General features: G+C 28.7%; 30 protein-coding genes, 2 tRNA genes, 1 pseudogene and 2 riboswitches. Of the genes and pseudogenes, 31 read left to right on the top strand and 2 right to left on the bottom strand.

Annotation, left to right across the window (positions count from 1 at the left end; genetic code table 11):
- Positions 1–99: 99 nt before the first annotated feature.
- From LPC13_RS11565 to ligA, 25 genes and pseudogenes are all read left to right on the top strand, one after another.
- A complete protein-coding gene (locus tag LPC13_RS11565) occupies positions 100–6,741 on the top strand; it encodes a discoidin domain-containing protein (protein ID WP_234088819.1) in 6,642 nt (2,213 codons plus the stop codon).
- Between the two features lie 131 nt (positions 6,742–6,872).
- Positions 6,873–7,319, top strand: coding sequence for a thioredoxin domain-containing protein (locus tag LPC13_RS11560; protein ID WP_005210789.1), 447 nt, complete (start codon positions 6,873–6,875; stop codon positions 7,317–7,319).
- A 268-nt stretch (positions 7,320–7,587) separates the two neighbouring features.
- On the top strand, positions 7,588–9,075 hold the full coding sequence (locus LPC13_RS11555; protein ID WP_040418636.1) for a 4Fe-4S dicluster domain-containing protein: 1,488 nt from the start codon (positions 7,588–7,590) through the stop codon (positions 9,073–9,075).
- 591 nt (positions 9,076–9,666) lie between these two features.
- Positions 9,667–9,951 carry a co-chaperone GroES gene (gene groES / locus LPC13_RS11550; RefSeq protein WP_195244207.1) on the top strand — a complete coding sequence of 95 codons (285 nt, stop codon included), beginning with the start codon at positions 9,667–9,669 and terminating at the stop codon, positions 9,949–9,951.
- A 17-nt stretch (positions 9,952–9,968) separates the two neighbouring features.
- Positions 9,969–11,597: a chaperonin GroEL gene (gene groL / locus LPC13_RS11545; RefSeq protein ID WP_005210783.1), complete on the top strand. Its 1,629-nt coding sequence runs from the start codon at positions 9,969–9,971 to the stop codon at positions 11,595–11,597.
- Positions 11,598–11,783: 186 nt separating this feature from the next.
- A riboswitch (cyclic di-GMP riboswitch) is annotated at positions 11,784–11,866 on the top strand.
- Positions 11,867–11,939: 73 nt separating this feature from the next.
- Positions 11,940–12,689, top strand: coding sequence for a prepilin peptidase (locus LPC13_RS11540; protein ID WP_005210781.1), 750 nt, complete (start codon positions 11,940–11,942; stop codon positions 12,687–12,689).
- 97 nt (positions 12,690–12,786) lie between these two features.
- Positions 12,787–14,472: pseudogene (locus LPC13_RS11535) on the top strand (GspE/PulE family protein).
- Between the two features lie 26 nt (positions 14,473–14,498).
- Positions 14,499–15,701: a type II secretion system F family protein gene (locus tag LPC13_RS11530; protein WP_147576221.1), complete on the top strand. Its 1,203-nt coding sequence runs from the start codon at positions 14,499–14,501 to the stop codon at positions 15,699–15,701.
- Between the two features lie 56 nt (positions 15,702–15,757).
- A complete protein-coding gene (locus tag LPC13_RS11525) occupies positions 15,758–16,240 on the top strand; it encodes a prepilin-type N-terminal cleavage/methylation domain-containing protein (RefSeq protein WP_005210773.1) in 483 nt (160 codons plus the stop codon).
- A gap of 81 nt (positions 16,241–16,321) precedes the next feature.
- Positions 16,322–17,512, top strand: coding sequence for a pilus assembly protein PilM (gene pilM / locus LPC13_RS11520; protein WP_005215996.1), 1,191 nt, complete (start codon positions 16,322–16,324; stop codon positions 17,510–17,512).
- A 15-nt stretch (positions 17,513–17,527) separates the two neighbouring features.
- Positions 17,528–18,085: a PilN domain-containing protein gene (locus tag LPC13_RS11515; RefSeq protein ID WP_005215998.1), complete on the top strand. Its 558-nt coding sequence runs from the start codon at positions 17,528–17,530 to the stop codon at positions 18,083–18,085.
- A gap of 2 nt (positions 18,086–18,087) precedes the next feature.
- A complete protein-coding gene (locus LPC13_RS11510; protein ID WP_195244211.1) occupies positions 18,088–19,392 on the top strand; it encodes a hypothetical protein in 1,305 nt (434 codons plus the stop codon).
- 9 nt (positions 19,393–19,401) lie between these two features.
- Positions 19,402–20,307, top strand: coding sequence for a type IV pilus modification PilV family protein (locus tag LPC13_RS11505; RefSeq protein ID WP_040420204.1), 906 nt, complete (start codon positions 19,402–19,404; stop codon positions 20,305–20,307).
- A gap of 15 nt (positions 20,308–20,322) precedes the next feature.
- Positions 20,323–22,734: a hypothetical protein gene (locus LPC13_RS11500; protein WP_005216005.1), complete on the top strand. Its 2,412-nt coding sequence runs from the start codon at positions 20,323–20,325 to the stop codon at positions 22,732–22,734.
- A gap of 73 nt (positions 22,735–22,807) precedes the next feature.
- On the top strand, positions 22,808–23,392 hold the full coding sequence (locus LPC13_RS11495; RefSeq protein ID WP_169317591.1) for a type II secretion system protein: 585 nt from the start codon (positions 22,808–22,810) through the stop codon (positions 23,390–23,392).
- A gap of 23 nt (positions 23,393–23,415) precedes the next feature.
- Positions 23,416–29,340 (top strand): DUF5057 domain-containing protein, encoded by a 5,925-nt coding sequence (locus LPC13_RS11490; protein WP_234088818.1) that lies wholly within the window; start codon positions 23,416–23,418, stop codon positions 29,338–29,340.
- 222 nt (positions 29,341–29,562) lie between these two features.
- A riboswitch (purine riboswitch) is annotated at positions 29,563–29,660 on the top strand.
- 362 nt (positions 29,661–30,022) lie between these two features.
- Complete coding sequence (guaB, locus tag LPC13_RS11485; protein ID WP_005216010.1) at positions 30,023–31,477, top strand: IMP dehydrogenase; 1,455 nt, start codon at positions 30,023–30,025, stop codon at positions 31,475–31,477.
- A 195-nt stretch (positions 31,478–31,672) separates the two neighbouring features.
- Positions 31,673–33,214, top strand: a complete 1,542-nt coding sequence (gene guaA / locus LPC13_RS11480) for a glutamine-hydrolyzing GMP synthase (RefSeq protein WP_005216011.1) — start codon at positions 31,673–31,675, stop codon at positions 33,212–33,214.
- A 137-nt stretch (positions 33,215–33,351) separates the two neighbouring features.
- Positions 33,352–34,023 carry a DUF6241 domain-containing protein gene (locus LPC13_RS11475; protein WP_005216012.1) on the top strand — a complete coding sequence of 224 codons (672 nt, stop codon included), beginning with the start codon at positions 33,352–33,354 and terminating at the stop codon, positions 34,021–34,023.
- A gap of 230 nt (positions 34,024–34,253) precedes the next feature.
- On the top strand, positions 34,254–35,606 hold the full coding sequence (locus LPC13_RS11470; protein ID WP_005216013.1) for a glucose-6-phosphate isomerase: 1,353 nt from the start codon (positions 34,254–34,256) through the stop codon (positions 35,604–35,606).
- Positions 35,607–35,664: 58 nt separating this feature from the next.
- The gene (locus tag LPC13_RS11465; RefSeq protein ID WP_005216014.1) at positions 35,665–36,114 is read left to right on the top strand and encodes a YaiI/YqxD family protein; all 450 of its coding nucleotides are present in this window, start codon (positions 35,665–35,667) and stop codon (positions 36,112–36,114) included.
- A gap of 192 nt (positions 36,115–36,306) precedes the next feature.
- The gene (locus LPC13_RS11460; protein WP_005216015.1) at positions 36,307–38,307 is read left to right on the top strand and encodes a triple tyrosine motif-containing protein; all 2,001 of its coding nucleotides are present in this window, start codon (positions 36,307–36,309) and stop codon (positions 38,305–38,307) included.
- Between the two features lie 117 nt (positions 38,308–38,424).
- The gene (locus tag LPC13_RS11455; protein ID WP_005216016.1) at positions 38,425–39,141 is read left to right on the top strand and encodes a pseudouridine synthase; all 717 of its coding nucleotides are present in this window, start codon (positions 38,425–38,427) and stop codon (positions 39,139–39,141) included.
- A gap of 560 nt (positions 39,142–39,701) precedes the next feature.
- A complete protein-coding gene (gene pcrA / locus LPC13_RS11450) occupies positions 39,702–42,038 on the top strand; it encodes a DNA helicase PcrA (protein ID WP_005216018.1) in 2,337 nt (778 codons plus the stop codon).
- A 126-nt stretch (positions 42,039–42,164) separates the two neighbouring features.
- Complete coding sequence (gene ligA, locus LPC13_RS11445) at positions 42,165–44,153, top strand: NAD-dependent DNA ligase LigA (RefSeq protein ID WP_005216020.1); 1,989 nt, start codon at positions 42,165–42,167, stop codon at positions 44,151–44,153.
- Between the two features lie 73 nt (positions 44,154–44,226).
- Here the strand turns inward: ligA and LPC13_RS11440 are convergent, their stop codons facing one another.
- Positions 44,227–44,523 carry a DUF6709 family protein gene (locus LPC13_RS11440; protein WP_005216021.1) on the bottom strand — a complete coding sequence of 99 codons (297 nt, stop codon included), beginning with the start codon at positions 44,521–44,523 and terminating at the stop codon, positions 44,227–44,229.
- Positions 44,524–44,702: 179 nt separating this feature from the next.
- On the opposite strand from LPC13_RS11440, the gene LPC13_RS11435 reads away from it, so the two are divergent.
- Positions 44,703–46,193, top strand: coding sequence for an ABC transporter substrate-binding protein (locus LPC13_RS11435; protein ID WP_040420205.1), 1,491 nt, complete (start codon positions 44,703–44,705; stop codon positions 46,191–46,193).
- A 135-nt stretch (positions 46,194–46,328) separates the two neighbouring features.
- Here LPC13_RS11435 and LPC13_RS11430 read toward each other — a convergent pair whose 3' ends face one another.
- Complete coding sequence (locus tag LPC13_RS11430) at positions 46,329–47,903, bottom strand: hypothetical protein (protein ID WP_005216024.1); 1,575 nt, start codon at positions 47,901–47,903, stop codon at positions 46,329–46,331.
- Between the two features lie 174 nt (positions 47,904–48,077).
- Between LPC13_RS11430 and rph the strand changes: the two genes are divergently transcribed.
- The 5 genes from rph to LPC13_RS11405 all read left to right on the top strand — a co-directional run bounded on the left by rph (position 48,078) and on the right by LPC13_RS11405 (position 50,437).
- Positions 48,078–48,827, top strand: a complete 750-nt coding sequence (gene rph, locus LPC13_RS11425) for a ribonuclease PH (protein ID WP_005216026.1) — start codon at positions 48,078–48,080, stop codon at positions 48,825–48,827.
- Positions 48,828–49,445, top strand: a complete 618-nt coding sequence (locus LPC13_RS11420; RefSeq protein ID WP_005216029.1) for an XTP/dITP diphosphatase — start codon at positions 48,828–48,830, stop codon at positions 49,443–49,445.
- A 165-nt stretch (positions 49,446–49,610) separates the two neighbouring features.
- The gene (locus tag LPC13_RS11415) at positions 49,611–50,087 is read left to right on the top strand and encodes a metallophosphoesterase (RefSeq protein ID WP_040420207.1); all 477 of its coding nucleotides are present in this window, start codon (positions 49,611–49,613) and stop codon (positions 50,085–50,087) included.
- 115 nt (positions 50,088–50,202) lie between these two features.
- Positions 50,203–50,278 (top strand) — tRNA-Pro (locus LPC13_RS11410).
- An 88-nt stretch (positions 50,279–50,366) separates the two neighbouring features.
- A tRNA-Gly gene (locus tag LPC13_RS11405) sits at positions 50,367–50,437 on the top strand.
- Position 50,438: the final 1 nt, after the last annotated feature.

The raw sequence follows: 50,438 nt of genomic DNA, 5'->3' as shown, positions 1-50,438 counted from the left end.
GGTATTATTTAGTCTCGCAAACTTATTGTATTTCCTTAGGTTGAGAAGAGCAATGTTCATATAACTTAACAGATCGATTTAATATAATGGGGGGTAAAAATGAAGAGAAGAATGTTAATGGCTAAAATTACAGCCGCAACTTTAAGTGGGATGTTATTAACAAGTTATGTAACACCATCAACAACAGCGTATGCAGATGTGTTCTTAGCTAATCAAAATGAAGAGGTAAGTACTAAGGTTGATGTTAACGGTTACGAACAAATTGGTTCAATAACTAATTATATTCAAGATGAAAATAAAGTCACTTTTGATTTGTCCACTGGTGAAAAGTTAAGAGTTTCTTTCTTAGAAAATGGTGTATTCCGTATATATATGGATCCAACAGGTGAATTCCAAGAAGACCCTACTCCAAATGCTGCAGATCATATAACTAAAATTATAGATAAAACTGAAGATGAGTATAAGTCTGAATATAGTATAGTTTCACCTATAGTAACAGATGGAGATATTATTACTGTTTCTACAGACTCAATAGAATTGAGAGTAGAAAAATCTACTAGTAATATGGAATTAATAAACAAAATTACAGGAGAAACTGTTTGGAAGGAAGCAGAAGCATTAAAGTATAAAAATAATGAAACAGTTCAAACTTTAGAGGCAGCTGACGATGAATATTTCTATGGTGGAGGAATGCAAAACGGTAGGTTCTCACATAGAGGTAAAACTATCAATATTAAAAATGAGAATAACTGGGTAGATGGAGGAGTTGCAAGTCCAACACCATTCTATTGGTCTACTAAAGGTTATGGTGTAATGAGACATACATTTAAACCAGGAGAATATGCTTTCTCATCAACTGAAGAAGGTAAGGTTATTGCAAAGCACTCTGAAAAGAGATTTGATGCTTATTATTTTGTAGATGAAAAGCCAACAAATATAATAAATGAATTTACAGAATTAACAGGTAAGCCAGTATTATTACCTGAGTATGGATTCTATTTAGGACATTTAAATTGTTATGCTCGTGACTGGGTAAATGATGAAACAGGTCAAGAATCTCAAACACAAAAACCAGGATTTGATAGACAAGAAACTTTAATGGAAGATGGTAAAAAGGATTTAGATAGCCATATAGACAATGATATGCCACTTGGATATTTTTTACCTAATGATGGATATGGTTGTGGATATGGTAGAGAAGAAACTATTGATGGAAATATAGGAAAATTAAAAGAATTTGTTGATTATGCAAAAGAAAAAGGAATACAAACAGGTCTTTGGACTCAAAGTACTTTAAAACCAACAGGAAATCAAGCAGCTTATTTAGAGCGTGATATAGATAAAGAAGTTGGAGTTGCAGGAACAAATGCAGTTAAGACTGACGTTGCATGGGTTGGAGCAGGATATTCATTTGCACTTAATTCAGTTAGACAAGCTGCAGAAGGAATTATAAATAACTCTGTGGATGATGCAAGACCATTTGTAGTATCTCTAGATGGATGGGCAGGAACTCAACGTTATGCTTCTATATGGTCAGGTGACCAATACGGTGGTAGTTGGGAATATATTAGATTCCATATACCAACTTACATTGGTTCAGGCTTATCAGGACAACCTAACGTAGGTTCTGATATGGATGGTATTTTCGGAGGAAGTAAATTAGTTCAAACAAGGGATTTCCAATGGAAAGCATTTACTCCAATCCAACTTGATATGGATGGATGGGGAAGTAATAAAAAGATTCCACAAGCATTTGGTGAACCATATACATCAATTAATAGAACTTATTTAAAGTTAAAATCTTCAATGATGTCATATAACTATAGTATTGCAAGCGAGGCTACTAATGATGGTGTGCCAATGATTAGAGCGATGATGCTTGAATATCCAGATGCATATACTTATGGAACTAACACTGAATATCAATATATGTGGGGACCTAGCCTTTTAGTTGCTCCAATATATCAAGATACTGAAGGTGATGCAAATGGAAATGATATAAGAAATGATATATATCTTCCAGATGAAGATCAAATTTGGATAGATTATTTCAGTGGTACACAATATAGAGGTGGTGGAGTATTAAATAATTACGAAGCACCAATATGGAAATTACCATTATTCGTTAAGAATGGAGCTATCATTCCTATGAATAATCCTAATAATACTCCAGAGGATATAGTTGATTCAACTCGTATTTATGAAGTATATCCAAGTGGAGATACAGAATTTGAAGTTTATGAAGATGATGGTTTAACAACAGATTATCTTGAAGGAAAATCTGCAACTACATTAATTACTTCTACTGCTCCAAAGACAGGAAAAGGTACAGCTGTAATTAAAACAGGTTTATTAACTGGAAGCTATGAAGGCATGGTTACAGAAAGAGAAACAGAATTTATTGTTAATGTAAGTGAAAAGCCATCTAACTTAACTGTTAAAGTTGGTGGAAATAATGTTGTATTAACAGAAGCTTTATCTTTAGAAGACTTTGAAAATGGAACTAATATGTACTTCTATGATATAGCACCAAACTTAAATAAATATGCAACTGAAGGTTCAGAGTTTGAAAGTGTTGAAATAACTACAACACCTAAGGTTTATGTTAAAGTTGAGTCAACAGATGTAACTAAAAATGAAGTAGAATTAACAGTTTCTGATTTTATAAATGTTCAAGATGTTACTAAAAATGAAATAAATGAGAATTTATCAGTACCAACAAACTTTGTAGCACCTGAAGATAGCATAACTTCAGATTCAATCAAATTAGTATGGGATGAAGTAGAAGGTGCAGACACATATGATGTTGAAATTGATGGAGTAATATTTAAAAATATTAAATCAAATGAATATAATCATACAGGATTAGATTTTGATACTGTTTATAATTATCGTGTACGTAGTGTAAATTCTGATGGTCATTCAGAGTGGAGCGAAGTAGTTTCTCCAAGAACATCTTTAGACCCACATCGTAATGTACCAAAGAATATGGAAGCTATATGGACAGGTGGGCAATATAGTAGTGATGTACCGGCAAATGCATTAGATGGAGATGACAATTCACAATTCCACTCAGCAGGAAATGCAATAAATCAACCATTTGTAGTTGATATGAAGAAGGCATATACACTTGAAAAATTAGAATTATTATTTAGAAATAATGGTAATGGTTCAGTAAGAAGAGCTGAAATTTATGCAAGTTTAGATGGTGTTAATTATACAAAGGTATTTAGTAATGCTGCCGATAGTGGAAATGAAGCATGGGCTACTGATGGGGAAGTTAAAACTATTAACTTTGATACACCATTAACTGCTCGTTACTTTAAGCTTGTTACTAAAGAATCAATAGGAAACTTCTTAACAATGAGAGAGTTCAGACCTTATAAATTAGATGGTAGTGAAGGTAAGGTTGTTGGTGACTGGAACAATAGTGGAAGTATTGAAGAGGGTGATTTAACATTCCTTGAAAACTATACTGGATTAACAACAGTAGATGCAGATTGGGAATATGTTTCAAGTGCAGATTTAAATGCTAATGGTCTTATTGATGCTTATGATATAGCATATGTTGCTAGTAAGTTAGAAGGTGGAATTAATCCATCTAATGATACTATGGCTGGAGAACTTATGTTATTACCAAGTAAGACTGATTTAAAAGCTGGAGAAACATTCACAGTTGATATTATAGGTATGGGATTATCGGATGTTAATGCGTTCAGTACAGCAATTCCTTTAGATTCAAATAAATATGAATTAGTAGGAACTCCAACAGGTACTATACTAACAAGCACTATGAAGAATCTTTCAAAGGTTAGAGTTCATACTGATGGCTCACAAGATATTTATACTGTGTTTACTAATATAGGAGATAGTATAAAGGTTAAGGGAACAGATTCAGTAGCAAGAATAACTTTAAAAGCTAAGGTTGATACTAAATGGGATATGGAATTATCTCATGGATTAATAGTTGATAGTAAGTTAAATTCTAAGATAGCAGTTGCTAAGATAACTGATTTAGATGCCGAATTACCAGAAGGAGAATTAGGGGTAACTAAGATTAATAGCAGCAGTATAACAGTAAGTGGTGACGAAACTCAATTACAAACTGGAATGGGATTAAATAAATTAATTGATGGAACTACAAGTAGTGATGATTCATCAAGAATGGATTTAAAATGGGTATATAGTGCAGATCAAGTAGATAAGGGAACTCTTCCATTTGAAATGACATTTGAATTTGATGGTGCAAGAGAATTCGATAACTTTACTATTTATAACCGTATGGATGGTGATGGAAGAATAAACACTGCTTCTCTTAAAGAAGTAAAAGCAGTTGGATATTTAAATGGCATTGCTATTGATTTAGGTACTGTATCAAATATTACAACAGCTACAACAGTTTATGAATTAAATGGACAAAGCTTTGATAAGATAGTAATTACTGCTTTAGATTCTCATAAAGATAAGCAAACTTTAGCTATAAATGAAATAGAATTCTATGAAAATACAGGGGCTGCAGTAAAAGGAATTGAATTTGCTGAAGGAACTGTTGAAAAGGTATATCCTAATAAAATAACACCTATATTTGCAAATGTATTACCAAGTAATGCAAATGACTTAAATTATAGAGTAACATCAGATAATGAAGAAGTTGTTCAAGTAGTTCGTGTAGATAGTGAAGATGTAGTTAACTACTACTTAAGAGGGCTTAAAGCAGGAACTGCTACTATCACTGCAACAACTGCAGATGGTAAGTTTAGTGTTGAAAAGACTATAACTGTAGGTGAAGGTGCAGATAAAACATTATTAATTGAAATGTTAGATTCTACTAAGGAATATACTAATTTAAGTGAAATCTATACAAAATCAACTTATGAAAAATTAACAAATGCAATTAAGGCAGCTCAAGAGATTATAAATAATGAAAGTGCAACTGAAACAGAAGTAAGTAATGCAATTAATTCATTAAGAACTGCAATTAATGGCTTAGAAGAAAGAGATACAATTGAAGAAAATAAAATAAGCTTTAAAAATATACAAGCTATAGATGCTACTAGTGAAGCAACAGCAGATGGTGATTTAAAAGAAAATGCTGTAGATGGAAATGAAGATTCTATATGGCATTCAGCTTATGGAGCATCAGATTCTTTACCAGTTTCTTTAACATTAAAACTTGATAAAGCTTATAATATTAATCAAATAGATTATTTACCAAGACAAAATAGCAAAAATGGTCATGTTAAAAAATACATGATTGAAACTAGTTTAGACGGTGAAAATTGGACAGAAGTTAGAGTTGGAACGCTAGAAGTTAATAAGGCTGGAACTGCTTTAGTTAATACTGGTTATAATCCAATAAGATTTAATTCTACAGAGGCACAATATGTTAGATTTACTGCTCTTGAATCTTTAGGGGATACTAATAATAAGTATGCAAGTGTTGCAGAATTAGCATTCTACGGAACAGAAATTAATGAAGAAGTAGAAGATGCAGATAAAATGATCTTAGAGTTTACTGTTGAGATAGCTAAAGAAGTAACTCAAGAACAATTAGATAAGGTGGTTCCAGTAGTAAAAGCTGAGTTCTTAGCTGCATTAGAAGAGGCAGAAGCTATATTAGCTAATGAAAAAGCCACTCAAGCACAAGTTGATGCTTCATTTGAAAGATTAAGCAATGCTATGCAATTATTAGAATTTATTGCTGGAGATAAAACTCAATTAATTGCTTTTGTTGAAAGAGTTAATGAATTAGATTTAGCACAATATATTCCAAGTACTTTAGAAGCATTACAAAATGCACTTAAAGATGCTAATAATGTAATAGCTGATGAAAATGCTTTAGTAAATGAAGTAAATGAGGCGTATAATGCCTTAGTTAAGGGATATCTACAAATAAGATTAAAGCCAAGCAAAGATAAGCTACAAGATTTAATAAATAAAGTACAAGCTTTAGATAGTACTAAATATACAGATGAAACTTGGGCTATAGTAGAAGCTAAACTAACTAAAGCTACAGAAGTTATGGCTAATGAAGAAGCTACTAAGGAAGAAATTGAAGAAGCAATTTCTGAATTAGATAACGCTGTAGAAGCTTTAGAAGAAATAGATAGTAAAGAAGAGGTAGTAGCTGGAGATAAGAGTGAGTTACAAGCTAATATTAAAAATGCACAATCATTGTTAAGTGAAGATTACACTGAAGATTCATTTGCTGCATTTAAAGTTAAGCTTAATAAAGCTATAGAAGTAAATATTTTAGAAGGTGCAACTCAAGAGCAAATTGATGAAGCAAATTCTGAATTATTAGATGCTATAGATGCTTTAGTAAAAGTAGAAAAAGATGAAACTGAAGATGAAGGAATAGTAGAAGTAAATAAAGAATTGTTAAATGCTTTAATTAATAATGCTTTAAATTTAGATAAGAATAAGTATACTTCTGAAACTTGGGCTCATGTTATGAGTGCTTTAAAAACTGCACAAGAAAAGATGGCTAATGAAGAAGCAACTCAAGAAGATGTAAACAAGGCTTATGATGATCTACAAGCTGCTATGGATGGATTAAAAGAAGCTGAGAAAACACCAGCTAATAACCCAACAAATGGCGGTACAACAACTGATACAAAGAAACCAAATAGCACTGGAAAATTACCAAATACAGGTGGAGTTTCAGGAATAGCTATTGGATTATTAGGGGCATTAACATCTGCTTTAGGATTTGGGATGTCTAAAAAGAAGAAAAAGTAATATTCTAAATCAAAGTTTAGGAATTAAAACTTAAGAATTAAGAATTAAGAAACTCCTTAGGGAGTTTCTTAAGACTTTATTCTAAAAAATAATAATTTAAATTACATATTAAGTTAAGGGGGCATAAATTTATGAAAAAATTTATTAACATTGCAATAACTTTAATATTGATTTTCAGTTTTGTTGGATGTAACCAATATACTAGAGATAATACTAGCGGGTCAATAACTGAGATAAATTTAGATGAGGCTTTAACAATAGCTAAAGAAGAAAGTGAAACTATATTACTTTTTACATTATCAACATGTAAAGATTGTAAAAAGATGAAAGAAGTATTAACTCCATATCTAGAAAATCATTCTTTAGAAATTAATGAAGTTATTTTAGATAAAGAAGGAACATCTGATGAAGAAGTACAAAATAATAGAAGGAAAATCAATACTGTATTTGAAGATTTTAATTCAGTACCATCAATGTATTATTTAAAGGATGGAGAAATTATTGATGAAATTTTTGAAATTACAGAAGAAGAGCAATTAGAAGAGTGGGTTGTAAAGAATAAATTAGATAAGAAATAGATATTAATTTGAACTGGTTAAATTATTTTGTCATAATTACCAGTTTTTTTATAATAAATAATTTTTAAGATAGAAAGATTAACTTATAACGAGGGAAATTTACTTAGAATATACTATATGAATAGCTCGTGAAGATAAGTTTAAATATAGAGTGAATTTAAATAATAATTATTAAATAAAATAAAATTCAGAAAATTCAGAAATAAAAGTAATATTGGTAAAATATTGTATAATTAAAGTGGGTGAAGAGAATGAGGGGAGTGGTAAAATGTTTAAATTTGAGACGCAACTAAAAAAGCTTAAACATGAAGTTTTAACTGAAGTTGCAAGACTTGCAAGGGTTGATGGAATAAGCTTAGAAAGTATAGAAAAAGTTCCTTATGAAGTAATAAAAGGAGATATTGCACAATATAGATGTTGTGTATATAAGGAAAGGGCTATAGTTTTAGAAAGAGCTAAACTTGCAGCAGGTTATTTAGCAAATGGGGATAATGCTGATACTGATTTAATAGATATTAGACCAGATGAACAAATTATTTATGTTATTGAGGCTGCATGTGATAGATGTCCTATAAATAAATTTAATGTAACAGATTCATGTAGAAATTGTTTAGCACATAGATGTCAAGAAGCATGTAATTTTGGAGCAATAACAATTGTTAATGGTAGGGCCTATATTAATCAAGAATTGTGTAAAGAGTGTGGTGGATGTAAAAGAGCATGTCCTTATGATGCTATATCAGAGGTTATGAGGCCATGCAAAAGAGCGTGTCCAACAGGAGCTTTAGATATTAGAGAAGATGATAGAAGAGCTATGATTAAAGAAGAATTATGTGTAAATTGTGGTTCTTGTATGAGGGCATGTCCGTTTGGAGCAATTTCAGATAAGAGTTTAATAGTTCCAGTAGCTAAGAGACTTGGTAGAAATAGAAAGATGTATGCTGTAGTTGCACCTGCAATAACAGGGCAATTTGGACCAACAATGAATTATGGCAAAGTAAGAAATGCTATAAAATCTCTTGGATTTGAAGATATGATAGAAGCAGCATTAGGAGCAGATGCTGTAACTGTTCATGAAGCTAATGAATTTGTTGAAAGGATGGAAAGAGGAGATAAGTATATGACTAACTCTTGTTGTCCAGGATTTTTAAGCTTTATTGAAAAGACTAATCAAAGTGAAGCAACTAAAATTTCAGGAACAGTTTCACCTATGGTTGCAACAGCTAGATATATTAAAAAGAAAGATCCAGAAGCAAAGGTTGTATTTATTGGGCCTTGTACAGCAAAGAAAGGTGAGGCAGTTAGACTTGGAATTGCTGATGCAGTTGATTATGTTTTAACATTTGAAGAATTGCTTGCATTATTTGAAGCATTTGATGTAAATCCATTTGAATGTGAAGAGGAAAATGTTAATGATGCATCTGTATTTGGAAGAGGCTTTGGTGCAGCAGGTGGTTTAACAGCTGCTATTAAGAACTATGTTTCAGATAGTGGGGTAGAAGTTGAATTTAAGCCGGTAGCTGTTTCAGGATTAGAATGTAAGAAAACTGTAACGCTTGCTAAGATGGGGAAATTGCCAGGAAACTTTATTGAAGGTATGATGTGTGAAGGTGGGTGTATAAATGGTGCAGGAACCATGGTACCACCACTTAAAGCTAAAGGTGCATTTACTAAGATAAATAGTACAACAACTATTAAAGCTGTACTTAAAAATCATACACTTAAAGAGTTTGAAGATGTAAATTTAGAAAGATAAAGATGTAAGAATTAATAATTAAAAAGTAGGATTATATTAAGAGGCATTAGCTTATTGGATATAGTCCTACTTTTATTAAAAAGAGTAATATTAAATTGGAAAATAGAAATTTTTTGTTAACAGATTTATTAATTTTCATATTTATAATTTGTGTAATATATATATATATTATGTAACAAAGAAATATTGCCTAATATGGATAGTGTTAAGTATATCAATTTATAAATTAGAAATAGATAGAATTGATATGTAAGAAAATAGATTTAAAATAATTATTAATATACTATTATCACTTATTTGTAATAATAATGATTCAGTGAATTAATAGAATCAATATTGTAATTGAGTCAATATATAGATAATATTTGGAGTGATAGTGAAGATATAAAATAAAGAGAATCTATTAATAAATTAATGGAAATTAAAGTAAAAAGAAAATAATTTAATATAATTAGTAATATTTGACCATATAGAGGTAATAATATAGAAAGTAATTGTTGAAAGATTAACATTAAAATTATATTATATATATAAAGGTATTAGCACTCTATAACGGTGAGTGCTAATAATTAAATTTTAGGAGGGTGTATTATGAATATAAAACCATTAGGTGATAGAGTAGTAATAAAAAAATTAGAGGCTGAAACAACAACTAAAAGTGGTATTGTTTTAACTGGAAGTGCAAAGGAGCAACCACAAGAAGCAGAAGTTGTAGCAATAGGGCCTGGAGCTGTAGTTGATGGGAATAGAATTCCAATGGAAGTTGCTGTTGGGAATAAAGTATTATATTCAAAATATGCAGGAACAGACGTAAAAGTTGACGGTCAAGAATATATTATTTTAAAGCAAGATGATATTCTTGCAATAGTAGAATAGTTAGGAGGAATTTTATTATGGCAAAGATGATTCAATTTGGTGAAGAAGCAAGAAGAGCTATGCAAGTTGGTGTTGATAAGCTTGCTGATACAGTTAAAGTAACTTTAGGACCTAAAGGAAGAAATGTTGTTTTAGATAAGAAGTTTGGATCACCACTTATAACTAATGATGGTGTTTCAATTGCGAGAGAAATAGAATTAGAAGATCCATATGAAAATATGGGAGCACAACTTGTAAAAGAAGTTGCAACAAAGACAAATGATGTTGCTGGTGATGGTACTACAACAGCTACTCTTTTAGCTCAAGCTATTATAAGAGAAGGACTAAAAAATGTTACAGCAGGGGCTAACCCAATGTTACTTAGAAATGGTATAAGAAAGGCTGTAGAAACTGCAGTTAATGAGATTTTACAAATTTCAAAGCCTGTAAGTGGAAAAGAAGATATAGCTAGAGTTGCGGCAATATCAGCAGCTGATGATGAAATTGGTAAATTAATTTCTGATGCTATGGAGAAAGTAGGAAATGAGGGTGTTATTACTGTAGAAGAATCTAAATCAATGGGTACTGAATTAGATGTAGTTGAAGGTATGCAGTTTGATAGAGGATATATCTCTCCATATATGGTTACAGATACAGAAAAGATGGAAGCTATTTTAGATAATCCACTTATATTAATAACTGATAAAAAGATATCAAATATTCAAGAAATATTACCAGTATTAGAACAAATAGTTCAATCAGGTAAAAAACTGTTAATCATTGCTGAAGATATTGAAGGAGAAGCAATGGCTACTTTAGTAGTTAATAAATTAAGAGGAACATTTAATTGTGTTGCTGTTAAAGCTCCAGGATTTGGTGATAGAAGAAAAGAAATGCTTCAAGACATAGCTATTTTAACTGGTGGTCAAGTAATTTCTGAAGAGTTAGGTAGAGATTTAAAAGAAACTACATTAGATATGCTTGGTCAAGCTGAAAGTGTTAAAATTTCTAAAGAAAATACTACTATTGTAAATGGTAGAGGAGATAGTTCTGCAATAAAAGATAGAGTTAATCAAATAAAAATTCAAATAGAAGAAACTACTTCAGAATTTGATAAAGAAAAATTACAAGAAAGGTTAGCTAAGCTTGCTGGTGGTGTTGCAGTAATTAAAGTTGGTGCTGCTACGGAAACAGAGCTTAAAGAAAGAAAGCTTAGAATAGAAGATGCTTTAGCTGCAACTAAAGCTGCTGTTGAAGAAGGTATAGTACCAGGTGGTGGAACAGCTTACGTTAATGTTATTAATAAAGTTGCAGAATTAAAATCAGAAGTAGCTGATACTCAAGTTGGTATCAATATAATAGTTAGAGCTTTAGAAGAGCCAATGAGACAAATTGCTACTAATGCAGGTGTTGAAGGTTCAGTAATAATTGAAAGAGTTAAAAATTCTGAAGTTGGAATGGGATATGATGCATTACATGATGAATATGTAAATATGCTTAAAGCTGGTATAGTTGATCCAACTAAGGTAACAAGAAGTGCACTTCAAAATGCTGCATCTGTTGCATCAACATTCTTAACAACTGAAGCTGCAGTAGTAGATATTCCACAAAAAGAAGCTCCAATGCAAGGTGCACCAGGAATGGGTGGAATGGACGGAATGTATTAATATTTAGAAAATATTTAAATTTTAATAATAGAAATAAAAAATAAATCATAATAAATGGAAGATATTAGTATTAAAATATTAATATCTTCTATTTTTATAAGAAAAAATTGTAAAAAGAAATGTTTTATAGTATAATTATGCGGTATTATGTAATAAAAAGTAACTAATTATAAATAACATTAATTTTAGTAATATAGAATCTATGAAGTATATATTTATTTGGGCACTTTATATATACAGAGATTATAGTGCAACCGGCTATATTTTAAAATTTTTATGGATTTTAAAATATAGCATTTTTTATATAAAACATAAGTAATAAAGTGTATTTTTAGGAGGGAAATGTATTTGATTTTAGTAGCTATATTAGGATTGTGTATAGGAAGCTTTTTAAATGTTTGTATTTATAGAATTGCTAGAGAAGAAAATATAGCTTTTCCACAGTCGCATTGTACAAGTTGTGGATATAAGCTTAAGTCAAAAGAGTTAGTTCCAGTTTTAAGTTATATTTTTTTACGAGGTAGATGTAGAAAGTGTAATGAAAAAATATCAATAAAATATCCATTAGTTGAAATTTTGAATTGTATTATATATATTCTTATTTATTTAAAATTTGGATTTTCATTAGAGTTATTTAAATATTCTTTATTAGCTTCTTTGTTGATAGTAATAGGTTTCGTTGATTTTGAAACAAAGTTTGTATATAATTCCACGGTTATTTTTGGAGTTATATCAGGAATTATATTTATTATTTTAGAGTGGATTAGTACTAAAAATTTTCCTGCCGATAATATCATAGGGGCAATTTTAGGTTTTTTAATTATATGGCTTATTGTAGTTTTAACTCATGGTATGGGTGAAGGAGATATAGACATATCATTAATTTGTGGATTATTTTTAGGTGTGAAGGGGATAATAGTTACTTTATTTTTAGCAGTAGTACTTGGAGGAATAGTTGCAACAATAATTCTACTTACAAAGGCTAAAGATAAAAAAGAAGAAATAGCTTTTGGCCCATATTTAGCTATAGGTGGAATTATAGCAATTTTATATGGAAATACAATTATAAACATATATATGAATACATTATAATGTAAAGTTTATTCGAAGTAGTTCTAAATTTTACATTATATATGTTTATAAATTTTGTTAGCAACAAATTGTTTTATACTGAAGGGAATTAATAACTATGGCAGAAAAACGTAGATTAGGAGATATACTTGTAGCTTCAGGAAAGATATCATTATATCAACTTCAAGAAGCTTTAAAATCTCAAAAAATATTAGGTAAAAAGCTTGGTGAAATTCTGGTTGAAAGTAAGCTTATAAATGAGATTGACATAATTGAGGCTATAGAGCAGCAAACAGGAATTCCAAGGATAGATTTAAATACTATAGATTTAGATAAGAAAGCAATAAATCTTATTACAGAAAATCTTTGTAGAAAACATGGGCTAATACCATTTGGATTTAATGGTGTAAATAAAATTAAAATAGCTATGGCAGATCCTCTTAATATATTTGCTATAGATGATGTACATATTTCTACTAGCTTTGATGTTGAATGTTATATTGCTTTAAATAGTGATATTAATAAATTTATTGATATTAGTTATAGTAGTGCTAAGGTACTTAAAGCGGCAGAAGATTTATCAAGGGAAACATTAGAATCGAAGAATAATAATGTAGTAGAAAGCATAGATGATGTTAAGAATGCTCCTGTTGTAAAAATGGTTGATTTTTTATTTAAAAATGCTATTGATATGAGAGCTTCAGATATACATATAGAACCTTTTGAAAAATATATAAGAATTAGGTATAGAATAGATGGCGAACTTCAAGAAATTAATACTTTGGGAATTTAAAGTTTAGCGCCTCTTGTTACCAGAATAAAGATTTTATCAGATTTAAATATAGCAGAAAAGAGGGTTCCACAGGACGGCAAGATTATTACTAGAATTGGTAATAGTGATGTTGATCTTCGTGTATCTATATTACCTGTAGTTAATGGTGAGAAGGTAGTTATTAGAATACTTGATAGAAGTAGCTATAAGATTGGAATGAATAATTTGGGGATGAGTGAAGAAAATTTAGCTAAGCTAGATAGAATTATAAAAAGTCCTCATGGAATAGTACTTGTTACTGGACCTACAGGAAGTGGTAAGTCTACAACTTTATATACTATTTTAAATGAGATTAATTCAGATGATGTAAATATAGTTACAATAGAAGATCCTGTTGAATATACATTAGATGGCATTAATCAAGTTAATGTTAATACTAAAGCTGGTCTTACTTTTGCAAGTGGTCTTAGAAGTATATTAAGACAAGACCCTGATGTAGTTATGATAGGTGAAATTAGAGATGATGAAACAGCAGAAATAGCAGTTAAAGCAGCTATTACTGGGCATTTAGTTATGAGTACGCTTCATACAAATGATGCTCCATCATCTATAACTAGACTTATTGATATGGGAATTGAACCGTATTTAGTAGCAACATCTATAAGTGGTATTATAGCTCAAAGACTTGTTAGAACTATATGTCCTTACTGTAAAACTGAATATGAAGCGACAGCTTATGAAAAAAAAATATTAATTGGAGATAAAGATAAGCAATTGACCCTTTATAAAGGTGAAGGTTGTGGATATTGTAATAATACTGGATACCTAGGAAGATGTGGTGTTCATGAAATAATGGAAATTACAAGAGAACATAGGGATGCAATAAATGATACTAGAGATTCTAATGTTTATAAGGATATATCAATTAAAAATGGTATGACTACATTAGGAGAAGAGTGTAAAAAGTTAGTATTAGAAGGTGTAACAACAGTTACTCAACTTGCAACAATAACTATGTTAAATGAAATATAAAATTGCAGCATGGGAGGTGTTATTAGTTGTCTAAGTTTAAATATAGAGCAATGAATTCAACCGGAGAAAAAATTAATGGAGATTACGAGGCTAATAGTAGGGACGATGTTATATCAATGCTTTCAGCAAATGGCCTTTATCCATTAATGGTTGAAGAAGTTATTGAAAGTACTAATATTGAAATAAGTATTTTTGATAAAGTTAAGACAAAGGATATTTCAATTTTTTGTAGACAATTTTACACTATGCTAGATGCAGGTGTAACAATGAATAATGCCCTTAATATATTATCTAAGCAGTTAACTAATAAAAAATTAAAGTTAGCTATTACTGAAATAGAAGATGATGTTAAAAAAGGTGAAATGTTATCAGCTTCAATGAAGAAGTATGATGATATATTTCCACAATTATTAGTATCAATGGTTGAATCAGGAGAAATAAGTGGTAAGCTTGATGAAGTTATGCTTAGAATGTCTATTCACTATGAAAAAGAAAATAAGATTAATAATAAAGTAAAATCAGCAATGATTTATCCATCAGTATTAAGTGTTTTAGCAGTTGCTGCAGTTATAGTAATTATGACTTTTGTTATGCCAACCTTCTTAGAGATGTTTGCAGAAACAGGCACTGAATTACCGCTTATAACCAAAGTTTTAATATCAATAAGTTCTTTTATGAATAAAAGATGGTACATAATTTTATTAATTGTAATTTGCTTTGTTGTTGGATTTACGTACTTTAAGAGGACAGAATTTGGACAAATTTTATTAAGTAAAATAAAGCTTAAAATTCCAGTAGTTAAAAATATGAATCAAATGATAATTGTATCTAGATTTACTAGAACATTATCAACACTTTTAGCAAGTGGAGTTTCTCTTACACAAAGTTTAGATATTATAGCTGATATAGTAGGAAACAAAATTGCAGAAGAAGAAGTACATAATGTAAGAGATAGAGTTTTTAGAGGTGAAGGAATGTATTTACCTATAAAAGATTCTGAAGTATTTCCAGAGATGCTTGCTTCTATGGTTAAAATAGGAGAAGAAACAGGTTCGTTAGATGGAATCCTAGAGAAGACAGCAGATTTTTATGATGATGAATTAGAACAAGCAATTCAAACAACAGTAGCATTAGTAGAACCAGCACTTATTGTTGTAATGGGATTAGTCATCGGGACAATAGTATTAGCTATAATGATTCCTATGTTTACTATGTATGGAAATATGTAAATAAGATTTAAATTTAAAATTTAAATAAATAATATTATACACAGGGGGAAAGTTTTATGTTAAAAAACTTAAGAAACAAAAAGAAAAAAGGATTTACTTTAGTTGAGTTAATCATAGTTATTGCAATTATAGCAATATTAGTAGCTATAGCTGTACCTCAATTTGGTAAGATAAGAGCTAAAGCAAACATAAGTGCAGATATGGCTAATGCAAAGAGCTTATATAGTGCAATTGCAGCATGTGTTGCAGATGAAACATTACCAGCTAACACAGATGCTATAATTGATTTAGAAGAGGATACGGAACCAGCTACTGATTTTACAAATGAAAAATTAGTAGAATATTTAGGTGGAACTAATAATGTTCCGGCACCAAAAGCTTATCAAGGATCGCAGTTTATGTACTCTATTACAGATGGAGAAATTGTTATATATGTAGAAGGCGAAGCAGCTTCAAGTGATGCTGACCCAGATTATGCAGATGGAGTTAAAATATATCCAGGAGTTACAGCAGGTTCAAAATACGATAAAAACAATTAATAAAATTATAAAGTGTAAAGCCATTGGCTTTACACTTTACTCTATATAAAAGAAATAAATCTGATTAAGAGGTGAGATATCATGGACGAAAGTAAGAAAAGAATTAGTTTAAAAGAGTTATTGACTATGGATTTAAGGGATTTAAAAAAGTTGAAATCAAAGGGTACAGGGTCCGCCTCTGTTAGTAGTTCAAAGTCTAAAAGAGAAAAGAAAAAAAGAAATCCAAGAAAAGTTATTGCCTTTGATATTGGAAGTAATACTATAAAAATTGTAGTTGGAAGACATGAAAATGAAAAATTAGTAATAGAAAATATGTTAGATGTACCAACTCCAGTAGATACAATTATGGATGGAAAAATATTTAATGAAAAAGAGTTAGCAGAAATAATACAATATACATTAAAAACAGAAAAGATAAATGTTAAAGATATAATTTATACAACAGATTCAACATCTATAATCAATAGAGAATTATTAATTCCAAAGGTTGAGGAAGATGAAATGGAAACGGTAATTAGATATGAAATACAACAATTCTTACCGATAAATCTTAATGATTATATATTACAGTACACATTATTAGGAGAAGTTGAGGATCATATTGATGGAATGTCTAAATATAAGGTTAATGTAATATCATATCCAGAAAAATCGGCTAGAGCATATTATGATTTATTGAAGGATATGGATGTAAAGCCATATGCTTTAGATATAGTTCATAACTCAGTTAAAAAGTTATTAAATTTAAATGATAAAATAAATGAAATTGAAAAGAGCATTGATGAAACTATTGCCATGATAGATATGGGTGCAGAAATTATTAATGTTAACATATATAAAAATAATGAATTAGATTTTACAAGAATAATGAGAAATGGTGGAAATGATATAGATAATGCGTTAAGTCAAAGGCTTGAGATATCGAAAAAGTTAGTAGAATCAATGAAGATAGAAAAAGCAGACTTAACATCTATATTAGAAAATGACGAAATAAATGATGTTATAAAAGAAGTGATATCAGAATGGTTATCGGATTTATCAAGAATAATACAATTCTATAAAAATAAACAAAGAGGTAATGATATTCATAAAATTTATATTTATGGAGGAACTTCTAATATAAAAGGATTAGAAAAAGCTATTGAAGCAAAATTAAATATAAAAACAGAAAAAATAACAAGTCTTAGTAAAGTTGAACTTGCAAAGTCTAATTTAAAAGAAGAATCATTAGAACAATATATAAATGCAATTGGTTCAATAATAAGATTGTAGAAAGGAGAGATATGCATGTTAAACAGAGATATAAACTTTTTTAGCACGTATGTTGGGCAAAAAAAAGAAAAGAAAAATCAAAACATATATATTTATACGTTAACTACCTTTCTTACAGTACTTATATTAGGAACACTTTCTTGGAATACAGTAAATTTATTTATAGTAAATGATCAAATTAAAGTAATAGATGCAAAGCTTAATGATCCTACAATACAAAGTCAAATAAAAGAGTCAGAGGTAGTAAATTCAAAATTAAATATATTAGAAAGTTATAACAAGGATTTAACTAAAGTAGTTACAGCTATAGATAATAGAAGTTTAATAAATAATACTATATTAGATAAAATAAGCTCAGTACTTCCAAGTGATGTCACATTCAAAAATATAAATATAACAAATGGAAATGTATCTATATCAGCTGCTTCAAAAACAAGAACAGCAATAGCAGAGGTACAACATAACCTAAAGTCATTAGACATAATTGGCGATGTAACAATAGGTAGTATATCAGGTGATGGCTCATCAGGGGAATATACATTTGATTTAAAATGTGTATTAATGGGTGAATAGTTATGAAAATAAGTAAAAAAGAAAAATATTTATTAGGTGTATTAGGAACAATTTTAGTTTCTGTATTATATTATCAATTTATATATACTCCTCAAGTTGAAAAGCTTGAAAATTTAAAAGCTATAAAGCTTGAAAAGGAAACAAAATATGATGAAATAATTGAAACAATAAAAACATTGGAGCAAAGAAAAGGAAAGATAAAGTCACTTAATCAACAAATAATAGATAGGGCAAACCCGTTATATCCAGAAATAATACAGGAAAATTTAATATTAGAAATAGATAAGTTACTAACAGATAGTAAATTAAAGGGAACTATTTCTTTTAGCGGTATAACAGTAGGGCAAGTTGAAGCTTTACCAAGTGGAGTTAATTCAAATTTACAAACGTCTTTTGATTCTATAGTAAATGAATATAATAATAATTTTAAGAGTGAATCAGTAGAATCAGAGTTAGTTGAAGAAAATCAAGAAATAAAAGACTCTAATGGAATTAATGAAGAAAACATTATAAATGAATCAGTATCTGAAGGTAGTACTAGAGGAGAAAATTCAGCAATAATAAGTAGTGGAGATGCCACTACAGAACAAATAAAAGTTAGCTTAAACTTTAATGGTACATATACTTCATTAAAAGATTTTATTAGATTAGTAAATAATAATTCGAGAAAAATAGTAATAACAAATATATCATTATCAGGTAAGGGTGAAGGTGAAGAAGTAAGTGGTTCAATGAATTTAGAGTTTTATGCAATACCTAAGCTTGGAGATACAGATAGTGAATATTATAGATGGTTATTAAATAATACTTATGGAAAGAAATATCCATTTAGTTCATCTGCAGCAAGTGGTACAACAATTGAGCAATTAACTACATCACATGCAAGTTATGATTTTATTATGGTATCAAAACCAATTTCATCAGATTTACCTACAGTAATGCTTGGACAAGCTAATGACACATCAAATTTATCATATGTGTATGCAGATAATAGTGGAACTGAAACTGTAGAACTTGTATTAACAGAAGAGAGTGGAAGGTATTATTTCAAATACAAGGCTGGGTCTAATACTTATCCGTTAAGTTACAACGGAAATGGAATTGAATTTAAACCACTTGGAGATAAGATAGTTTTAAATATACTTTCGACTAAAAGACTAAATGAAGAAGACCTTTCAGGTATTGCATTAACTATTACGAACAATACAAAAAAAGAAGTTGAAGTAATAATTGAAAATGAAGATGATAATAGACCAAGAATATCACTTGCAAGTGAAGGTAATAACGTTAAAGTTACTAAAAAGTAGGTGAAAATTATGATTTTTAATAAAAAGAAAAAAGCATCTACCTTACTAGAAGTGATAATAAGCTTAGCATTAGTTGCGTTATTAGTTGGACCAGCGATGAACATGATTGTTGCTTCAGTTAAAAATATTCAAAAAACTAAAGTAAAGGAAAAAGCAGAGCTTATAGGTAAGCAAATAGTTGAAGAAATTAAAGCATTAGATTTAGAAAACTTATCTATAGGAAATATTACTTTAAGCAATAATGTTGTATTAACTAAGGATATAACATCAGAAAATGAAGAAATTATTAGAGGGTCTAATTATAATATTGAAACTAATAATAACGGATATGATATTGATATTATTATGAAAAAAAATACTAATGTTAAATATGATAACATTAATGAAAGTATGGATGCTGAATTTAATGTATACATTGATAGCTATAATAACGTAGAGTTTTTATTTTTTGAAAATGTGAGAGATTCTTCTAATTTGATAAAAATACCTATATTAAATAATTATGATTTTAAAGTTATAAATACAAGTACAGAAATACAAATACAAAGTGCTGAAGGAGATAGCTTAAACCCTTCCATAGTAAAAACGGTATTGGATGGGGCGGTTAAACCAGGATTTTTAAAGATAAATTTTTTAGAAACTAATGAAAAAATAACAGATGAAGAAAAAAAGCAAATAAAAATAGAAGTGGATAATAAGATGGGTGAAGATTTTAATATTTTTATATCCAAAAGAGTAAGTAGCTTATTTAAAGAAGAGATAAAAATAGATAAAACATCAATTGGAAGTATATTAGTTACAACAGATGAGTTTGACCCTAAGCCTATTGGAGATATGTATGACTTTACTGTTAGGGTAAATAAAGATGGTAAAGAATTATTTAAATTAAATGGGTATAAAAATATAAATTTATAAGTGGGGTAGGTATAGATGAGAAAGAAGAAAAAGGGTTCGAGTTTAGTATTGGTATTAGTAATTTTTCTTATGTTAATTACTGTTGGAACAGCAATAGTATCAACAACGTCTGTTGTATATAAAAATCAAATCAATGAAAGTAAAAGAGCACAAAATCTTTATTCATCTGAATCAGGATTAGATGTAACTTATAACGTTATAGCAAAGACTATTGAAACTGCAATAAGTCTTAGCAATAAAGCTGTTAATGAACTACTTTATAAGAATTATAATCTTATAGAAGTTGAAAGAGAAGCTGTAAAAAATGGAACAGAGTTAAAATTTCCTGTAAAGATAGGAGACAATAGTAAAAGTAGAATAATAAAATCAGATTTAACTTTAAATAGAGAAGAATTAAAAAAGGTTGAAGATGAGATTTTTCAAACAGCTTTTTGCTTAATAATGAAGGATAACATTACTAAATGTATAACTAATGGCGAATATTTAAAGAGCATAATATCTTTTACTGAATATTTTATAAAAAGTGAAATGAGTGTTAATGGATCTAAAATTAATGAACCGGAAAAGATATTTTCAAAAATAAAATATGAAAATGATATTTCACCAAACATAATTGCAGAAATAATAGGAGAAATGCCTAATTTAGATGATGAAGATAAAGAAATAGAATTAGATATAACATCTCAATTTTATAGTGGCATTGAAGATGATGAAAATAAAAATATAACAAGGAAAAATACTGTAGATACTGAATTAACAGCACAACCAGGAAAGCAAGAAAGGGTTATTAATTTAAAATATAAAATAACAGTGCCAGTATATAATCCAACTAATACAACTAAAAAGGTTCAAATAATTAAAAGACCTGTATTTGATAATAGTTTTGCCATCGACGGAAATTTATATTTATCAGGTAGTCAAATTGATATAGAAGGTAACTTATATGTAAAAGGTTCTGACATTAAAGAAACAGATGTTAATGGATTAGACCAAAATGTTTTTAATAAATATAAAAATGGGATAATTATAGAATCTAATGGAAATTCAATTCAAGATAGTACAAATGTCAATATTGAAGGGAATATAGTTACTACTAAGAGTATTAGTATGAGAGATTATACTAATTTAATAATGAACGGAGATATTTATGCATCTAACTTGCATTTGGGTAAATACACTAATGAAGCCAATGCTTCTAATAATATAGGAACTGATATAACAATAAATAGAAATGTATCAGTAAATAAAAAAGCTAATGTGTATTTAAGTAATGATTTATCTATATATGCAGACAACTCAACAGTAAATTTAAATAGTTTTTACGGATTAAATGATATTACTGATAATAGTTCAGGACAAGATAGGTCATCAAGTAGTATTATTATTAACTCAAGAGATAATGTAAATTTATATGTAAAAGAGAAAGCGTATATTTTAGGAACTGCTTATATAAATACAGATAATAAATATCAAACAGGTGAATCAGTAGCTGTAAAAGGAAATTATTTAGCTTATACAACTTCTTTAGAAGGGCAAGAAATAGGTGATAGTAACACTAACTATGAAAATGTTGAATTTCAATATGATAGGCCGTTACAGTTAATATCTAAAATTAATGGAGCAGATGTTAATGTTATAAGTAAAGCGCAGTATTTTGAGGATTATTCAAAAATTGAAGAGAATAAGGCAAGATTAAATTTAGTATCAGTAAGTTTACCAAGTGATACATATTCAATAGGAGCCTATATAAATGGAAATACTATAAAAGGTTCTAGTGGAAAATTAGCAGATACAATGCTAAATATTATAAAGACTGAAAAAGATAAATTTGCTAAAAAAGTTTATGGGTTCGGGATAATTGGTGCTGATTTTGATAATCCGCCAACAAGTGTTGAAACGGGATTAAGATCTGTAACAACGGAATTATTATTAGAAAATCTTCCTAATGTATATAATGAAATGATAGCACCTAATGACTATAGAGTAGTATTCAATAAGGAAAAAAATAAGAATGTTGTTTTAGTTGGGAATGATTCAAATGTTAGAATAGATGAATTAAAATCAGATACTAACAATATAGTAATAGATTTAAGCAATAATAATGAAGCTAAATTTACTGGTCTTATAATGACTAATGGAAATGTTGAAATTTATGGACAGTTAGAAGTAAGAGGTTCTATAATAGCAGCTGGAAATTTAGTTTGTAATAGTGATAATAAAAAAAAGAAATTTATTTATGATAGTAAAGTAGTTAAGGAAATAATAGCTATCTATTACGACAAATTATATAAAGAAGGTTCAAATGATACTGTAATAGTACAACCAACAGATGAATATACAGAAACAGTTGAAATTGAATATGATAGTAGCAAGCAACATAATGTTAAAGATTACATTAAACAAAGCTTATGGAGTATTAAAAAATAATGAAGGTGTGCCCCAGGGGAAAGTCGAATTGGGGAGTCGAATACCAATAAATAAAAGTAGAGGGTGTTTTTATATGAAGAAAAAAGGGATAACTTTATTAGAAGTGATAATTACTATGTCTATAATGCTATTGATTATGTCACTTGTTTATCCTATTTTTCTTTCAGGAAGCAAGAACTTGATTAAAAGTGATATGGAAACAACACTTCAAATGGATGCAACTGCTATAGAAAATAAGATATCAGAAATATTAACACAATCTAAAGGAATTGAAAGTGTTTTTGAAATTGAAAATGTAAATAGTAGTGATACAGAAAATATAGTTTTAAGTGAAGAAAAAAATTCAGAAAACACTGTAAATAATATAGGAAAACTTGAAGTAAAAGTTCCTAAAGATGAAGATATAGATAATGATAAATCTTATATATTTAAATTGGAAAGAGTGGATAGAAGAGATAATAAAAATATTTATTCTATATCAATAGATGATGGACAACCTTTATCTAAATATGTTGAAGCTTTTTCAATTGAAAGTATGGATGACAAAAAATTGGTAGATGCAATATACGTTAAAGTTAAGATTAATTTATATTATAAAAAAGGAATTACTGTAGTTGAGCATCCTATAGAATCTATAATAACATTTAGAAACGAGTAATTATGAAGGGGGGAGATAAATAAATGAGAAAATTAAATAAAAGTAAGATATTAAGTTTGGTATTAATTATTATGATGGTATTTACATTTATTCCAATAAGTTTAGCTTGGGCAGATGATGTTTTAAATGACATAGAAGAGCAAGAATATAAAGATGAGCATAATGATGAAGATAAAGAGGAAAATCAGATTAATGAATTATCATCTATAAGTATTAAGCCACAAATCAATTTGCAATATGGGGGAATTGTACCGGAAAACCCAATGGTAGGACAAGAATTTGAAGTTACATATCATATAAACCCTGAACCATTTCAACATAATATTTCTAAGCCAAAGGAAATAGTACTTGTTTTAGATGGATCAGGAAGTATGGATACAATAATAAAATGTGAGCATGGAAAGACTAGTTCGCATTATGTAAGTGGAGTATTATGTAAGCCAAAAACAAGATTAGAAGAGCTAAAAGATGCAGCAAAAGCATTTATAAATAAAATGAAATCAGTAGAGAATTTAAAAATAGGTATAGTTGTATATTCAAGTTCAGCTACAATTAATCCAATAAGTAGGAGTGGAACGACCACTGTTAAAAGATATTACAATGGAGTATGGACAAATAGAAGTGTGCCTAAATATCAGTCATATACAGATGAATATTTTTTAGATGTAAATGATAGTAGATTGTTAAAAATGATAGATAATATAGATGCATTAGGTGGAACCAATACAGGTGAAGGATTGAGAAAAGCTAAATTTTTATTAGATGAAGGAACTAAAGATGCTAATAAAACAATAGTATTTATGTCTGATGGTCTGCCCACTTATTATTCAATTACTGGAACTAATTTAAATCACTACAAAGAAATAGATAATACAACACCAAGTATTTCAGGAGCTGGTAATGAGGATAGTCAAGATAATATTAATAAATCTTCTGCTTATGCAGAAGCTATTGGAAGTGAAAAAATAAGGGGAAATGGATATAATATTTTCTCTATAGGATATGGTTTGAATTCTACTGGTAATGAAAAAATGGAAGAAATTCATAAATCAATGGGAGGAGTAGCAACTAATAATGATGATCCTAATAATACGTTTTTTGCAACTAGTGAAGGTGCAATAGAAAGCGTATTTAATAAAATTGCAGATACTTTAATAAATTCATATTCAATTAATGACGTAAAACTTAATTTAAATTTATCAGATAGCATTAGTGCCTTTAATGGTGGATCTGTGAATATTAATGGGCATCAAGTGGAGATTGATCCAATAGTATATGAAAGAAAAGAAAACAATTGGTATCGTGCAGAGCCTCAAAGTATAAAATTCACAGTGAAGGCTAAGGATTCAGGCAGTATAAAACTGTTTAAGGAAAATAGCTCATTAACATACACGGATATTGAAGGTAAAATTCATTCAGTAGCTATACCTAATATTGAAATTAATGTAAGGGAATATTCAGCCACAGATGCTGATAAACTAGGAGTTACATTTTCACCGACTAAAAATGGATATCTTATTGGTGATAATGCTGATATAAAAGTTACATTTAGTCATTCAGGTAATAAAAATATTAGTTATACAGATGCAAAGTTTACATTAGATAAAAATAGTAAACCTAATAATTTTATAACACAGTCGTCATTTGATTATGTTTTAAACTTTGGTAATATAACAGAAAGTAAAAATATGACTTATAATTTTAATATTAATGATGATATAGATATAAATAGCGAAGAGGGAGTTGGATATCAGTTAATAGGTAGTTATGAATATAATATAAATGGTACAAAAGAATCAAATAGCAATATAACAACAAATGTTAATGTTAAAAGAGGTCAAATAAGGATAAAAGTTAATGATTCAATTAATAATGATATAACATCAGAATCAAAGGTTGTATTAAAAGATAAATTTAATAATGAAATAATAGGTAATTATGATAATGGATATATAATTTTTGATACTGTTTCAACAGGGAGCCATGAGGTTGTATTAAAGGAAGTACCAGAAGGGTGTTATATTGCAGATGAAAATAAAAATGCATTAATAGAAGTCAAATATGAAAAGCCAGTCGGAACATATACATTTACAACTGAAGGGGCAATTGCAACAAAAGAATTAGAAATAGATGCAAAATTAATAGGCACTAATCCTAATTATCCATATTTAGATGAAGAGATAACAGTAACGTATGAAATTAATCCAAAGGAATTTATTAAAGATTCAACAAATGAAATTATAATAAAAGAAGCTAAATTATTATTTAATTTAGGTGATAAATTTACACCAGTAGATGGAGAGGGTTTAGTAAGTAGTGATAATGGTAAATATGTTTTAGATTTTGCAGATAAGGTTAAATATATTTATGATAACACTAATAATAAATATGTGGCCGATAAGTTTACTGTTTCTTTTAAAATAAGAGCTAATAGTTCGGGAGAGAATATTTCATTTAATGAAGGTAAAATTGAATATGAAAATATATTGGATATAAATAATACAATGATATCAAATATAATAGATACTCCTGTTGTTACAGTCAGAAGTATAAGTGAATTACCTATTTATACTGGTGCGGATATAAGGATATTAGAGATAGAACCATCGGATAGTTTTAAATTAACTAATTTATCATCGAGGTCTACAACTGGTATTGAAGAGATTGAAAAAATTATAGATGATAAAAAATATAAAATAGAAATTACTCATATGACTATGGCAGAGTTTATAGGTAAAGTTGATGATTTGAATGGAAAGTATGATGTAATTGTAATTGGAAAGTATGTAGATAATAGTTTGGTTAATCCAAATGGAATTATAAATGCCGAAAATAATTTAGAAGGAACTATATGGTTTAAGGATTATAAAGATTTAGAAAATGATATTACTAATAAAAAAGCTAAGGAAATAAAAGAATTTATTAATTCAGGACAACTTGTCTTTATAGATAGTGATATTAAAGAAATGAGTAGTTCGAAATTATGGTGGCATACAACTAATTCTCAAGGAGATTTTAATCAGTCTGTAGATAATTTAGTTAAAGATATGAGTGTGAACTCTAATAGTAATGATAAAAAGATAAGTATAGATAATATTGTTAATAAATATATACAAAGAATAAAGGAAAATAATTCATTAATTAGACCTAAAATAGTTTCAACATCACCAATTGGAGATTCTCATGATGATGATTTGGGAAAGATATATAAGAGAAATATGCGATTTGATATAAATGTTAGCGACATAATTGGTGAAAGTTTAACTATTAATTTATATTTAGATATTAATGGAGATGGATTATTTAAAGAAGAGGAAATAGTAAAGACAATTGAAGGTGTTAATATACCAGAAGATGGATATAAGCTAGAATATAATTTATATAATGATTTTCCACAGTTTATTGGGTATTTAGAGTGGAGAATTGAGGTAGTAAAGGATATAGATTTGAATTCTTCGCAGCCCATAAAATCTTATACTGATGGAAATATATTATTTAGAAGAGTAACACAAGAAAAGAGAGTAATAAATGTTTTGCAGATATCGCCGTTTGAAAGTGGAAATTTAGAGGCCTCTTCTGCTCAGTGGAAAGGTGGAAATTTAAATTTAAAAACCAATACTGCATTTCAGAGTCTATTAAAGGAAAAGGAAGTTCAAGATTATGAAATAAATATTGAGGTTATAAGTTATCAAGATTTTTATCAAGGAAATAACCTTGGACCAGGGACATCACCTTTAAATGGTAGCAAGTATCATATGATTATAATGGGATTTGCAGATACATTTAGAGAAAAGAGTATTTCAAATCAGGGAATTGAAGAAATAAAAAAATTTATAGAATCAGGTCAGGGATTAATGCTAACTCATGATACTTTATGGTATAAAAGCTGGGATGGATGGCAAAAAAATATAAGAAATGCACCACAATTTATAAGAACATTTAGAGATATTATAGGACAATCTAGGTATATAGATCCTAATAATGAAGATGAAACAGGACTAAATGGGGAAAAAATAACGCATGATCCTAATAGACCAGAAGTAAATGGAGATGATAGTAAATATCCAAAAGAAGCTGGGGCTACTTTATTGGAGCTAAATGGAGTTAATAATAGTAATAGCACTGAGGTTTATAGAGTAAATGAATCCTTAATAACTAATTATCCATTTAAATTAGGCGAAACAATAAGAGTAAGAAGAACTCATGGACAATATTTACAACTTAATTTTGAAGATGATGATGTAGTACCATTATTTAATTTAACTGAAAACAATAATAATAATGTAGGAAATAATGAATATATAGAATGGAATCATCAAAGTAATAAGGTAAATAGATATGATTCTAGAAACTCATATTATACATATTCAAAAGGTAATATTACATTTTCAGGAACGGGAGAAAATTCAAGAGAAAGTATTGAGTATCCTGAATCTGAGTTAAGATTATTTGTTAATACAATAGTAAAGGCTGAAAGAGGAGCTAATCACAAACCTGAAGTATATGGATTGGAAAGTGTAACTGAAATACCTTATAACTCAGATTTAGAGTTTAATGCAATAGTTAAAGATGTTGATGGAGATAGAGTTAAAATTAATAAAATATCTTTAAATGGAGTAGATATAAGTTCACAAGTTTATAAAGATCCATTAAATAAAATACCAAGTGGATTTAAGAATCAAGGTTCACAGTTTCCTATAACTATACCATCAAGTTTATTTATAGTTAATAAACAAATATCTTTAACAATAGAAGCTGAGGATTCAAGGGGGGCAATAACTACTAAAGAGTATAAGATAACTCCAGTTCAAAATCCATTATTAACATCTAAGGGTCAAACCATTAATACTTTAGTTGGAGAAAATATAACATTTGAAATTCAATTAGATAAAGAAAATGATACTAATCCAAGTAGTATTTTAGTTGACAGTATTGAAGTAACGGATAAAAATGAAATAGTAACTTTAAGCAATATAAATACTGAGTATAGGGGTGGAAAGATATATTTAGTAGGAAACTTAAAAGCTTTAATAGAAGTAACTGGTGAAGAGTTACCTATAATTATTAATTATAGTAATGGCACTAGTTCTATGAAGAGGTGTGAAGCTAAAATAATACTTAATAGTAGAAGTGCTAATGTAAATGTAATATTAAAGGTAAATGATTATAGTAATCAAAACTTAGGGATAGGTCCAAAAGTTACATTAATAAATAAAATAAGCAATAAAGTTTATGAAAATAATATATCAATAATTGATGGACAAACTAATTTCAACTCAATAGAGGCTGGAGAATATGAGCTTTCCATAAGTGAAATAATTGGGTATGATATTTTATCTATTTTAGTAAATGGAACAAATGTGAGTTTTGCAGAAAATAATAAAATAAAATTTAATATAAGTTTTAGTGAAAATTCTAAAATAATAGAGATTGCAGTTGAGCCACAAGTTTCAGAGGTGATTCATGGTTTATATCAAGGCATAGGAGATAATAGACAAGTTAATATTATTGAAAATTTAAATGGCTTTGAAATGACAGCCGGTATGAATGTTAATTTTGCTTCAACATTCGTATTAGGAGGAAATAGTATTCCAATTAATTTATCTATTGATTCTAAATTGGAAGTAACTAATGCTAAAGAAAGTATAAATAAAAATAATATAAAAATATATAAGGTTACAAGTAATGACGAAAAAACTATATTGGATGAAGTTTCGGAATCAAAATTAGATATTTCAGTTAGTAATTCGCAATATGTAATTAAAATTAATGAAAGTATACAAAGAGATACTAGAATATTAATTACTTATTCTGCAATAGTTCCGGAGAGTAGTAATGAGGAAGAATTTACCAACACAATAAGTATAAGTAATAAAAATAAATCAATTAAGGTTTATACAATAGATACAGGAGAAAATAATCCTGCATATCTACCAGAATTGTTCTAAATCGTATTATAAATTTATAAATATAACATATATAAATCTTTTATTAACAGGCTGTATTTTAAATGCAGCTTGTTTTTTAGTATATATTATTAAGTATAGATTAAATATAGATAAATTCAGCTTATAACAATAGAGGATATATAAATTAGAAAAGATTTTATAGGTAAAATTATTTGTATTGACAATAAATCTTTCATAAACTATAATGATAAAAAGCGAAAAAACACGAATAATAAAAGAACTCATATAAGCCCGTAATATGGATGGGTGTTTCTACCGAAAACCTTAAATTTTCGTCTATGAGTGATGTTAATATATGTAAAACTTAATGTTTGTATACGAATAATATTAGGTTGAAAAGCATATTAATTTCACTTATAGAAATGTGGGATTAATATGCTTTTTTTTAATTGAATTTTAGGTTTTACCCCAATAATAAGCTATGCATTTAATTAATTTGACATAAATTTAAGTTCGGCAAGCTGAATTTATAAATAGTGTACTAGCTTAAAAATAAGAAAAGAAATTTTATTATAACGGAATAATATTAAGTAATATCTGAGAATATTAAATAGTGTTATATAATAAACGAAAAAGCAAATTATAGATTATGAGTTAAATAAATTATTAATGAAATACATAAAAGTTATAAGAAGATTTAAATTGATGGGAGAGATTAAGTATGGCAAGAATTTTAAAAACAGCTTACACATTTGATGATGTATTATTAGTTCCAAACAAATCAGAGGTATTACCACACCAAGTTAGTTTAAAAACTCAATTAACAAAAACTATAACATTAAATATACCATTAATGAGTGCTAGTATGGATACAGTTACTGAATCAAAAATGGCAATTGCTATGGCTAGAGAAGGTGGAATAGGGATAATTCATAAGAATATGCCTATAGAAGATCAAGCAAGAGAAGTTGATAGAGTTAAAAGACAAGAAAATGGAGTAATTACAGATCCGATATTCTTAAATGAAGACCATACAGTAAGAGAAGCATTAGAATTAATGGCTAGATATAGAATCTCAGGTGTTCCAGTTACAAGAGGAACTCAGTTAGTAGGAATAATAACTAATAGAGACATAGTTTTTGAGACAAACCATGATAAGCTTGTTTCAGAAGTTATGACTAAGAGTCCATTAGTAACAGCTTCTGAAGGAACTACATTAGAAGAAGCGTTAGAGATTTTAAAAACTCATAAAATTGAAAAGTTACCTCTAGTTGATAAAGATAACAATTTAAAAGGACTTATAACAATAAAAGATATAGAAAAAGTTAGAGCATATCCAAATGCAGCAAAGGATTCAAGAGGGAGACTTCTTTGTGGAGCGTCTGTAGGTATAACTAACGATATGATGGATAGAGTAGATGCATTAGTTAGAGCACAAGTTGATGTTATTACATTAGATACAGCTCATGGACATTCAAAAGGAGTTATTGAAGGAGTTAAGAAGATAAAAGCTAAATATCCAGAACTTCAAATAATTGCTGGTAATGTTGCTACTGCAGAAGCTACAAGAGACTTAGCTGAAGCTGGTGCAGATTGTGTTAAGGTTGGTATAGGACCAGGTTCTATTTGTACAACAAGAATAGTTGCAGGGGTAGGTGTTCCTCAATTAACTGCAGTTATGGATTGCGCTGAAGAAGGAAGAAAATATGGAGTGCCAGTAATTGCTGATGGTGGTCTTAAATATTCTGGGGATATAGTTAAGGCATTAGCTGGTGGAGCATGTGCTTGTATGATGGGTTCAATGCTTGCTGGTTGTGAAGAAGCACCTGGTGAAATGGAAATATATCAAGGAAGAAGCTATAAGGTTTATAGAGGAATGGGTTCTTTAGGAGCTATGGAAAAGGGATCTTCTGATAGGTATTTCCAAAATGGAACTAAAAAGTTTGTTCCAGAAGGCGTTGAAGGAAGAGTTGCTTACAAGGGTTATGTAGCAGATACTTTATATCAATTAATTGGTGGTATAAGATCAGGTATGGGATACCTTGGAGCACCAAATTTAGAGGATTTATATGAAAATGCAGGATTTGTTGTTCAAACTGCTTCAGGGATAAGAGAAAGCCATCCACATGATATAAATATTACTAAAGAGGCTCCAAACTATAGTGTTAGAGAATAGTTTAAAATATTAATAATTATAAAAAGGGGGAGGAAATAAAAATATATAGACTTTTGTTAATAAGTTTTTATATTTTGTATTTTCCTCTTTTTTAAAACGAATTATTTTATGGAAAATTTAAATAATATTCATATTTTTGTTGAAAAATGTATAATTTTACGAGATAATTAAAAAAAAGACATTAGGAGGATTCTAATGAATAAGGAATTAATATTAGTACTTGACTTTGGTGGTCAATACAATCAATTAATAGCAAGAAGAGTTAGAGAATGTAATGTATATTGTGAGGTACATCCTTATAATTTAAGTGTTGATAAAATAAGAGAAATGAATCCAAAGGGAATAATTTTTACTGGTGGACCAAATAGTGTTTATGGTGAAAATTCACCACTTTGTGATAAAGCTATATTCGAATTGGGAATACCTGTACTTGGTATTTGTTATGGTTCACAACTTATGTCTCACGTTCTTGGAGGAAGTGTTGCAACTGCTCCTGTAAGTGAATATGGTAAAACTGTAGTTAAAGTTGATACTACATCTAAATTATTTAGTGATGTACATGAATCAACAATTGTTTGGATGAGTCATACAGATTACATAGAAAGAGCTCCTGAAAACTTCAAGATAGTGGGAACTACACCTGTTTGTCCAGTAGCTGCTATGGAATGTGAAGAAAAAAATCTTTATGCAGTTCAATTCCATCCAGAAGTTATGCATTCTGTAGAGGGAACTAAAATGTTATCAAACTTTGTTTATAACATTTGTAAATGTTCTGGAGATTGGAAAATGGATTCATTTGTTGAAAAGACAATTGAGGAAATAAGAGAAAAGGTTGGTAATGGTAAGGCTTTATGTGCATTATCAGGTGGTGTTGATTCATCTGTTGCAGCAGTTCTTTTATCAAAAGCTATTGGAAAACAATTAACTTGTGTATTTGTTGATCATGGTTTACTTAGAAAAGATGAAGGCGATGAAGTAGAAGCTATATTTGGACCAGAGGGACAATATGATTTAAACTTTATAAGAGTAAATGCTCAAGAGAGATTCTATGAAGCTTTAGCTGGAGTTGAAGACCCAGAAACTAAAAGGAAAATAATAGGTGAAGAATTCATTAGAGTATTTGAAGAAGAAGCTAAAAAAATTGGTGCTGTTGATTTCTTAGTTCAAGGTACAATTTATCCAGATATAATTGAAAGTGGACTTGGTGATTCAGCGGTTATTAAATCACATCATAATGTTGGGGGACTGCCTGACTATGTTGATTTTAAAGAAATAGTAGAACCACTTAGATTATTATTTAAAGATGAAGTTAGAAAAGCCGGATTAGAACTTGGAATTCCTGAAAAATTAGTTTATAGACAGCCTTTCCCAGGACCAGGACTTGGTATAAGAATTATTGGTGAAGTAACTGCTGAAAAAGTTAAAATAGTTCAAGAAGCAGATGCAATTTATAGAGAAGAAATTGCAAAAGCAGGTCTAGATAAAACTATAGGTCAATATTTTGCAGCTTTAACTAACATGAGATCTGTTGGAGTTATGGGTGATGAAAGAACTTATGATTATGCGATTGCACTTAGAGCAGTAACTACAAGTGATTTCATGACAGCAGAATCGGCTGATCTTCCATGGGAAGTTCTAGGAAAAGTAACAACTAGAATAGTGAATGAAGTTAATGGTGTTAATAGAGTAATGTATGATTGTACAGGAAAACCACCTGCGACTATTGAATTTGAATAATAGATAAAATTAAATCTCCCAATATTAATCAAAATATAGATTAATATTGGGAGATTTTTTTAAAATAAAAAGTAAAATAAGTAATAAAATGGTAAAGTGTGGTATAATTTAATTAGGTATATTAGGGAGGGGTAAAAATGGGAGAGAAAAAAGAAAAAATACATCAAAAAACAGATAGTACAACTAAGAAAGATAATAAAAATGTCGATGAGTTAAGGTGCAATGAGAGTTATAAGAAAGAAGAAATGAATTTATATGAGTCTGATGATTATGAAGAAAATTTAGAGGGTACTGAAAGAAATGTAAAAAAGAAAAGAATAGTGGTTTCAATTATAGTAACGCTATTAATTGGATTAGCTACTGTATTATGGTTTAAGGGATACGATATAGTTAATTATGCTTTCACTGTAGCAGCAGAGATAGCTGAAGAAGATAATAATGAAAAGAAAGATACGAATATAGATACAAATGAAGATATAAAGGAATCAAACATAGTTTTAAGTGAAGAAGAGCTACTAAATATATATGACAGAGTTCATCAATTAGCTAATACTATAATCATACCAGAAGATGGGCTTATATGGGGTGAGGAAGAAATTACAAAGAAGGCAATAGAAGAAGTATTAGTAAAATTAAAAGGAAATGATGATGAACTTTATAGTGAACTTTCAAAGTGGTTAGAACTAGATTTAGATAATGCTGTAGATGTTCATAATTATGTATGGAGTAAGTTAGGTGGCAGTGAAGGTCGTGCATCAGCGATAAATGAAGAGGCTATAACAAAAGTTATTAAAGTTTTATCTGATTAAGTGATATAATTTTTATGTAAAATGTCGAAACTAACTTATATAAGTATAAGATAAAAATAGATATTTGTAAGTAAATGATAAAAGCAAAATATATTAACATTACTTCAATTTTATTAATTTAATAATTACTTAAAAAGTTTTAATAATAGTTATCTTAAAATTGTTAGTAAATAAACATTTATGATATAATTAGAAATGATAAAATTCCCAATAATAATGGAGGTAAAAAAATGAGAAATGGCTTAAGCTTAGACTTAACAAAATTACAACCATATGCATCTTTAACAGAGTTAGATATGATGGAAGGCATGGTTAAATATGCTCATGATACAGTTCATGAAAAAACTGGAGCAGGAAATGATTTTTTAGGATGGTTAGATTTACCTGTAAATTACGATAAGGAAGAATTTGAAAGAATTAAAGTAGCTGCTGAAAAGATTAAATCAAATTCAGATGTATTAATAGTTATTGGTATAGGTGGTTCATATTTAGGAGCTAGAGCTGCTATAGAAATGTTAACTAACAACTTCTATAACATGTTACCAAATAATAAGAGAAAAACTCCTAAAATATTCTTTGTTGGAAATAACATAAGTTCAACATATATTACAGATTTATTTGAAGCTATCGAAGGATTAGATGTTTCTGTTAATGTTATATCTAAATCAGGTACAACTACTGAACCTGCAATAGCTTTTAGAATGTTCAAAGACTTCATGGAAAAGAAATATGGAGTAGAAGGAGCAAAAGAAAGAATATTTGCTACTACAGATAAAGAAAGAGGAGCATTAAAAGGATTAGCTGATACTATGGGTTATGAAACTTTCGTAGTTCCAGACGATGTAGGTGGAAGATTCTCAGTTTTAACAGCTGTTGGTTTATTACCAATTGCAGTAGCAGGAATTAGCATTGATGAAATGATGCAAGGGGCTGCTGATGCAAGAGAAAAATACTCTAACCCTTCATTAAAAGAAAATGAATGTTATCAATATGCTGCTATGAGAAATGCTTTATACAATAAAGGTAAGAAAGTTGAAGTTATGGTTAACTATGAACCAGCACTTCACTACTTCAACGAATGGTGGAAGCAATTATATGGTGAATCAGAAGGTAAAGATCAAAAGGGTATATTCCCAGCTGCAGTAGATTTTTCAACTGATTTACACTCAATGGGACAATTTATTCAAGATGGTACTAGAATAATGTTCGAAACAGTTCTTAATGTAGAAAAAGCTACTAAAGAAATAGTTATTGAAGAAGCTGAAGGAAATGTTGATGGATTAAACTTCTTAGCTGGTAAGACTGTTGATTTCGTTAATAAGCAAGCTTTCAATGGAACATTATTAGCTCACTGTGATGGTGGAGTTCCTAATATGATATTAAATATTCCAGAGTTAAGCCCATACTACTTTGGTCAATTAGTTTACTTCTTCGAAAAGGCTTGTGCAATTAGTGGATACTTACTAGGAGTTAATCCATTTGATCAACCAGGTGTTGAAGCATACAAGAAAAATATGTTTGCTTTACTTGGTAAGCCAGGATTTGAAGAATTAAAAGCTGAATTAGAAGCAAGATTAAAATAGAAGGAAACAACACTACAAAGTTGTGTTGTAACTTTCATTAGCTAAGTTAAAATTTAGAGTGTCAGTTAAGATTATTGTTGATGGAGATGCCTGCCCAGGTATCTCCATTATTAAAAATATAGCAAAAGAGTATGGGTTAGAACTTATAATTTATTGTGATATTCATCATTTTATAATTGTAGATTATGGTGAGGTTAAGGTTGTTGATAGTGGATTTCAAAGTGTAGATATGAAGGTAGCAAATGAATGTAGGGAAGGAGATATTGTTGTATCTCAAGACTATGGAGTTGCTGCTATTTGTTTAGGGAAAAAAGCAAGTGTAATAAATCCAAAGGGATATATTTATACTGATGATAATATTGGAGCAATGCTTGAACAAAGACATTTATCACAAAAAATTAGAAGAAGTGGAGGTAAAACTCCAAATGCTAAAAAACGTTCTGTAGAAGATGATAGAAGATTACAAAAAAATCTACTATATTTAGTTAAAAATAAAATTTTAGAATAAGCTGTAGAAAAATATCTATAGTTTATTCTTTTTTTTATATTCGAATGACAAAATTCAACTTTTATTTTAGATTTGAAATAGTATAATATATATAGAAAATTATGTAAAGAAAATCAGAGGGGTTTTAGTAAAAATAATTATTAAAAGAATAGATACATATTAGAGATATGCTGAAGTGGGGTGGGATATACTATGAAAGAGGTTTTGATTGATTTTGACAATAAAAGTCCTAGTAATTTAAATGAAGATATAAATATAGCTGCATTTTTAAGTGCTAAAGATGATATAGAGTACAAATTTATAGAAGGATTAGATGGAGTTTGGACGCCAATAAGAGATTTTGAGAAAAATAATATATGTACTTGGAGACCAAAAAGACCAGGTAAGTATATGATAATGGTTCAAGGTAAGTCTAGTAACTGTAAAAATTTTTATGATTATTTAGGTAGAGCGGAATACGAAATAATAGAAAATAAAAACTTAATTAAAGAAGTTAATGTCGATAAATATAAAGTTGTTGTTGGAGAAAAAGTAAACATTGATGTAGTAGTTGAAGAAGAGTTAGTATTATATAGATTTTGGATAAAGGGGAAACAAGATTGGGAGATATTAAGAGATTATACTACAGAAAAAAGCTTTGTATTTACGGCAAAAGAAAGTGGAAATGTTGAAATATTAATAGAGTGCAAAAAAGTATCTTCAGATAAAAATGTTGATGATTTTACTACTATAAAAATTCAAGTTAAGAATTTGGATGAAATAGAAATAAAAAATTTTTCATGCCTTACTAATGCAATGCTTATTAATGAAGAATTGGTATTTAGAGTAGAAGCTACTTATTCATCTAATAGACCATTATTATATAAGTTTTTAAGAATATCCAAAGATGGAAAAGTAACTTGTGTACAAGATTTTTCATCTAAAAGTATAGTTTCATTTAAAGAGAATGAAGCTGGTGAATATAAATTATTATGTTTAGTTAGAGATATGTTTTCTACAAAACAATATGATGATAGGGCATTAATTCACTATAAAGTGGAGCCCTATAATGAAGTTAGGATTAGAAGGTTTACTACGGATTTAGCATCACCACAAGCAGCTAAAAATTTTATTAATTTAAAGGCCGAAGTTACTGGAGGAAGAGAATTATTATACAGATATATTATAGAAGGACCAATTTCAGATGATAGTGGATATATAAGAAGAGAAGAATTTTCATGGCAGCCAAAAGAGGAAGGAAAGTATAAATTAACATTAAAAGCTAAGGATATATCTTATAAGGAAGATTATGAGGATATTGCTTATATTTATTATGAAATTTATAAGAATGGTGAAAAGCCAGTAAGAATAACAGGGATAACTTGTGATAAAGGAAGAAAGTGTTTAGTTGATAAGCCTGTAAATATAAAGGTTAAAACTGAAGGAGGAAGAAAAGTACTTCATAAGTTTACAATATATAAAAATGGTGTAGAAAAGGAAGCTATAGATTATTGTAATAATAATTGGGTTGATTTTATACCAACAGAACCAGGTGAGTATGAAGTAGAAATAAAAGTTAAAGATGAATTTTCAGCAAAAGAATATGATTCATCATCGTCAATATATATAGAAGCAAAAGATTATGTAAGTGCAGATATTGAATATGTATTATTAAATAGCAGAGAATATTATTTGGTTGGAGATATTATTAATATTGAAGCAATAATGAAAAATACTAAAGATACATTAGTTAAATTTGTTACTAAAATTAATACACATGAAGTGGAAAACACTGGGTTTATAGAAGAAAAAGCATTAAGAGTAAAACCGAAGTGTCCTGGAAAATATACTTTTGTTATTTATGCTAAAAATAAAAAATCACCAGAAGAATTTGATAGTAAAAAGGAAGTTACTATCTATGTTCATGATGTTTCACCAGTAAATGAAACAAATTTAAAATCTTCTTCAGATAAGGTAAAAATAGGAGAAGATATAACTTTTGAGGTGACTTCTAAAGGTGGAAAAGATGTCTGTTATGAATTTTATATAATGATTAATGGAGATTGGGTATTGGCTCAAAGTTATAGTAGAAAAAATTACTATACTTTTCTTCCATTTAAAGAAGGTAAGTATAGAGTTTTAGCATTAAGTAAAAGTTTTTATAAAAATATAGCTTATGAAGATTATAGTACAATTGAATTTGAAGTAGTATAAAATATGAATTGAGGGTATATTAAAATTAATTTTGATATGGCCTCATTTTATTGTTTTCTTGCATTTGTGGAATATTAATAATAGAATAGGCTATATAAAAGATTTACGAGGTGTTTTATGGAAAGACTAGATAAAGTACTATCTAATTTAGGATATGGTACAAGAAAAGAACTTAAGAAAATTTGTAGAAGTGGCTTAGTTGAAGTAAATGGAGAGTTAGCAAAAGATAGCGGAATGCAAGTAGATCCTGAAAATGATAAGATAGTTATAAATGGTGAGGAAATATTTTATAGAAAATATATTTATTTAATGATGAATAAACCTGATGGAGTAGTTTCTGCAACTTATGATAATAGGGATGAAACTGTTATAGATTTACTTGAAGTTGAACATCAAGTATTTGAACCATTCCCGGTAGGAAGATTAGATAAGGATACAGTAGGGTTACTATTATTAACTAATGATGGTGAGTTAAATCATAGATTAATTTCACCAAAATGGAAAGTTGATAAGGTGTATTTTGCTAAAATTGATAAAAAGGTTACAGAAGAGGATGTTAAAAAATTTAAAGCAGGCATAACTTTAGATGACGGTTACCTTTGTAAAGAAGCAAAACTTGAAATATTAAATGCAAGTGACGAAGGTTCTGATGTTATGGTTACTATTCAAGAAGGTAAATTCCACCAAGTTAAAAGAATGTTTGAAGCGGTAGGTAAAACTGTAGTTTACTTAAAAAGAACAGAATTTGGAACATTACCTTTAGATGAAGAGCTTGAGGAAGGCGAATATAGAGAGCTTACAGATGAAGAATTAGCAATATTAAAGAGTTTTTAGCGAATTAAAAGTAAAAATGAATAAAAAATATTCATAATATATAAAATAAGCAAGATAATTTTCAAAAAGTATTGCAATATAAAAAGTTCTCTACTATAATTATTATGCAAGGATAAATAAAAGGAATAAATAGCCCCCTTTTTATTTATTGCTTATTGCTGAAGCGCAACCTAGCCCCAAGGGTTGCGTTTTTTGTTATTTAAAAATATATAAATGAAAATATAATAATAAATTAAAGTAGTATTTAAGAAACTGTTTTGCAGTTTCTTTTTTTGTTTAGATAAATTTGTTAAATGTTACGTTAATTAAGTTAAACTTGGTAATAATAAATTTATGTAGCGATTTTTAGTTAACATAAGTAAGAATTTAAATCTTTTATTTAGGAGAACTTAACTGAAATTCCAAATTTGAATTTAGACAATTAAAGTTATATATAGTTAGTATATTAACTAAATTAAAATGTAGAAACTTATTTATATATGCTATAATAACTTTTAGTGAGATTATACGTTCGATTAAAAGAAGGTATGTAATATATGTTTTGAAGGGAGGATGTTCTTTTGGATTTAAAATCTTTACTTAATAAAGAACAATATGAAGGTGCGGTAACGGTAGAGGGACCTGTACTTATTTTAGCAGGTGCTGGTTCTGGGAAAACTAGAGTATTAACTCATAGAATGGCTCATATGATAGAGGATTTAAATATCTTTCCATACAAGATATTAGCTATAACTTTTACTAATAAGGCTGCAAAAGAAATGCAAGAAAGAGTTCAGGCTCTTATAGGTGATAGAGCTAATGATATGTGGATTTCAACTTTTCACTCAACTTGTGTAAGAATTTTAAGAAGAGAAATTGAAAAGCTTGGATATAAAAAGAACTTTACGATATATGATGGAACAGATCAAAAGACGCTTATAAAAGAGTGTATCAAACTACTTCAAATTAATGATAAAGAAATAACAGAACAAGAAATAATGAGTAAGATAAGTAAGGCAAAGGACAATATGCAAAGTGCAGATTCTTACTATAGAGAAAATGAATCAAACTTTAGAGAAAAGAAAATTGCTGAAGTTTATAAAATGTATCAAAAAAGATTAAAGGAAAATAACGCATTAGATTTTGACGATTTAATTTGTAAAACTGTAGAATTATTTAAGAAGGATGCCGAAACTTTAGAATTTTATCAGAGAAAATTCCAATATATTATGGTAGATGAGTATCAAGATACAAATGGAGCTCAATATGAACTTGTTAGATTGCTTGCTGCAAAACACCGTAATATATGTGTTGTAGGGGATGATGACCAATGTATCTACCAATGGAGAGGTGCAGATATTAAGAATATCTTAGGATTTGAAAAGGACTATCCAGATGCAAAGGTAATTAAATTAGAACAAAATTATAGATCTAAAGGAAATATTTTAGATGCTGCAAATGTTGTTATTGTAAATAATTCAAATAGAAAGAGTAAAGTACTTAGAACAGAGCAAGAGGCAGGTAATAAAATTAAGATATATAGAGCGTATTCTGATGGTGATGAAGGTACTTTTGTAGCTAATCAAATCCAAAAGATAAAGCAAGAACAAGATAAGCAATATAAGGATTTTGCTATACTTTACAGAACTAATGCTCAATCTCGTATATTTGAAGAAAGTTTAAGAAGAGCAGGAGTAGCATACAAAATTGTTGGTGGAACCAAGTTCTATGATAGAAAAGAAATTAAAGATATGTTAAGTTACTTAAAGGTTCTTGTAAATCCTTCAGATAGTATAGCGTTAAGAAGAATAATAAACGTTCCTAAGAGAGGAATTGGTGATGCAACTATTCAAAAAGTATTAGATTTTGCAGAAAGTTATGAATTACCTTTATGGGATGCTTTATCTGAAGTTAGAACCATACCAACTTTAACTGCAAGAAATTGTGCAGGTATCGAAAAGTTTATGGAACTTATGGAAAACTTAATGATGCTTTCTGAAACTGTACCAGTATCACATTTAATTGAAACTATATTAGAAGATACAGGATATATAAAAGAACTTGAAGCCTCAAAACAAATTGAAGATAAGAGTAGAATAGAAAACTTAAAAGAATTAGTATCTGATGCCGTTGATTTTGAAAAATCATATGAAAAAGAAAAACAATCAGGAAATGCCGATTTTGATATAAACAAAACACAATTAGAAGCTTATTTAGAAAAAGTATCTCTTGTTCAAGATACAGATAAACTTGATGATGAAGAAAATGAAAATGGAACTGTAGTTTTAATGACTATCCATAGTGCAAAAGGACTAGAGTTCCCAGTAGTATTTATGGTTGGAATGGAAAATGGAATATTCCCAGGGCAAGCTTCATTTAATAGTGAGGCTGAAATGGAAGAATCAAGAAGACTTTGCTATGTTGGTATAACTAGGGCAAAAGAAACTTTATTCATGACATCAGCAGAAGTTAGAAGAGTATTTGGTAGAACTGTAGCTTATCCTCAATCAGATTTTATTTCAGAAATTAAATCTGATCTTAGAGAATATGTAACTATGACAGGCGATTCTAAAGATGTAACTTCGCCTTCAGGTGCAAGTACTGTAAATGGAAGATTTAAGCCAGCACAAAGTAATCCACATAGCTTAAGAAGTAACTATGGAACTTTTGAGAATAGAAATTTTGGTGGAGGAGCTAGTGGGGCAAGTTCATCAAAAGTGGCAAATTCAGCATCTATAGGTACAACTATGTCACCAGCAGAAGCGACTATGGGAAGAAAAGTTAAGCATGATAAATTTGGAGAAGGGACAATAGTTGCAGTAGCAGATTCAAATGGAGATAAGAAATTAACAATAGCATTTAATAATCAAGGAGTTAAGATGTTATTATTATCAAAAGCAAACCTAGAATTATTATAGTTAGTAGTTTATTTAAGATATAAAGTATAGGTAAAGAGTTGTAAATGGCAAATTTGAAGTTGATTATGAGACACTTTAATTTGTCATTTATAATTTTAAATTTACAAAGAGTGGAGTTGTAGTTAAATGGATAAGAGAGCACGTATAGAAGAATTAGTTGAACTTTTAAATAAATATGCTTATGAATATTACTCTTTAGATAATCCATCAGTAACAGATAAAGAGTACGATAGTAAATATGATGAATTAAAGACTTTAGAAGAAGAAACAGGATATGTACTTCCTTATTCACCAACTCAAAGGGTTGGAGATGTTGTTCTTCAAGGGTTTAATAAGTATACTCATAAAGCTAGACTTTGGAGTTTAGATAAAGCTCAAAGCTTTGAAGAAATAGAAGATTGGCATAATAGGAATGTTAAATTTGTTAATGAAATGAATAATAGAGGTGAAGAATTACCGCCTCTTAGATATGTTATAACAAAGAAATTTGATGGATTAACAATAAACTTAACATATAATGAGAATGGGATTTTAGAAACTGCTGCAACTAGGGGAACTGGAGAAACAGGAGAAGAGGTTACAGCTCAAGTAAAGACTATAAAGGGGATTCCATTAAAAACTACAAATGGAGATGTATTTGAGGTTCATGGGGAAGCAATAATGACAGTTGAAGCATTTGAAAAGTACAATGCTACATCTGAAACACCTCTTAAAAATTTAAGAAATGGTGCAGCAGGAGCACTGAGAAATTTAAATGTAAAAGAAACTGCTAGAAGAGGACTTTCAGCATTCTTTTATGATGTAGGATACAAGGAAGGACAAAACTTTAAAAGCTATGAAGAAATGTTAGGTTTTATTAAAGAAAAAGGACTTCCAATGGATGATTATATTAAATATGCTACTACTTTAGAGGAAGTTAAAACTTATATTAATGAAATAAAAGATATGAGATTTGATTTAAATTATGATATTGATGGAGTGGTAATTGCTATTGATGATATAAGAACAAGAGAACTTTTAGGATATACAGTTAAATTCCCTAAATGGGCTATTGCATTTAAGTTTGAAGCACAAGAAGCAACAACAAAGCTTTTAGATGTTGAATGGAATGTTGGTAGAAGTGGTAGAGTAGGACCAACAGCAATACTTGAGCCAGTAGAGCTTGCAGGAGTTACAGTTAAGAGAGCAACGCTTAACAATATGGATGATATTAAGAGAAAAGGTGTAATGATAGGTGCAGAAGTATTTATTAGAAGATCAAATGATGTTATTCCAGAAATAATGGGCGTTGTTGAGGAGAGTTTGGAAAACGCTATTGAAATTAAAGTTCCAGAAACTTGTCCAGCATGTGGAAGTCATTTAGTATTAGATGGGGCTCATTATTTCTGCGAAAATACTTTATCTTGTAAACCACAAATGGTTAAGAGTATAGTTCATTTTGCATGTAGAGAAGCAATGAATATAGAAGGTTTTTCAGAGAAAACAGCGGAACAACTATTTGAAAAACTAGACATAAGATCAATAGCAGATTTGTATAAGTTAAATTATGATGAACTATTAACTTTAGATAAGTTTGGACCAAAGAAAGCCCAAAATCTTTTAGATGCAGTAGAAAGAAGTAAAACACCTGAATTATTTAGATTTATTTATGCACTTGGAATTCCTAATGTTGGTGTTAAGACAGCTAAAGATTTAGTAAATAAGTTTAAATCAATAGAAGGATTAAAAAATGCTACATTTGAAGAATTAATATCAGTGCAAGATGTTGGAGATATAGTAGCTAAATGTGTCATAGACTTTTTCCATGAAGAAAAAGTTTTAACTACTATTGATGAATTATTAAGTCTTGGAGTTAGTCCAATATTTGAAGAAAAAGAAATAGTTGAAAGTAGTTTTAATGGCAAGACTGTAGTAGTTACAGGCACACTTGAAAATTATTCTAGAGGTGAAATAAAAACAAAATTGGAAGCTTTAGGAGCGAAGGTTTCAGGTAGTGTAAGTAAGAAAACAGATTATGTTATAGCTGGAGCAGAAGCAGGTTCTAAATTAACAAAGGCTCAAGATTTAGGAGTTACTATTTTAAGTGAAGAAGAGTTTGAAAAAATGATTAAATAAAAATAAAAAATGGCAAGTGAAGTATAAAATTACTAGTGTAATTACTTCTATTTGCCATTTTTTTATTAAGTATTTATTTTACGTTATCATCAAATTTAATGATATTATCATCTTCATCTAAAAAATTATCAAAATTAAAATCTGTATCAACGCTTATATCATTATCTAAGTTTTTAGTGTTTTTATAAGATTTTTCAAGTGATGATATACTTGTGTTTATTTTTTCAAGTAAGAAGTTTTGTATCCTTTGATTTTTAAACATTTTAATAAAAATTATAAAGGACCATATTCCAATAAACATAAAGCAAATCATGAATATTATAGCAACTGATTGAAATATTATTTGAACAACTTGTAATGCAACTGACATATATCAGCACCTCCTTAAAATTGTTTACTTAAATGATTATATCATAAAAAATAAGGAAGGAAATGAATAAATAACATAAAAGTGTATTTAATATACAAAAAATGGATTAACAACTTGAAAAAATGGCTATAATATCTAATAAAAAATATAAGAGAAATATTAGTTTGAGGAGGATTTTAGTGAAAAAAACTATAGCAGTAATAATAATTTCTATAATAACTATACTATTTTTGCTTGGTTTTATAGATAGGTCACCTAACCAAGTTATTAATAATGAGTCAGATGTTATTTACTCAATAAATAATATAGAAACTAATTTAAAATCCATTGGTAATTTAGATAAAAGAGAACAAGATATAATTTGTGCAGTTAGTAAAGGGTTAGTAGAACTTGATATAGATGGTGAAATAGTACCTTCATTAGCAGAGAGCGTTAATATTAGTGAAGATGGGCTAGAATATGTCTTTAAAATAAGAGATGATGTTTATTGGAGTGATGGAAATAAAATTACTCCAGAAGATATTGTATTAGCATTTAGAGAGATAATTACAGAAGAAGAAGATATATCTGCACTATTAAATGTTTTTGGTGTTACAGATTATATAAATAGTAATAAGTTGTTTTCTGAAACAGTAGCAATAAGTAGTAATGAAGATAGTGTAATAATTAAATTAAATTATCCAGATAGCAATTTTTTAGTAGAACTTTCAAAGCCACAATATAGAGTGAGAAAAGGGTTATTGTTTTGGGAAGACTTGGGTTCAAATTTTAATAATATAGTGTATTCAGGTGATTATTTTATTAGTTCTATAAATGAAAATGAAATTATATTGAGTAGAAGTAGTAAGTCAAATTTAGAATTAGCGAAAACTATACATTTAGTAAAAGATAATGGTGAGGATTTAGCTTTAGCTGCTTTTGAAATTGGAAGTAGGGATGTTGTAGTAGATCCACCAAAAAGTCAATTACAACGATTAAAGGAAGCAGGAAAGTTAATTACTATTCCATCAAGTAAAGCTATATATTTAGCATTTAATATAAATAATGATAATATTACATCTGCTTCAAAAAAAGAATTATTTAGATTGGTAAACAGGGCTATTGAAGATTATCAAAATATAAATAGTATTTCTGTTGATTTAGCAGAATGTAGTTATCTTAGAGATGATAAAGAAGATTTAACTAAACTTCAAACTAGAAATGTTATGATAAATACGGAGGAAGAAGCGGAGTTACCAAGTAAGGTTGTATTAGTTGCAGAAGAAACATTATTAAACAAGGATTTAACAGATTTCTTAATAAGTTGGTTTGATGATAACACAGATGTAATCCTAGTTGTTAATTTATTGCCAGATGAAGATATGAAATCTATCAGTGAAAAAAATTATTATGATATAGCATTAATAAATGTAGATGCAAGTTTGGATAGTGAAGAATTAATAAATACGCTATCTAGTTATATTACAGAAGAATCAAGAGAAATGATAAGTAATAGTGTTACTATACAAGAAAGAGAAGAATTATTTGCAGAGATAGAAGAAGATTTATTTAATACTTATAAAATATTACCTTTATTATTTTACAATGATAATATAGCAATTAATGGTGAATTAACAGATGATTTATTAGATGGCAATGGAAATATAATTTTTAGAAATTTAACTAAATAAGATATAGCTGTTGAAGAATTTCGGCAGCTATATCTTATTTATGAATAATTAAAGAAAATTTATTGATGGTATTGCTTTGTAAGATAAGTTAAACTAATTAAATTAAGTGTATGAATTTTTGTGAAATTTGAAAGTTTACTTATTTGAAGAAAAATCATCATCATTTAAATTTTCATCTATAATTTCAGTAGGGTCTAAATTAACCGTATCTGAACTGGAAATATCATTATTGTTGGATAGAGAATCATTCGATTCAATATTTGTAGTATTAATATCAGTAGGATTTCCTTCATCGTTAATATTAATGGAAGATAATCTTGAATTATCAATATTAGGTGTTAAATTCATGTCTTTTATATATTCATCTTTAAAAAAATGAATGAACATATAAAAGTTTAAAAAGTTTTTATAACTATCAAAGGTAACTTTGTCACAGGAAAAAGTATCTTTTTTTCTGTTATAAGTTAATGATTTATTAAAAATAGGAGCTATTCCAGTGCTTTCTGGTGTTGGTATATCAGGCATTCTAAAGAAGCTTTCATCTATCATATCAGCAGAATTTAGACTGAAACCACGATAACGCTCAAAATCGTCTAAAGTAGGGGCGGAAGGCCAACTAGGAATCAACCTAGAATTAATTAAAAACTTTTTATATATAGATAGAATCATATCTTTATACTTAGAAGTAGTATCAGAAATTTCTCCATAAATCACAAAAGCTAAGAAATAAAATGTAATGTCTGTACAAGAATATTTAATTTCTTTTTTTGTAGATAGTTTATAAAAAGTTCCTTTATCTTCATCATATAATGTATATAATCTTTCAATAATCTCTGTTGATTTATCAAGAAAAGAAATAATATGTGTATGTTTATAAGATAATGATAAAACTATGCTGCATAAAGAGCATACATCTAAAGAATTAATATAATAATCCTTTTCGTCAAACTTACATATAGCATAATCGGCAAAATCAATTATCAAAGCATTAAGTTCAGGCAACTCTTCATAGCTATATAAAATATTAAACACTAGTAATATTTTGCAAATTTCATCAAGAGAACATTCATATACATTTTCTTTAAAATTAGAGAACATTGAAAGTATTTCTAGTGAAAATTCATAATAAGCTTTTGAAACTTCTTCAGTATTATTTTTCTTTGAGTATACAAAATAAGCTAACATCATAAAAGCTTGATCTGAAAATTTAAATTTCTTATCTTTATCAATTAAATTAAAGTTTTTTGAATTATTTTCAAGTAAATTTTTCTTTTCTGTAAAAACACCTTCTGTATTTCTAAGGTTTATAGAATAGAATTCTAGTTGATCTTTAGACAAAGACTTATATAATTCATAAATAGAATAAAGAGAATTATCTATATCCTTGAAACTCCTATAATAATCTAGTAATTCTAACATTGACAATGTCATTAAGGCATTTGTACTAGGGTTAATTTCCTTTTTAAAAGAATCTTCATCAAATCCATTTGAATTTTTACTGTGAACAAGAGTTGGAGACGCCTTTCTATACACACATAATAGTGGAGAAAAATTACTATTTGTGGTAATATCAACGGTAGAAGAAGATTTACTATATCTCTTAATTGGAGAAACTAATCCACATTTAGAGTGTAATACTATAGTTTTAACAGCTTCTTTAGATAAATAAAAAAGCTGACCATTAATTTCCTTTTGCGAAAGGCTATTCATCCTAAAAAATGGCCCAATATATCTCAAATTTTTCACCTCTTAATTAATCCTTATATTAATATTATGAGTAGATGAATAATTTGTTGCATTATTTTTTAAAAAAGGAGAATTTTAAATATGGATGAGATATCTTCTTTTGAGTTTTAGTCAAATTATAAATTGGAGGATTATTATATGAGAAGTAGCGGAAGAAAAAATGATCAAGTAAGAAGTGCTAAAATAACTAGAAATTATATAAAACACGCAGAAGGTTCAGTATTAATAGAAGTAGGTGATACTAAAGTAATTTGTACAGCTTCTATAGAAGAGAAAGTTCCACCATTTTTAAAGGGAACAGGAGAAGGATGGATAACTGCAGAATATAATATGCTTCCGCGTTCAACAGCAACTAGAAAACCAAGGGATATTTCTAGATTAAAGGTTGATGGTAGAACAATGGAAATCCAAAGATTAATAGGGAGGGCATTAAGATCAGTTGTAGATTTAAAGGCTTTAGGAGAAAAGACTATTTGGATAGATTGTGATGTTATTCAAGCTGATGGTGGTACAAGAACCACATCAATTTGCGGGGCTTTCGTTGCTTTAGTAGATGCAATGAATAAGCTTCATAAGCATAAACCTTTTGAAGTATATCCAATAAGAAAATTTTTATGTGCAACAAGTGTTGGAATTGTTGGAGATGAAAAGTTATTAGATCTTTGTTATGAAGAGGATTCTAAAGCTAAAGTAGATATGAATGTCATAGGAACTGATGATGGCGAGTTTGTAGAAATTCAAGGTACTGGAGAAGAGGCACCATTTACAAGAGCAGAACTTAATGAATTATTAGATTTAGCTGAAAAGGGAATAAAGCAAATGATTCATATACAAAAGGATGCTTTAAAAATGGATGCATTATGGATAGGAACAGGTGAGAGAAAGTAAATGAAAAAATTAGTGTTGGCAAGTAATAACTTAAAAAAAATAAAAGAAATAAAAGAAATATTAAGTGGATTAGAATTTGAAGTATATTCTTTAAATGATATGGGAATTGATATAGAAGTAGTAGAAGACGGTACTACATTTGAAGAAAATGCAAGGAAAAAGGCTATTGAAATATATGATTACCTAAAAGAAAAAGGGGAAAATGATTTCTTAGTATTATCCGATGATTCTGGATTAGAAGTTGATTGTTTAAATGGTGCACCAGGAGTTTATTCAGCAAGATATGCAGGAGAACATGGGAATGACTATGAAAACAATATAAAGCTATTAAAGGAAATGAAAAATGCAGATAGTAAGGATAGAAGTGCAAGATTCGTTTGTGTAATAGCTCTAGTTAACGAAAATAGAAATGTAGAACTTATTAGGGGAGAGGTAGAAGGCGTTATAATAGAAGAATTAAAAACCAAAGGTGGATTTGGCTATGATCCATTATTCTATTATCCGCAGTTTAATAAAACATTTGGAGAAGCTACATCAGAAGAGAAAAATAGTGTTTCCCATAGAGGAAAAGCATTAGAAAAATTAAAATCTATTTTAGAAATACATTATTGTAAATAACTGTGCTCTAAAATTTGATAATATAAATTGTTTTTTATATAACTATTTTAGTAATAATTCTATGAGTTATTGTAAAAGTTAATATTTTTGTTATAAGCTATTGTTAGATAAAGATGGCATAGAGATTGGTTTTCTAAAGTGTGGTTATTTTGGGAGGTGAATGTGATGTTAATTGCAGTTATTAGTGATTCACATGGAAATAGTAATAGTATTAGTAAGGTTAAAGAATATATAGAAAAAGCTGATGCTTTATTGTTTTTAGGTGATGGGGAAAATGATATAAAAGAAATTGCCAAGGATTTTAAGGGGGAAGTATACACTGTTAAAGGTAACTGTGATATTTCTAATAATAGTCCAGAGGAAAGAATAGTTGAAATTAGTGGCAAAAGAATATTTATGTGTCATGGACATAGATATGGTGTTAAATATGGATATAATTCTATTTATTATAGAGGAAAAGAACTAAATGTAGATATAGTTGTATTTGGACATTCACATATACCAATGATAGAAGAATACGATGGATTAATATTAATGAATCCAGGCAGTATATCTCATTGTCAACATAGATTAATGAAGACTTTAGGCTATATAGAGTTATTAGAAGGAAAAGCACCTATAACTTATATAAAAGAAATGTAAAAAGTTTTTTTAAAAAATTTTAAAAAAAGTGTTGACGGATTATAAATCATCATGTAGAATAATCCTTGTCGCTGCGAGATGCAGCAAGACAAAACGAGATTAAGCAAGATGATTTCGGGGTGTAGCGCAGATGGGAGCGCGCGTGGTTTGGGACCATGAGGTCGCAGGTTCGATCCCTGTCACCCCGACCAATTCAACTAGAAATTAGAAGTTGAATAAAAATACTTGACAAAGTTAGATGAATGTGTTTAACTAATTAGGTATTAAAAATCTCAGTATGCGGGTATCGTATATCGGTAATACTCCAGCCTTCCAAGCTGGAAAGGTGGGTTCGATTCCCACTACCCGCTC

Origin of the sequence: Clostridium celatum, from assembly GCF_021412605.1 — a bacterium.
GTDB lineage: Bacteria > Bacillota > Clostridia > Clostridiales > Clostridiaceae > Clostridium > Clostridium celatum.
This window is presented reverse-complemented; position numbering and strand designations above follow the sequence as displayed.

What these genes read in the sequence shown, in the direction of transcription:
- ligA (WP_005216020.1), top strand. Translation starts at nt 42,165, where the DNA reads ATGGATAAGAGAGCACGTATAGAAGAATTAGTTGAACTTTTAAATAAA.
- LPC13_RS11555 (WP_040418636.1), top strand. Translation starts at nt 7,588, where the DNA reads ATGTTTAAATTTGAGACGCAACTAAAAAAGCTTAAACATGAAGTTTTA.
- guaB (WP_005216010.1), top strand. Translation starts at nt 30,023, where the DNA reads ATGGCAAGAATTTTAAAAACAGCTTACACATTTGATGATGTATTATTA.
- LPC13_RS11460 (WP_005216015.1), top strand. Translation starts at nt 36,307, where the DNA reads ATGAAAGAGGTTTTGATTGATTTTGACAATAAAAGTCCTAGTAATTTA.
- LPC13_RS11490 (WP_234088818.1), top strand. Translation starts at nt 23,416, where the DNA reads ATGAGAAAATTAAATAAAAGTAAGATATTAAGTTTGGTATTAATTATT.
- LPC13_RS11430 (WP_005216024.1), bottom strand. Translation starts at nt 47,903, where the DNA reads ATGAATAGCCTTTCGCAAAAGGAAATTAATGGTCAGCTTTTTTATTTA.
- LPC13_RS11540 (WP_005210781.1), top strand. Translation starts at nt 11,940, where the DNA reads ATGTATTTGATTTTAGTAGCTATATTAGGATTGTGTATAGGAAGCTTT.
- LPC13_RS11515 (WP_005215998.1), top strand. Translation starts at nt 17,528, where the DNA reads ATGTTAAACAGAGATATAAACTTTTTTAGCACGTATGTTGGGCAAAAA.
- pilM (WP_005215996.1), top strand. Translation starts at nt 16,322, where the DNA reads ATGGACGAAAGTAAGAAAAGAATTAGTTTAAAAGAGTTATTGACTATG.
- LPC13_RS11420 (WP_005216029.1), top strand. Translation starts at nt 48,828, where the DNA reads ATGAAAAAATTAGTGTTGGCAAGTAATAACTTAAAAAAAATAAAAGAA.
- LPC13_RS11475 (WP_005216012.1), top strand. Translation starts at nt 33,352, where the DNA reads ATGGGAGAGAAAAAAGAAAAAATACATCAAAAAACAGATAGTACAACT.
- LPC13_RS11415 (WP_040420207.1), top strand. Translation starts at nt 49,611, where the DNA reads ATGTTAATTGCAGTTATTAGTGATTCACATGGAAATAGTAATAGTATT.
- groL (WP_005210783.1), top strand. Translation starts at nt 9,969, where the DNA reads ATGGCAAAGATGATTCAATTTGGTGAAGAAGCAAGAAGAGCTATGCAA.
- LPC13_RS11495 (WP_169317591.1), top strand. Translation starts at nt 22,808, where the DNA reads ATGAAGAAAAAAGGGATAACTTTATTAGAAGTGATAATTACTATGTCT.
- LPC13_RS11560 (WP_005210789.1), top strand. Translation starts at nt 6,873, where the DNA reads ATGAAAAAATTTATTAACATTGCAATAACTTTAATATTGATTTTCAGT.
- LPC13_RS11525 (WP_005210773.1), top strand. Translation starts at nt 15,758, where the DNA reads ATGTTAAAAAACTTAAGAAACAAAAAGAAAAAAGGATTTACTTTAGTT.
- LPC13_RS11455 (WP_005216016.1), top strand. Translation starts at nt 38,425, where the DNA reads ATGGAAAGACTAGATAAAGTACTATCTAATTTAGGATATGGTACAAGA.
- LPC13_RS11500 (WP_005216005.1), top strand. Translation starts at nt 20,323, where the DNA reads ATGAGAAAGAAGAAAAAGGGTTCGAGTTTAGTATTGGTATTAGTAATT.
- LPC13_RS11510 (WP_195244211.1), top strand. Translation starts at nt 18,088, where the DNA reads ATGAAAATAAGTAAAAAAGAAAAATATTTATTAGGTGTATTAGGAACA.
- LPC13_RS11440 (WP_005216021.1), bottom strand. Translation starts at nt 44,523, where the DNA reads ATGTCAGTTGCATTACAAGTTGTTCAAATAATATTTCAATCAGTTGCT.
- groES (WP_195244207.1), top strand. Translation starts at nt 9,667, where the DNA reads ATGAATATAAAACCATTAGGTGATAGAGTAGTAATAAAAAAATTAGAG.
- LPC13_RS11470 (WP_005216013.1), top strand. Translation starts at nt 34,254, where the DNA reads ATGAGAAATGGCTTAAGCTTAGACTTAACAAAATTACAACCATATGCA.
- guaA (WP_005216011.1), top strand. Translation starts at nt 31,673, where the DNA reads ATGAATAAGGAATTAATATTAGTACTTGACTTTGGTGGTCAATACAAT.
- LPC13_RS11505 (WP_040420204.1), top strand. Translation starts at nt 19,402, where the DNA reads ATGATTTTTAATAAAAAGAAAAAAGCATCTACCTTACTAGAAGTGATA.
- rph (WP_005216026.1), top strand. Translation starts at nt 48,078, where the DNA reads ATGAGAAGTAGCGGAAGAAAAAATGATCAAGTAAGAAGTGCTAAAATA.
- LPC13_RS11565 (WP_234088819.1), top strand. Translation starts at nt 100, where the DNA reads ATGAAGAGAAGAATGTTAATGGCTAAAATTACAGCCGCAACTTTAAGT.